This is a genomic window from Saccharothrix lopnurensis (genome assembly GCF_042658445.1).
Taxonomy (GTDB): Bacteria; Actinomycetota; Actinomycetes; order Mycobacteriales; family Pseudonocardiaceae; genus Actinosynnema; species Actinosynnema lopnurensis.
The window spans coordinates 55,690-110,309 of the sequence record NZ_JBHSQO010000018.1; the positions used below are offsets into that span (position 1 = coordinate 55,690).

A 54,620-nucleotide genomic window follows, 5' to 3' on the forward strand; every position below is an offset into this window, starting at 1 on the left:
GTCGGGGCGGTCACCGCCGGCTCCACCGTGGTCGTCAGCACCGGCGCCGCCGCCGCGTCGATCCCCGGCGGACCGGCCCCCGGCCGCGCCGCGAGCAGGCCGGGCAGGGACAGCACCGTCCCGGTCAGGGCGAGCGTGGCCACGCCCACCGCGATCAGGGCGCGCCGCCGCTTGCGCTCGTGGCGACCGCGGCGGATCAGCTCGTCGGGGTCGAAGTGCAGCGGCGGCTCGTCCCCGACCGCGGCCCGCAGGCCCTCCCTCAGCTCCGCCTCGCTCACGACGCGACCACCGCCCCCCGCTCCAGCCGCTCGACGGCGGTGCGCAGCGCCACGAGCCCCCGCGCCGTCTGGCTCTTGACCGTGCCCTCGGAGCACCCCATCAGCACCGCCACCTCGTTCACCGGCAGGTCCTCGAAGTACCGCAGCACGAGCACGGCGCGCTGCCGCGGCGGCACCCGCAGCAGCGCCGCGTGCACGAGGTCGCGCGCCCACAGCTGCTCGCCCGCCCGCTCCGGGTCGGCCGCCGCGTCCGCCACGTCGGGCACCTCGCCGTCGCGCTGCTCCGCCCGCCGCCACGGCCTGCGCTTCTCGTCCAGCCACGTGCGCAGCAGCACCTTGCGGGCGTACGCGGACGCGCTGTCCTGCCACTCGATCCGGTGCCACGCCTGGTAGAGCTTGAGCAGGCTCGCCTGCATCAGGTCCTCGGCCATGTGCCAGTCGCCGCAGAACAGGTACGCGGTGCGCCGCAGCGCGGCGGCCTGCCGCACCGCGAACTCGCGAAAGCCCTGCTCGTCGGCCTCTCGCATCTGATCCCCTCCCCCACCCTCCGCTCTTTAGAACGCGGTGAGGGGTCAGCGGGGTTGCATGGCTTTCGCGAGCATCCGGCGGGCGGCCGCGCGGGGATCGGGGCTGACCTCGATCAGGGCGTTGACCACGGCGCCGTCGACGAGGGCGATCAGCTCCTCGACGCGTTCCCGGCCGACCGGGTTCCCGGCCTTGGCGAAGATGTCGAGCAGCAGGGCGTGCAGCTCGCCGGACAGCTCGCGCATCAGCGGCCGCAGGTAGGGCCGCCGCCCGGTGGCGACCAGGCGCTCGTAGCGCAGCAGCACCGCCTCCGCGTCGCCCTCGCCGACGGGCCCGAGCAGCAGGTCCAGCACCAGGTCCACGAACGCGTCGCCGCCGCACTCGTCGGGCTCCAGCTCGGCCAGGCGGGCCTTGCCGTAGGCCAGCTCGGCCGTGCCGTGGAACTCCAGCGCGGCCGTGACCAGCTCGTCCAGCGAGTCGAAGTAGTAGGTGGTGGACGCCAGCGGCAGGCCCGCGCGCTCGGCCACGGCGCGGTGCCGGACCGCGTCGAACCCGCCCGACACCAGCAGCGCGGCGGCGGCTTCGACCAGCGCCTGGCGCCGGCGTTCGCCCTTCGGGGTTGCGGCTGTCATTGCTGAAAAGGTACTAGTGCCCGCCACCGGCCAGGTTGAGGCCGATGACACCGCTGACGATCAGACCGAGCGAGACCAGCTTCAGCGTCGAGACGCCGTCACCCAGCCAGACCATGCCGACGACGGCGGTGAGCGCGGCGCCGATGCCGGTCCACGCCGCGTACGCGGGCCCGGCGGGCAGCTGCTTCATCGCCCAGGCGAGGCCGGCGAAGCTGATCAGCGCGGTGACCGCGAACGACAGCACCCACCACGGTCGGGTGAAACCGTTCGACAGCTTCAGCGACACCGCCCACGCGGCCTCGAAGAAACCGGACACGATGAGCACGAACCACGCCACCCCGACCACCTCCAGATTCTGGTACCAGCGTACCAAAAGTGGGGGTGCCTCAGAAGCGGCTCGCCAGCTGCTGCGCCAGGCCGGGCAGCTGGGTGGCGAAGGGCACGACCGCCGAGCCCTCCGCCGGCCGGCTGAGCACGTGCAGCTCCCCGCCGCCGGACACGCTCGCGGTCTCCGACAGCGTGTTCTCGTCGAAGGACGGCGGCAGCTCGCCGGGCGGGGTGAGCACCACCGACACCGTGCCGGTCACGGCGCCGTCGCGCAGCAGGTAGCTCGCGCCCCGGGCACCCGGCGGACAGCTCGCCGCGGCGGGCGCGGGGGTGAGGCCGCGGGCGACCGGGAGCTCGTCGGCGAGGGCGACGGCGAGCTCCCGGTCCACCTCTTCGCACCCCTTCGGGGTGCTTCCGACCGTCGAGCGGTCGGCACTCCCCGAGAGCTCGCCCCCCTGCGTGGGCGGGTCCTCGGGGATGCTCTTGGGCGGCAGGCCGCCGTTGCGGTCCGGTGACGCTTCGTCCGGCGCCAACTCCGGGACGCCGAAGGTGCTGACGTTAGGGGACGACGCGCCCTCGGCGGAACCCACCGCGGCGGTGTCGCTCGACGACTCCGGCGACGCGGTGTTCACGACCACCCCGCCGAGCGCGAGCACGACGACGAGGCTGGAGCCGAGCGCCAGCGCGGACCGCCGTCGCGCGGTCGCCCGCGCCGACGCCGACCGCACGCCCGTGACGTCGAAGGACGCGGGCGGCGCGTCGCGCGCGGCGTCGCGGAACAGCTCCGCCAACTGCTGCTCGTCCACCTACCTCCACCCCCTGCTCACGACGCGGGCCGCAAGTCGTCGATCGTGTCGCCCAGCGCCGTGCGCAGGGCCTCCAGACCCCGGGAGGTCTGGCTCTTCACGGTCCCCTCGGAGCACCCGAGCGTCGCCGCGGCCGCGGCGACGTCCAGGCCCTCCAGGAACCTGAGCACGAGCACCGCGCGCTGCCGCGGCGGCACCCGCTTCAAGCCCGCGACCAGGGCTTCGCGCGTGGCCACCGAGTCCGCCACCTCGCCGTCGCCGGTGGGCGTCTCCGGGACCTGGTCCACGAAGCGCTCCCGCCGCCACGGCCGGCGCGACTCGTCGATCACCGCGCGCACCAGGCTCCGGCGGACGTAGGCGTCCAGGGCTCCCTTGTCCCGGACCTTGCGCCACCTGCGGTGCAACGCGACGAACGCGGTCTGCGCGAAGTCGTCCGCCCGGTGCCAGTCACCGCACAGCAGGAACGCCGTTCGGCGCACGGCCTCCCGGCGAGCGGCGAAGTACTCCGCGAACTCCTGCTCGTCGTGCTGATCCACGCGGACTCTCTCCGCTCGTCGTGCTTGCACCTACCGGACGGAACCGGTGCGGACAACGGTTGCACGCCGGTCCGACGAGACCTGCGTCACCCCCCATCGTGGTACCGCCGACTCGACCGGGTCAGGTCTTGCCCGGTGTGATGTGATCCGTTCGTGACCGAGTACGCACCCCTGGACTTCCGCTCCGACACCGTCACCCAGCCGGACGAGGCCATGAGACTCGCGATGGCGGGTGCCGAGGTCGCCGACGACGTGCTCGACCACGACCCCACGATGCGGTTGCTGGAGGACCGCGTCGCGGAGCTGCTGGGCGTGGACGCGGCGCTGTGGGTGCCCTCGGGGTCGATGGGCAACCTGATCGCGCTGATCACGCACCTGCGGCCGGGCGACCGGTTCCTGGCCCCGCGCGGCGCGCACGTGCTGGACAGCGAGCTGGGCACGGCCGCGTGGCTCGCGGGCGGCATGCCTTCCCCGATCGAGTGCGACGAGGGCCCCGGACGGGTGTCGGCGAACGCGGTGCGCGCGGCGGCGGGCGTGTCCGGGCCGTACTACACGCTGCGCACGGCGCTGCTGTGCCTGGAGAACACGCACAACTCGGCGGGCGGCTCGGTGACCCAGCCGGACCAGCACGCGCTGCTGGTGTCGGCGGCCAAGGAGACCGGGCTGAGGGTGCACCTGGACGGCGCCCGGCTGTGGAACGCGGCCGTGGCGCTCGGGCTGCCGCCCGCGGCGCTGGCGGTCGGCGTGGACACGGTGCAGGTGTGCCTGTCGAAGGGGCTGGGCGCGCCGGTCGGGTCGGTGGTGGCCGGGACGACGACGTTCGTGGCCGAGGCGCGGCGGGTGCGCAAGATGCTCGGCGGCGGCGTCCGGCAGGGCGGCGTGCTGGCCGCGGCGGGCCTGGTCGCGCTCGGGCGCGTCGACGACCTGGCCCGGGACCACGCCAACGCGAAGGTCCTGGCCGCCGGCCTGACCGAGCTCGGGTGGCAGGTGGACGAGCCGGAGACCAACATCGTGCTGGCCGGCGTGCCGGACCTGGAGGTGACGCTGAACGGTCTGCGTCACCTGGGCGTGTTCGCCGGACCGATGGGAGGCAAGGTGCGCTTCGTGACGCATCGTGACGTTGGGGACGAGGACGTGGCCGAGGCGCTGCGCCGGATCGGATCGGTGAGCTGACGTGCGCTGGGTGGTGTTCGACTACGGCGAGGTGATCTCGCGGCCGACCGGGGCGCTGCCGGAGCTGGCCGGCCTGCTCGGCGTGCCCCTGGCGGACTTCGAGCGCGGGTACTGGACGGCGCGCGACGACTACGACCGCGGGCAGCCCGACCTGGAGTACTGGCGGGCCGTCGGCGCGGCGGTGGGCGCGGAGGTGGACGAGGAGCTGGCGCGCCTGCTCACCGACGTGGACGTGCGCGGGTGGCTGCTGCCGGACCCCGGCGCGGTGGAGCTCATCGAGGAGCTGGCGACGGCCGGGGTGCCGCTGGCGCTGCTGTCCAACGCGCCGGTGCCGTTCGCGCGGGTGGCCGAGCGCGAGCCCTGGGCCGGGCACTTCCGGCACCTGGTGTTCTCCGGCGACCTGGGCGTGGCCAAGCCGGACCCGCGGATCTTCGCGGCGCTGGCGCAGCGGCTCGGGGCGGACCCGGCCGACTGCGTGTTCTTCGACGACCGGCAGGTCAACGTGGACGGCGCGAACGCGGCGGGGCTGCGGGGCGTGCTGTGGAGCGGCAGCTCACACGCCCGGACGGTGCTCTAGCTCGGCGCGCAGCGCGGCCAGCTCCGCCTTGACCGGGCGGAGCTCGGCCAGCGTCGCCCGCTCAGCCTCGGCAACCGACCCCTCGACCCCGCTCAGCCGCTCCACCAGCCAGGACGCGGTGGTGCCGGTGATGACGCCGAGCAGCGCGATGCCGCCGACCATCAGCAGGGCGGCGACCAGTCGCCCCTCCCAGGTGACGGGGTAGCGGTCGCCGTAACCGACGGTGGAGATCGTGGTGAGCGTCCACCACGCGGCGTCACCGAAAGTAGTGATGGTGGCGTCGGGGTGGTGGCGTTCGGCGTCCAGCACGGCCAGCGAGGCGCACGCGCCGACCAGCACCGTGACGCCCGCGACGTACACCCCGATGCGCTGCCGGACCCGGCCCGCGAACCGGCGGTTGAGCAGCTTGAGGACGGTGAGCAGGCGCAGCACGCGGACCGCCGGCAGCAGCACCGCGACCAGGTCGAACAGGTGGGCGGTGAAGAACCGGCGCTTGTCGACGGCCGGCTTGAGGCGGACCGCGTAGTCCACCGCGAACACGAGCCACACCGCCCGGAGGACGGCCTCCAGCACGCCGTGCAGGCCGGGGGTGGAGCGGTCGTCGAGGACCTGCCAGGCGTAGGCGGCCAGGAACAGCGCGGCCAGGCACGTCAGCGGCCACTCGACGCGGCGTTCCCACTGGTCGAGGCGGCGTTCATCGGTCCGGAACACCGCCCCGTGGTGAGCGCCGGACCCCGGTTTTCCCAGTGCCCGGCGCTCCCGGTGTTCCGGGTGCGGCTAGGGCTTGGGCCCCTTGATGCCCTTGGGGCGCTTGTGCGTCTTGACCGCGCCGTACGCGGCGACGCCGAGGAACAGCGCCCCGCCGACGAGGACCAACCAGAGGACGCCCTCGACGATCGAGCCGACCACGCCCAGCAGGACCCAGGCGGCCAGCAGCAGCAGGATTATGCGAACCATGGGTTCCACGATGTCACCCGATCCAGCGTTCCCGCCCGATTTTCCTGGCCCCCGAGCCAGCCCCCCGCGTAAAACTGTCATCATGAAGACGACAACCACCCCCCGATCCGCCGGAGAGCCTCCTCGATGTCGTGGGCGGCCCCGGCGAAGGACAACCGGATGAACTCGTGCCCGCGCACGGGGTCGAAGTCGATGCCGGGCACGATCGCGACCCCGGTGTCGTCGAGCAGGCGGCGGCAGAAGCCCACCGAGTCGCCGGTGAGGTGCGAGACGTCGGCGTAGGCGTAGAAGGCGCCGTCGGCGGGGGCCACCCGGTCGATGCCCAGGTCGGCCAGGCCCCTGAGCAGGACGTCGCGGTTGAGGCGGTACCCCTCGACCAGGCGTTCGGTCTGCGCGTACGACTCGGGCTCGAACGCGGCGACGGCCGCGTGCTGGGCCAGGGCGGGCGGGCAGAGCGTGAAGTTGCCGGTGAGCCGGTCCACCGCCCGGCGCAGGTCCGGCGGCAGCAGCATCCATCCCAACCGCCACCCGGTCATGGCGAACGACTTGGAGAAGGAGTTGACGACGATGGTGTCCCGTGAGGTCTCCCACGCGCAGGCGAGGGGGGTGCCGTAGCTGATGCCGTGGTAGATCTCATCGCTGACCAGCCGCACCCCGCGGTCACCGCACCACCCGACGAGCCCGGCCAGCTCGGCGGGCGCGAGCACCGTGCCGGTGGGGTTGGCAGGACTGGCCACCACCAGCCCGCTGAGCGGTCCCGCGGCCTCCAGCACCTCCACGGTGGGCTGGAAGCGGGTCTCGGGCCCGCACGGCAGCTCGACCACCTCGCACCCCAGCGCGCGCAGGATGTTGCGGTAGGCCGGGTAGCCGGGCCGGGCCAGCGCGACCCGGTCACCGGCCTCGAAGGAGGCGAGGAACGCGAGCAGGAACGCCCCGGACGACCCGGTGGTCACCACGACGTCGTCGGCCGAGACGTCCAGGCCGTACTGCCTGCCGTAGTGCCCGGCCAGGGCTTCGCGCAGCTCGACGATGCCGAGCTGCTCGGTGTACCCGAGGGGCTGCTCCCGCAACGCCCGCTGCGCGGCCTCCAGCACGGGCGCCGGCGCGGAACTCGACGGCTGCCCGGCCGCCAACGACACGACATCGCCCCGAACCCGCTGCCGCCGAGCAGCGGCCGACAACACCTCCATGACGTGGAAAGGAGGCACATCAGCACGAGCGGCAACACCCAGCATGGGGCCAGGCTAACCCGCCCCATCCCGCCCACCGCCCGCACTGCCCGCACCGCCCCACCGCCCGCACACCCCCTCCCGCTACCGCCAAGGCCCGCCTCCCACCGGGAGCCTCCCTCTCCCGGCTGGCCAGCCCCATAGGGCAGGCCAGCCCCACCGGCCAGCTTGCCCACCGGCCGGCTTGCCTCACCGGGCGGCCTACCCCACCGGGCGGCCTACCCCACCGGCCGGCTTGCCTCACCGGGCGGCCTACCCCACCGGGCGGCCTACCCCACCGGGCGGCCTACCCCACCGGGCGGCTTGCTCTCCCGGTGGGCCGCTCCACCGGCCGACCCCTCCACCGACCAGCTGCTCCAACAGGCGGCTCCCTCCAACCGGCCACCCTTCGCCAGGCCGTCCTTCCACCAGCCGTCCTTCCACCAGCCACCCTCCACTAGCGCGTGTTTCAGATGTGGCGTAGCCAGGTGTTGGTGGCGGCGATGTCGATGGTGGCCTGGTAGCGGAGGGCGAGTTTGTCGTAGCGGGTGGCCACCGCGCGGTGCTGTTTGAGCAGGTTGATGCCGCACTCGACGGCGTGGCGCTGCTTGTGGACCTCCCGGTCGATCGTGGGTGGCCGTCCACCGGCGGAGCCTTTGGCCTTGCGGTGGGCGGCCTGGTCGCGGGGCTGGTCGATGGTGGCCTTGATCCCGCGGTGTCGCAGGTAGGCGCGGTTGGCCTGGGAGCTGTATGCCTTGTCGGCCAGGACCCGGTCCGGTCTGCTCCTGGCCCGGCCGGGGCCGACGCGCGGCACGGAGATCCGCTCGATCACCGGGACGAACTGCGGGCTGTCACCCCGCTGACCGGCGGTGACCAGCAACGACAACGGCCGCCGCCCTTGTTCGCAGGCCAGGTGCGGCTTGCTGGTCCAGCCGCCCCGCGACCGCCCCAACGCGTGATCGTCCGGCTCGGTGCCACCGGTCGGCGTGTCGGGCGGTTCGACCTGAGGATCCCCCTTTTCCGCGCACCGGCGGCGTGCTGGTGCGCCCGCACGACCGTGGAATCCACGCTCACGTCCCACACGATCGACCCGGCGGCATCGGCCCATGCCTGCAACGCGGTCAGGACCCGCCGCCAGACCCCGGCCCGCTGCCAGCGCCGGAACAACCCGTAGACGGTCTGCCAGGGCCCGTACTTGGGCGGCATGTCACGCCACGGGGCACCGACCCGCACCCGCCACCGGATGCCGTCGATCAACTGCCGCTTGCTCCACTTCGGCGGACGACCCGGCCTGGCACCGACGGACAGCAACGGTCGTAGCACCGCCCGCTGCGCGTCGGTCAGGTCGGCCCGCCCCGCTGCAGCTACCCTGGCCACGAGGTCTCCGGTACTGCGGTTTTGCTTGGTCGCTACACCACTTACCGGAGACCTCGCCACGTTCCGGCCACCGACACGCCGCAAGCCGCCTCACCTTTGAAACACGCGCTAGGGCCTGTCCTCAAAGCGAATGTGGTCAAGCTGCTTTGATCTCGGGTCGCGATCCGCAGGCACGAGTTGACCGACGAGCAGTGGCAGGTGATCGAGCCGCTGCTGCCCGCCTCGGGCGTGAAAGGGCGCCCGCGGGTGGACGACCGTCGGGTGGTCAACGGGATGCTGTTCAAGGCGAAGACGGGTGTGGCGTGGCGTGACCTGCCCGAGCGTTACGGGCCGTGGAAGACGGTCTACAACCGCTTCTGGCGCTGGTCGCGCAACGGCACCCTGACCACGCTGGTGTCGAAGGCGCGGGTGATCGACGAGGCGATCGACGAACTCGACCGCGAGGTCTCGGTGGACTCCAGCATCGTGCGCGCCCACCAGCACGCCGCCAGCGCCCGCCGCACGAACAGTCCCACCGCCCACACAGGGGGCGAACGGATCGTGCGGCGGGCACAGCGAACCAGGTGATCATGCCATCGGCCGCTCGGGAGGCGGACCCACCACCAAAATCCACCTCGCCTGCGGCGGCCACGGCCGACCCCTGTCGATTGTCCTGACCAGCGGCAACGTCAACGACTGCACCCAGTTCACCCGCATCATGGCCGGCATCGAGTTCCGCCGACCGGGACCGGGCCGCCCGGCCACCAGACCCACCCGGGTCATCGCCGACAAGGGCTACTCGTCCAAGGCGATCCGCGCCCACCTGCGCACACGGGGTATCCCGGCCACGATCCCGAAACGCCGTGACCAGCAGGCCAACCGGCGGCGACGCGGCCGGGCCGGCGGACACCCACCGGCCTTTGACCACACCGCCTACAAACGCCGCAACGTGGTCGAACGCTGCTTCAACAAGCTCAAGCAATTCCGCGCCATCGCCACCCGCTTCGACAAGACCGCCACCTCCTACCAAGGCATCCTCGACCTCGCCACCCTGCTCATCTGGCTTTGAAGACACACCCTAGGAGCTGTTTGAGGTTCGGATCTAGGCAACCTCGGTGGTGTGCTGGTGGGGCTGGTAGAACACGGTTGTGGCGCGTTTCGACCTGACCGATGCCGAGTGGGCGTTGATCGAGCCGCATGTGCCGGTGGCGGCCACGGGGCCGTTGCCGCGTCGGGTGCGGGAGCGGTTCAACGGGATCCTGTGGCGGTTCCGCACCGGGTCGGGCTGGCGTGACGTCCCGGAACGGTACGGGCCCTGGTCGACCGTCTACTCCCGGTTCAACGCCTGGGCCAGGGCGGGGGTGTTCCAGACGTTGATGGACGCGCTGATCGCCGAGGCCGCCTCTCGCGGGCAGGTCGGCCTGGAACTGGTGAGCGTGGACTCCACCATCGTGCGGGCACACCACGAATCCGCCGGACTCGCGATCGCCGGGGAGACCCTCGACGCGTTGGAACAGGCGCTGACCGAGGAAAAGGGGGCTCCGTTGCCCACACAACAGAGCGTGCTGCGGGTGGTGCGTCGCGGTCCGCGCCGGCCAAGGCCGGTGCGGGCACGTCTGCCGGTGGGGACCGTGCCGCCTTTCGGCGGCGTCGGAAGGCGCGGGCTGCGGCGGCCGGGCTCGGCCGGTCCCGAGGCGGGCTGAGCAGCAAGGTCCACGCCGCGGTCGACGCCGCCGGGTTGCCGTTGGTGTTCGTGCTCACGCCCGGCCAGGCCGGGGACAGCCAGCGGTTGCGGACGGTGCTCGAAGGCCAACCGGTCCTATCTGCGTCGCCGCCGGATCACGGCCGTGATCCCGAAAAAAGTCGACCAGCAGGTCAACCGGAAGAAGAAGGGCTCCACGGGAGGGCCGCCTGTATCGTTCGATCCCGTGCGCTACAAGCGGCGCAACACCGTCGAACGCCGCTTCCAGAAAATCAAGACATGGTCTGGTCTGGCCACCCGCTACGACAAGACACCGCAAAGCTACGAGGCCGGACTGCACCTACGAGGAGCGATCATGTGGCTGAAGACCCTGACCTCAACCACATGATCCAAACCTCAAACAGCTCTTAGGGCCTCTCAAAGCAGGTGTGGTCAATCTGCTTGATCTTGGGTCGCGATCCGCAGGCACGAGTTGACCGACGAGCAGTAGCAGCGATCGAGCCGTTGTTGCCCGCTTCGGGAGTGAAGGGGCGCCTGCACGTGAACGGCCGTCGGGTGATCAACGGAATGCTGTTCATCGTGCGCGCCCGGCAGCACGCCGCCGCCGCACGCCGCACGAATACGCCCATGTCCCACACGGGGGTGGGTGGGTCATGCGGCGGGCACAGCGAACCAGGTGCTCATGCCATCGGCCGCTCTTCCTTCCTCATCCAAGGGTTTCATCGTCACCCGAGGTCTCAGCCCTCCACCTGAGGCACTCCGTCCCTCATCTCTCCTCCAAGGGCTCGGCGAAGCGGGTGAACAGGGCGTTGATCCGCGCACGCAGCACGTCGGCGTCAACGAACCCGTGAAACTCGACCACGTCCGCCGCACGCTGCCGCCTGCCTGTCCGGTCGATCGTGGCCGCGCCGAACTGACCGCGCAGCTCCGGTGCGCCGACCCTGCCGTCCGGCATGGCGGGCAGCAGGGCGACCAGGGCGGTGGCGAGATCGGTCTCCAGCTCGCGGACCGTGAGCAGGTCCGCGGTCAGCACGGCCAGCAGCGAGCCGGCACCGGTCGAGGCGGCCAGCGCCCGCACCGCCGCGCGTCCGATCCCCAGCCTCAGGTCGGCTGAGCGGGGCGGGTAGGCGAGCAACTTGAACGCCGCACCGAGCCACGGGTCCAGCTCACCACCGCGGGCCAGTCCCCGCGCGGTCAGGTGGCTCCAGGGGGCGGGCTCGTCCTGGACGTGCAGGACGATCGGCATCGCACCGAGTTCGAGGTGTTCCCAGGCGGTGCGGAAAGCGGTAGCGCTGAGCGTCGCGTTGGGCACGAAGCGTCACTCCCGGATGACGGCGGGCATTGCTCCGGCCCCCCAGGCCCGCACCGAACTGACGTGGCGAAGGCCGCCGAGGTTCCACCCGCGTGCCCGGACCTCCGAAGCAGTTCCGCAGGGCCTACCACAAGCCCCTGACCAGGCCAGCTAACGCCCCCAGCCCGATCAATGCCCCAGACCAGCCGGCCGACGACCGACCGGCCCTCACCCTCGGTTGACCGAATGCCGGTCGCCAGAGCCCTGGGCCGTGGGCCGGGTCCGGCCCAACCCGGCCCGATCGGGTCAGGTCTCCTGCACCAGTTCCCAGACACAGCCGGCCAACCGGGCGTTGTCGATCGGGGTGATGGTGCTCCAGCTGCGCCCGTCCGAACTGGGTCGCACCTGGTGCAGGTAGCGACCGGACGGGGTGTCGTGCCACGCCACCACCCGCCCGGCCCGCACGGGCGGTCCACTGTGGCGGGCGCGTTCGACGCCGAACTGGCCGCGGGTGCTCATGCCGTCGCACATGCCGGCCAGTTCCTGCGCCTCGTGGAGCGGCAACCCGTGCCGCTCCAGCGACAGCACCAGCTTCTCCGCGTCCTTCCCGGCCTCTTCGGACGCCTTGCGCAGCAGGTCGTTGGGCAGGCTGATGGACCGCCCGTACCCGGCGGGCATCTCACCGGCCACCGACACCGCCGCCTCGGCCAACGCGCCGGCGCGGGCGTCGATCAGCCATACCTCGTCACCGTCGACGACGGCGAGCACCGCCTCGTCGCCGGCGGACGCCGCGAGGCCCTTGATCTTCCGACCGTCGACCCAGATCCAGATGTCGATCGACACCTGCGGGTTGGCCAGCAGCGCGAACGCGTCGGCCAACTCGGGGACCAGCCGCCCGTTCACCGCCAGGCCGCGCTCGGAGAGCGACCTCCGGGCTTGCTCGACGAACACCGCGCGCTCGGTGTGCGTGACACCGGGGCTGGGCACGTCGAGCGCGACGTTCCGCCGGGTCAGCCGCTCCCCTTCCCACGCGACGTCGAACTCCAGCGTCGACAGGACGACCGTTCCCACGTCACTTCCGCTCGGGCTCGTCGCCGATGACCGACTGCACGACCATCCGCTCGTCACCGAACACGTCGTCGGAGTCCACGCCGTACTTGCGGACGTGCTCGGCGTCCTCCTCCTCCGGCCCGCCCTTCGCGGACGCGGCGGGCTGCATCATCGACGCCCCGGCACCGGCCTTGCCCGCCGCACCGGCCGCACCGCCACGCCCGTGCGCCCGCTCGTCGGGGTCGATCGCACCGATCGTCGCCGACACACCGGGCTTGCCGGTCAGCACGCCGGGCGCCACGCCCTTGCCCGCACCGCCCGCACCGGCACCGGCGCCCTTGCCACCGGCCCCCTCGGGCGCCTTGCCACCGGGCGGCACCGCACCGGCCGGGCCGCGCTCGACCCGGGACGCACGGGCCCCGGCCGCGATGGCGCCCAGCGCCGCACCGCCGGCGAGCCCCAACCCGAGCCCCAACCCGAGGTTCGACCCACCGGGCTTGCCGATCGCGGCGGCGTGCGTGTTCGTCCCGCCGACGCCGGGCACGGGCGGCCCGATCGTCGTCGTCCCACCACCGGGCAACTGCCCCGGGAACTGGCCCGGCACCTGACCGGGCAGTTGCCCCGGCAGCTGTCCGGGCAACCCGACCGAACCACCGGGGGGCACCAGCCCCGACGCCCCGCCGGGCAGCCCACCGGGAACCGACCCGGGAACCCCGGGCACCCCACCACCGGGCTGCGCCACGGACGCGACGGGCGTCCCCACCCCGGACGAGGCCGTCACGTCGAACTGCGGCGGCCGGTTCATCCCCTGGTACTGGTTGAGCGCGTCCCGGCTGGCGTCGGTGTACTGCTCCAACCCCCGGATGGTCTGCTCGCGCGCGGCCTGGGTGGCCTTGACCTCCGCCGCGTGGTCGGTCTCGTACCCGAAGAACCCGCCGACGTCGTCCACGAAGTTCGTCTCGGTGTCCCCGCGCAACGCGTGCGGCTCGGGCATCCCGTTGCGGGTCTGGCTGTAGGTGGCCCCCTGCACCGCCGTCGCCTTGGAGTTGTGCTGGGCGGCCTCGGTCCCCGAAGTGGCGACGTCGGCCGACACCGTCACCGCCTGCCCGGCGTTGTCCCCGGCCGCGCCCTGCCACTCGATGCCGAGCTTGCGCAGTTCGTCGCGCAGCGTCTGGTCGGTGTCCTCCAGGGTGGCCGCGAGCTTCCGCAGCGCGTGGGAGGCGTTGCTGAACTGCTGCGCCGCGTCACCCTGGGAAAAACGCTGCACCAGCGCGGCGAGCGCCGGGTTGTCGTACCCCTGGAACCGGAAGTCCCTGAGCTGCCTGAAGCCGGTCACAACTCCACCTCACTTCAAAGTCTGCAGGGTCGCCAATGCCATTTCCGCGCCCTTGGTCGCGTTCTGGCACATCTCGTCCTGGGTGAACGCGTCCGTGATCGGCAGGAAGGAGACGAAAACCTGCTGCCCCTCCGCCACGTCCACGGCCAGCGCGCAGTCCGCGTCCGTCGTACCGGCCAGGGTGACCTGGTAGGCGCCGAATCCCGCCACGGTTTTCCGCTCGACGTCGAGGTTGCCGCCGCCCTGCCAGTAGGAAACACCTTCGTCGGCGACCAGGGCGACCTCGTAGCTGAACACCGGACGGGAGTTCGCCTGGAAACTGCACCCGGGCGAGTCCTTGCCCTGGATCACGTCCTGGGGCTCGTTGATCGCCTCGTCGATCCCCAGTTCCCGACGCTGGTCGGTCGTCAGCGCGGTGCAGGCGTCGGTGATGCCGTCGAGCTTGATCTCGACCGGGCGGGTCGGGACATCGCCGGTCGGCTCCGCCGAGCGGGAGGTCGAGGACCCACCCGTGGACGTGGTCTGCGGGTTGGGGTTGCCGACCTCACCGGTGGTGCAGCCGGCCAGCACCACCAACGCGGCCAGGAGCACGACTTTATTTGCGCGTAGCACCCGCTGCTCCCATGGCCGCCTCGACCTCTTCTTCGGTGTACCCGTACTGCTTGGCCGCTTCGCGGAGCTGGTCGACGAGGGCGGCCAGGCTGTCGATGTACCGCTTGATGTTCTTGGCGTAGGAGTCTTCGTGCCCGACGAGGCGGTCGTTCCACGCCATGGCGACGTCTTGGTTCAGCTCGTCGGAGCCGCGGAGTTCGACCCGGAGGTCGTCGAAAGCGTCGGCGTAGCTCTTCTGCAGCGATTCCATCTGACCGCTGATGACCTTGCCGGCCCGCAGGACCGTTTCCTCGGTCACCTCGAACCGCTGGCCGGAGCCGGGGCCCGAGGCCATCGCGTCACCCAGCCGCTTCTCCGCCGCGACCACGTCGCCGACCGCCTTGCCGATGACGCCACCTATGCCGGCGACAGCTCCCAGCAGGCCGCTCTCCTCTGCCACGACGTCCAACCCCCGTACGGTCGGTGACGAATCGGTCCCGGTCCGAGGCTACCAACGGCCGCGTGTGCCGGATCTGAAGTTGGACGAAGCCGCGCCAGGAGCGGTTCCGCCCCGGCCGACAGTTCGCCACGGCGGCCGGCAACGGCCGCGGTGGGCCGGCAACGCCGAACCCCACCACCAACCCCCGACCTACGGAACCTCGATCTCCCCCTTGGCCGCGCGCAAGGCGATGTCGGTGCGGTGGTGCGACCCGGTGAGGTGGACACCCGCCACCCGCCGGTAGGTGTCGTCGCGGGCGGCGTCCAGGGTGGGGCCCGTGCCGACCACCGACAGGACCCTCCCGCCGACCGAGACGACGGCGCCGTCCTCGCGTCGGCGGGTGCCCGCGTGCAGCACGCCCTCCGCCTCGCCGCCACCCACCACGTCACCCGTGCGGGGCAGGCCGGGGTAGCCCTCGGCGGCGATGACGACCGTCACCGCGTAGCCCTCGGCCCACTCCAGCGCGGGCGCGGAGGCCAGGGCGCCGGTGGCGGCGGCGTGGAACAGGGCCGCCAACGGGGTGCGCAGCAGGGCCAGCACGGCCTGCGTCTCCGGGTCGCCGAAGCGGCAGTTGAACTCGATCACCTGCGGCCCGGTGGAGGTCAGGGCCAGGCCCGCGTACAGCAGGCCGGTGAACGGGGTGCCGCGCCGCGCCAGCTCGTCCACGACCGGCTGCACGCAGGTCGCCACGATGGTGTCCACCAAACCCTCGGGGGCCCAGGGCAGCGGCGAGTACGCGCCCATGCCGCCGGTGTTGGGGCCGGAGTCCCCGTCGCCGACGCGCTTGAAGTCCTGCGCGGGCAGCAGCGCCACCACGGACGCGCCGTCCACCAGGCAGAACAGCGACACCTCGGGACCGTCGAGGAAGGTCTCCAGCAGCACCGGGTGGCCGTGGTCGAGCAGCGTCATGGCGTGGGCCCGCGCCACCGCCCGGTCGGCGGTCACGACCACGCCCTTGCCCGCGGCCAGCCCGTCGTCCTTCACCACCCACGTGGGGCCGAAGCGGGCCAGGGCCGCGTCGAGCCGGGCCGGGTTGTCGACCACCTCGGACGCCGCCGTCGGCACGCCCGCCGCCGTCATGACGTCCTTGGCGAACGCCTTGGAGCCCTCGATCCGGGCCGCCCCGGCGGACGGGCCGAAGCAGGGGATCCCGGCCGCGCGCACGGCGTCCGCCGCACCCGCCACCAGGGGCTGCTCCGGCCCGACCACGACCAGGTCGGCGTTCCACTCCTCGGCCAGCGCGGCGACGGCCGCGGCGTCGGTGACGTCGACCCCGTAGGTCTCCGCCACGCCGGCGATGCCCGCGTTGCCGGGGGCGCACGCCAGCGCGATCACCGAGGGGTCCCGCGACAGCGCTAGGACTAGGGCATGTTCACGGGCGCCAGACCCGATGACCAGGACACGCACGGTGGGGCAGCCTAGATGACCCGCCCGGTCACCCGCCCAGGGCGTCCTGCGAGCCGGGGTGCAGGGGCACCGGATCGGTGTTCGCGGCCTCCTCGCGGGCGATGCCCTTCGCCGCCGGGTGCACCGCCTCCAGCTCGCCCTTCCGGTCGAAGATCAGCCTGGTGACCGCGCACGCGTCGCCCTCGGGGAAGTCCGACCGCACCAGCAGCACGTTCGGCACCACGACCGTCGGCACGTCGGCCGGCTGCCCGTAGGTGGCGGCCGGGATGACGCCCCGGTCGTAGACCTCGTTGACCTGCTTGAGCGCGTCGAGCTGCGGCGTGATGTCGACGAACCTCACCCGGTCCTCCAGCGACGTGGTGATGTCGGTGATCTGCGCGGTCGGCAGGCCACCGCTCCACACCAGGCCGTCGAGGCTGCCGTCCTTCATGCCGTCCGCGGTCTTGGCCAGGTCGAGCCGCTGCGCCTGGACGTCGGTCTCCGGGTTCAGCCCGGCGGCGGTGAGCAGGCGGTGGGCGATGACCTCGGTGCCGGACTTGGGCGAGCCGGTGGAGATCCGCTTGCCGCGCATGTCGGCGATCGACTCGATCCCGGAGTCGGCGCGCACCAGCACCTGCGTGTAGTTCGGGTACAGCCTGGTCAGCGCCTTGACGTCCTGCGGCTTCCCGTCGAACGCGCCCTTGCCCGCCACCGCGTCGGCCGCCGTGTCGGCCAGCGAGAACGCCACGTCGTAGTCGTTCGCGACCAGCTGCTGGATGTTCTGCACGGACGCGCCGGTCTCCGCGGCGGTGGCCTTGAGCTCGGTGTTGTCGCTGATCAGCTTGGCCAGGCCGCCGCCGACGACGTAGTACACGCCGCCGGAGTTGCCGGTGGCGATGGTGATCCGGCCGTCCGCCGCCTCGCAGGCGGCCCCGCCGCCCTGGGGCGCGGCGGCGTCGGGGGTCCTCTTGCCGCCGCACCCGGCGGCGACCAGGCCGATCGCCAGCCCTCCGGCGGCGACCTTCAGCGCCCAGCTACGCATGTTGCTGTTCCTTTCCCGAGGTTCCCGGGGTTCCCGAGGTCTTGCGCAGGACGAGGTGCACGGCCACCGCGGCGGCCAGGAACCCGAGGCCGACCGCGACGGTCACCGGTTGCAGGTAGAGCAGGGCCGCGGCGGCGGGCGCGCACAGCGCCCGCTCGGGCCACCTCGCCGGACCGAACAGCCACCCGCCCGTGAGCACCGCCAGCGCGGCCACGCCGAGCGCGGACACCGCGAACACCCACAGGGAGTCGAGCAGGGACGTCCGCAGCAGCAGGCCCGCGCCGTTGTCGGTGAGCACGAACGCGAGCGGCACGAGGAACGCGGGCAGCGTGTACTTCCACGTCCGCCACATGGTCTTCACGACGTCGCCGCCGGTGATCGCGGCCGCGGCGACGGCGGCCAGCGCGGTTGGCGGCGTCACCTCCGACAGCACCGCGTAGTAGAAGATGAACATGGCCGCCTCCTCGCGCGCCACGCCCAACTCGATCAGCGCGGGCCCGATCACCACCCAGGCGATGATGAACGAGGCGGTGACCGGCACCGCGAGCCCGAGCACGCCCACCGCGACCGCCGCCAGCACCGCCGTGACGACCAGCACCGCGGTGGGGTCCGACGAGATCGCCCGCGCCACGTCCACCAGCGTCGAGGCCAGCACCAGGCCCAGCCCGGTCTTGGTGATGGTCGAGGTGATCACGCCCGCCGCCGCGCACACCGCGATCACCGGCAGCGCCGAGCGGACCCCGGTGGACAGCGAGTCCAGCAGCGCCCGCGCCCACCCGCGCACGTCGCCCCGCCGCGCGACCAGCGCGAACAGCGCCGCGACGCCGGTGGCGTAGACGACCGCCGAGTACACCGGGATGTCCAGCGCGAGGAACACCACGATCACCGCGAGCGACAGGAAGTGGTAGCCGCCGCGCTTGAGCAGCGCCCACGGGCTGGGTACGTCGACGTCCACGGGCTTCGCGCCGAACCGCCGCGCGTCCATCTCCACGGCCAGCGCGATGCCCAGGTAGTACAGCAGGGTCGGCAGGATCGCCCAGACCAGCACCTGGAGGTAGGAGGTCTCCAGGAACTCGGCGATGATGAACGCCGCCGCGCCCAGGGTCGGCGGCGACAGGATCGCCCCGATGCCCGAGGCGGCGAGCAGCCCGCCCGCGTTCTCCCTCGGGTAGCCGGCCTTCTTCAGCATCGGCCACGTCACCGCGCCCAGCGACACGGTGGTGGCGGTGCCGGAGCCGGACACGGTGCCGAGCAGGAACCCGGCGGTGGCGGCCGTGCGGCCGGGCGCGGTGCGGGACCGGCGGAACGCGGCGAAGCTGATGTCCACGAAGAACGCGCCCGCGCCGGAGGCGTTGAGCACCGCGCCGTAGATGGTGAACAGCACGATGTAGGTGGCGGCGACGTCCAGCGGCGTCCCGTAGAACCCGGAGGCGTCGTTGTAGAAGCCGTTGATGATCTGGCCGAAGTCCACGCCGGCGTGCGAGATGTCCCAGGACGGCGGCAGGTAGCCGCCGTAGTAGGCGAACGCGACGAACGCCGCGCACACCACCGGGAGCACCCAGCCGGTGGTCCGCCGGCACGCCTCCAGGACCAGCACCAGCAGCACGGTCCCGGCGAGCACGTCCACCGGGGTCAGCTGCCCCTGCCGGTCCAGGAACGCGTCGAACCCGCCGAACAGCGGGTAGGCGGCCACCGCGAACGCGGCGCCGGCCAGGAGCCGGTCCACCACGCCCGGGTCGTCCGGCTCCCCGCGCCGCCCGCGCGGCCGGTAGCAGAGGAACACCAGCGGCAGCGTCACCGCCAGGAAGACGACCAGGTAGAACTGGCCGCCCTTGGCGAACGGCCAGAACACCTGCTTGAGCACCAGCAGCGAGACGGCGAGCCCCGCCGCCCACACGGCCAGCTCCCACCGGCGGGAGAGCGAGCGCGAGGGGCGTTCCTCGTCGTACTCGGCCAGCAACCCGTCGATGTCGGGCGTTTCCCCGGTCTGCGTCTTGGTCGACACGCGCACCCCTTCGTGCCGCGCTTGATCTCAGGCGCTCCCGAAGTTACTTGTGTCGCGGGTCACAGCCATAGGCCGACCGGCTAAAGGGACTGTAAAGACGCCTCACACGACCCGGTTGTCGACGTAGCACCACCGCCAGTCCTCACCCGGCTCGAACGAGCGCATGACCGGGTGCGCGTCGGCGTGGAAGTGCGCGGAGGCGTGGCGGTGCGGGCTGGAGTCGCAGCACGCCACGTGCCCGCACGACAGGCAGATCCGCAGGTGGGCCCAGTTGTGCTCGCCTACGGCGAGGCAGTCGGCGCACCCGTCGGGGTTGTCGGGTTCGACCGATGCGGGCAGCTCTTCGACGTGGGGGCAGGTCATGCCGACCATCATCACGCAAGATTGCGCCATGCACGGACCGGAACTGCTGATGTTGCTCGTGGGCTCGCTGATCGTCACCGCGGCCGCCCGGAGGCTCGGGTGGTCGGCCCCGCTGGTGCTGGTGGGCGTCGGCCTGGCGGTGTCGTTCATCCCGGGCCTGCCGGCGTTCACCCTGGAACCGGAGCTGATCCTGGTCCTGGTGCTGCCGCCGCTGCTGTACTCGGCGGCGCTGGACAGCTCGTACCACAACATCCGGGCCAACCTGCGGCCGATCGGGCTGCTCTCGGTGGGCCTGGTGCTGGCCACCACGGTCGCGGTCGGCTGGGTGGCGCACCTCGTGCTGCCGGAGCTGCCGCTGTGGTCGGCCATGGTGCTGGGCGCGGTGATCGCGCCGCCGGACGCGGTGGCGGCGGTGGCGGTCGGGCGGCGGCTGAACCTGCCGCGACGCACCATGACCCTCCTCACCGGCGAGAGCCTGATCAACGACGCGACCGCGCTGACCGCGTACAAGGTCGCGGTGGCCGCCGCGGCGGGCGCCACCGCCAGCTGGGCGGGCGGCGCGGGCACGTTCGCGGTCAGCGCGGGCGGCGGCGTGCTGGTCGGCCTGGCGATCGGCGTGGGCGTGCGGTGGCTGCGGGCCCGGCTGGACGACGGCGTGATGGAGAGCTCGCTGGGGATGCTCGTGCCGTTCGGCGCGTACCTGTTCGCCGAGGAGCTGCACGCGTCCGGCGTGCTGGCGGTGGTGGTGGCCGGGCTCTACATCGGGCACCACGCGCCGAGCACCTCGTACTACACGCGCCTCCAGGACACGGCCGTGTGGCGGTCGGTGGACGTGCTGCTGGAGTCGTTCGTGTTCGCCCTGATCGGGTTGCAGCTCAAGACGGTCGTGGACGCGGTGGACCTCACGCCGGCGCTGGTGTGGGCCTCGGGCGCGGTGCTGCTGGCGACGATCCTGGTGCGGTTCGCGTGGATGTACCCGGCGGCCTACCTGCCCCGGTGGCTGTTCCGGCGCATCCGCGAGCGGGAGGAGGCGCCGGGCTGGCGGGGCGTCACGGTCATCTCGTGGGCGGGGATGCGGGGCGTGGTGTCGCTGGCCGCCGCCGCCGCGCTGCCGCTGGACCTGCCCGGCCGGGACGTGATCGTGTTCTGCGCGTTCGTGGTCACCGTGGGCACGCTGCTGCTCCAGGGCATGACGCTGCCGCTGGTGATCCGGAAGCTGGGGCACCGCGGCGACGAGGCGCGGGCCGACGCGCTGGCCGAGGCGCAGGTGCAGCACGCCGCCGCGGCGGCCGCGGTGCAGCGGCTCGACCAGGTGGTGGACTCCGGCGACAACGCGCCCGAGCACGTCGTGCACCGGCTGCGGCTGATGGCCGAGCACCGCGGCAACGCGGCGTGGGAGCGGTTGGGGCGGCAGGAGGACGAGTCGCCGGCCGCCTCGTTCCGGCGGCTGCGGCGCACCATGCTCGACGCCGAGCGCTCGGTGTTCGTGGAGGCGCGGGACCAGGGCCGCATCGACGACGAGGTGCTGGCGCGGGTGCTGCGCGAGCTGGACCTGGAGGAAGCCGCCCTGGCCCGGGAGTGAACGGGCGGTGTTCACCGTGACGTGTTCACCGTGACGTGGCCCGCGCTTCACCCTACGGTGATCGGGGCGTCGCGGTGCGCGACGAGGCTGCCGCGCGTCTGGAACCTTGACAGGAGGTCGGCGATGGTGCGGACGAGGATCGTCGGGGCGGCGCTCGCCGCCGTGGCGGTGGCCGGGTTGGCGGTGGCGCTCCCGTGGGGCGCGGCGAGCGGTGACGACCGCGTGCCGCACGCCCGCAAGGGGCCGCTGGTGATCGGCCACCGGGGCGCGTCGGGGTACCGGCCGGAGCACACGCTGGCCGCGTACGAGCTGGCCGCCCGGATGGGCGCGGACTACGTCGAGCCCGACCTGGTGGTCACCAGGGACGGCAAGCTGGTCGCGCGGCACGAGAACGAGATCGGCGGCACCACGGACGTGGCGTCGCGGCCGGAGTTCGCCGCGCGCCGGACCACGAAGGTCATCGACGGCGCGCCGCTGACCGGCTGGTTCACCGAGGACTTCACGCTGGCCGAGCTGAAGACGCTGCGGGCGGTCGAGCGCATCCCGGACGTCCGGGCGCGCAACACCCTCTACAACGGCCGGTTCGAGGTGCCGACCTTCGAGGAGGTCATCGACCTGTCGCGGCGGCTGTCCCGCGAGCTGGGGCGCGAGATCGGGATCTACCCGGAGACCAAGCACCCCACCTACTTCCAGGAGATCGGCCTGCCGCTGGAGCCGCGGCTGGTGGACGTGCTCAACCGCAAGGGCCTCAACCGGCACGGCGCCCGGGTGTACGTGCAGTCGTTCGAGGTGGCGAACCTGAAGTGGCTCAAGTCGCGGCTGCGGGTGCCGCTGGTGCAGCTGGTCAGCGCCTCCGGCGCGCCGTACGACTTCGTCAAGGCGGGTGACAAGCGCACCTACCGCGACCTGGTCACGCCCGACGGCCTGCGCGACGTCCGCGCCTACGCGTCGGGCATCGGCGTGGAGAAGCCGCTGATCATCCCGCGCGACGCGGCGGGCAACCTCGGGCAGCCCACCACGCTGGTCCGCGACGCCCACGTGCGCGGCCTGACCGTGCACTCGTGGACGTTCCGCAACGAGAACACCTTCCTGCCCGCCGACCTGCGCACCTCCACCGACCCGGCCGCCTACGGGCGGGCGCTGGAGGAGTACGCCAGGTTCTACGCCACCGGCCTGGACGGGGTGTTCGCCGACAACCCGGACACGGCCGTGGAGGCCCGCAACGGCTGACGGCCCCGGCGGCTCGCGGCGGAGGGCCCGGTGCGGGGCCCTCCGTCAGCTCCCGCGAGAGCCCTACGCGGCCGGCCGGCCGAGCACGGCCGCGCCCGGCCAGGGGGTGGTGCCGCCGCGCTCGTACCAGTCCGACACCTCCTCCAGGAACCGCCGCGACCCCTCCGGCGACAGCGCCGCCCCGGCCAGGAGGTCGCGCAGGCGGGCGTAGGTCTCCACCCCGCTGTCGCGCTCGACGAAGCCGGTCACCGCGTGCATCTCGACGCACACCACGGACCGGAGGGGCCGCTCCAGGGTGAAGATCGAGAACGGGTGGTCGACGGCCGGCGCCACGGCCGTCCCCGCCGGGACCACCCGCACCGAGGTGGTCGGCGCGTTGGCCACCAGGCGCAGGTACATCACCTGGTCGGCCAGGACACCCGGGTCGTGGCCGCGCGGGGTGAGCGTCCACTCGTCCACGAAGAACTCCGCCGGCGTGCCCTCGACCCGGGACCGGCGGTCGATGCGGGCGGTCAGGGCCGCCTCCGGCGCCCCCGCCTGTCGCCGGCCGGCCAGCACCGCCCGCGCGTAGTCCTCGGACTGGAGGGGCGCGGGCACCACCAGCGGGCTGTAGTGGGAGATCGCCACGGCCAGCCGCTCGTGCAGGACCAGCGGCAGGACGTCGTCGGCGGGGCGGTCGGCGTGCACGCACACGAAGCCGTCCGGGCGGGGGTCGCGCGACATCCGGACCAGCCGCTCCCGGGTGGCGGCGTCGGCGCCGTAGAGGCCCAGCAGCGCGCCCAGCTCGACGTCGGCCGTGCCCCGGCTCCCGTTCTCCAGCTTCGCCAGCCTGGAGATGCTCCACCCCAGCCGGGCCGCGATCGCGGCCGGTTTGCGCGCGCCGCGCAGCTGCCGCAGCTCCTCACCCAGCCACCGGCTGTACGCGGTGCTCGCCCGCTGCGACTTCGACTCGTCCTCGCCGACGTCCATGGTCGCCCTCCACTGTTGCGTGCACGCAACGTATCGACTCGATTACAGTGCGTGGAGAGTGGTCATCCTGTGACGGCCCGAGGATCAAAGCAAGTTCAAGCCTGATCAGGGGATGGGGACCACCGGGGCGTGGGTGGGACGCTGAGGAGAACGGCAGCCGAGGTGAGGAGCCGGACCGTGGACGACACTACCGGAGTCGGGCAGAGGGTCGCCGCGTTGCGGAAGCTGCTGGGACTCAAGCAGCACCAGCTCGCCACGGCGGCGCACATGAGCATGAGCCTGGTGAAGAAGGTGGAGGCGGGGCACGCACCGGCGTCACCCGCGTTCACCGCCGCCTGCGCCAAGGCGCTCGGGGTGGAGGTAACGGCGTTGACGGGGCAACCCTACGAGGAACTGACGGTAGACACCGGCCAGGACCGCGCCGGAATCCCGGAACTGCGCCGCGCCCTCGACTCCCACGAGGACCCGCGGCTCGACGGACCGGTCTGGGACACCGCCCGGTTGCGCGCGGCGCTCGACGAGGGCGAGGCACTGCGCCGCAGGAGCCGCTACACCCTCATGACCGAACGCCTGCCGCTGCTGCTCCAGCACCTGTACGCCAACCTGAACGAGGCATCCGGCACCACCGCCACCGAGGAGGCCCACACCCTCCTGCACGACGCCTACAGCCTCGTGGCGGCGGCCACCTACCTGTTCGGCTACCTCGACCTGACCTCGCTGGCCCGGGACCGGATGGGCCACGCGGCCCGGCGGTCCGGCGATCCGCTGCGGGTCGCGGTCGCGCGGTTCAGCCGGTCGACCCTGCAACTCTTCCGGGGTGACTACGACCTCGGGATGCGCAACGTCGACCGCGCCCTGGCGCTGGCCGGGGAGCAGGGCACCCCCGAGGCGTTGTCCGTCGTCGCCCAGCTCCACCTGCGCCAGGCCATCTTCGAGGCGCGCCGGGGCAATGGCCGGGACGCGGACTCGCACGTCGACGAGGCCCGCGACATCGTCTCCCGGGGCGTGCCGGTGGCCCCCTACTTCCAGTTCGCCTCCAACCGCGCCAACGTGGAGATCCACTCCGTCGCGGTGCCGGTGGAGATGCTGGACGGCACCACCGCCGTCGCCCGCGCCGAGAGGACGCACCTGCCCCTGGACGACCTCGGGGAGGACGCGACCAGGATCGGCCACCACCACATCGACGTGGCCCGCGCCTGGGTCCTGCACGGCAACCGCGAGAAGGCCCTCCAGTCCCTGCACACCGCCCGCGCCATCTCACCCCAGCAGACCCGCTACCACCCGGCCGTCCGCGAAACCCTGCACGCCATCGCCGCCGCCGACCGGCGCGCCACCGACTCCCTGGCCGGATTCGCCCGCTGGGCAGGCGTCAAGGTCTGACACCGGGTCGGGGCGCCCGATCCGGGCACCCCGACCCCGCCTCAGGAACCCTCGACCGCCACCGCCCCCCGCGCCGCCGGCACCTCGACCTCCGCCCCCGGCAGGCGCAGCAGACCGCGCCGCGCCAGGATCGGCCGCACGCCCTCGCCGAACCAGAACGCCTCCTCCAGGTGCGGGTAGCCGGACAGCACGAACTCGTCCACCCCCACCGCGTGGTACTCCTCGACCAGGTCGGCCACCTCCGCGTGGCTGCCGACCAGCGCCGTGCCCGCGCCGCCGCGCACCAGGCCGATCCCCGCCCACAGCCCGGGGTGCACCTCCAGCCCGCGCACGCCCCTCGACAGGTCCCCGCCGTGCAGGGCGACCATCCGCTGCTGCCCCACCGACTGCGAGGCCCCCAGCTGCGCCTGCGCCCGCGCCACCTGGACCGGGTCGAGCGCCTCCAGCAGCTTCTCGGCCTCCCGCCACGCCTCGGCGGAGGTGTCGCGGCTGATGGTGTGGAGCCGGACGCCGAAGCGGATCGGGCGGTCGCCCGCCAGCTCCCGCACCCGGTGGATCTTCTCGGCCACCTGCGCCGGGGGTTCGCCCCACGTCAGGTAGACGTCCGCGCGCCGGGCCGCGACCGGCAGGGCCGCGTCGGACGAGCCGCCGAAGTAGATGGGCGGCACCGGGTCCGGCACGCCCATCAGGGTGGCGCCCTCGACCCGGTAGTGCGCGCCCTCGAAGTCGAGCGGCGTCCCGCTCCACACGGCCCGCACCACGTGCAGGAACTCGTCGGTGCGCGCGTACCGCTGGTCGTGGTCGAGCCAGTCGCCGAACCGGCGCTGCTCCACCTCGTCGCCGCCGGTCACCACGTTGAGCAGCAGCCTGCCCCGGGAGAGCCGCTGGTAGGTGGCCGCCATCTGGGCGGCCAGGGTCGGCGAGATCACCCCGGGCCGGAACGCGACCAGGAACTTCAGCGTCGTGGTCCGGGCGACCAGCGCCGCCGTGGTCAGCCAGGCGTCCTCGCACCACGTGCCGGTCGGCGTGAGCACGCCCTCGAAGCCGTTGTGCTCGGCGGCCTGCGCGATCTGCGCCAGGTAGTCGATGTCGGGTTCGCGGGCGGCGGACGCGCCCAGCGAGCGGTTGGCGTGGAAGCGCTCCACGACCGTCCGCCCGTCGCCGGAGGTGGGCAGGAACCAGTGCAGCACGACGCTCATGACAGCTCTCCCCGGAAGCGGGTGTCCACGAAGTCCTTGAAGACCACCTTGCCCGGCAGCGCGCCGTCCGCGGTGAACGCGTCGGCGAGTTCCTGTTCCGAGGCGATCACGGTGTCGTCGAGCGGCACCGGCAGGTCACCGCCGCGCTCGACGGCCCGGCGCGCCACCTCGACCTCCAGCCCGGTCTCGGCGGCCCACGTCGCGGCCCACTCCTCGCGGTGCGTGTCGGCCCACCGCTGGGCCTGCGCGTACCGCTTCACGTACTCCTTGATCGCGGCCTCCTTGCCCGGGTCGGCCAGCGCCGCGCGCCCGGCCACCTGGAACGTGTAGCCGTTGGACTTGCCGCGCCCGTCGGCGAGCACGCGCGCGTCCGCCTCCAGCTCCGCCTGCGAGGTGTAGGGGTCCCACACGGCCCAGGCGTCGACGCGCCCCTGGGTGAACGCCGAGTAGGCGTCGGAGGGCTGGAGGAAGTTCAGCGTCACGTCCTTGGTGGTCAGGCCCTCGGAGGCGAGGGTCAGCAGCACCTGGCCGTGGGCGGAACTGCCCTTGGCCACCGCGATGCTCCTGCCCCTGAGCTCGCCAGCGGACTTCAGCGGCGAGTCGGCGGGCACCAGGAGCGCGTCGCCCTCCACGCTGCCCTGAGCCGAGTAGACGGCCGCGATCCGGGCGTTCGCGGCGGCGGCGAAGATCGGCGGCGTGTTGCCGACCCCGCCGAGGTCGATCGCGCCCGCGGACGCGGCCTCCAGCAGCGGCGGGCCGGAGCTGAACGTCGACCACTCGATCTCGTACGGGAAGTCGTCGAGCAGGCCGGCGGCGGTGAGCAGCGACTTCGCGCCGCCCTTCTGGTCACCGACCCTGAGCACGACCTCCCCGTCCGAGGACGCGTCGGAGCCGCCGCCGCACCCGGTCAGCACCAAGGTCGCCGCGGTCAGGGCGCTAAGCAGCTTCCGCATCGTTCACCCCCAGGTCGGAGAGGATCTCCACGCGCCGGTCCGCGAGGGACGCGCGGCGCCGCGGTCGCGGCAGGTCCACGTGGTGCTCGGCCACGATCCGGCCCCGGTCGAGCACCACGACGCGGTCGGCCAGCAGCAGGGCCTCGTCCACGTCGTGCGTCACGAACAGCACGGCGGGCCGGTGCTCCCGCCACAGCTGCTCCACCAGCCGGTGCATCGCGGAGCGGGTCAGCGCGTCCAGCGCGCCGAACGGCTCGTCGAGCAGCAGCAGCTCCGGTTCGCGCACCAGCGCCCGCGCCAGCGACACGCGCTGCGCCTCACCGCCGGACAGGGTCAACGGCCACGCGTCGGCGTGGTCGGCCAGCCGCACCTCGGCCAGCGCCCGCTCCGCCACCGCCCGGCCGTCCACGTCCCGCAGCCCCAGCGAGATGTTGCGCCACACCTTCCGCCACGGCAGCAGCCGCGGCTGCTGGAACGCGACGGACACCTTGGCCGGCACCGAGAACGTCCCCTCGGCGTCCGGGTCGAGCCCCGCCAGGACCCGCAGCAGCGTGGACTTCCCGCAGCCGCTGCGCCCCAGCAGCGCCACGAACTCGCCGGGCGCCACCTCCAGGTCCAGGCCGTCGAGCACGCGCCGCGGCCCGAACTCCTTGACCAGTCCCCGGATGCTCACCGCACTGGTCCTCACCGCACTGGTCCTCATCGGGCCCGCCACCGCAGCACCCTCCTCTCCAGCGCGCGCACCAGCGCGTCCGTGGTCAGCCCGAGCAGCGCGTAGACCAGCAGGCCCACCACCACGACGTCCGTGCGCAGGAACTCGCGGGCGTTGTTGATCAGGTAGCCGATGCCCGCGTCGGCGTTGACCTGCTCGCCGACGATCAGCGACAGCCACGCCGCGCCCAGCGCGATCCGCAGGCCCACCAGCGTCTGCGGCACGGCGGACGGCAGCACGACGTGGACGACCCGCTCGAACCGGCTGTAGCCGAGCACGCGGGCGGCGTCGAGCAGCGCCGGGTCGGTCTGCCGGATGCCCGCGTGCAGGTTCAGGTACAGCGGGAACGCCACGCCCGCCGCGACCAGCGCCAGCTTCGGCTCCTCGCCGATGCCGAACCACAGGATGAACAGCGGGACCAGGCCCAGGTGCGGCAGCGTGCGCAGCATCTGCACCGGCGGGTCGAACAGCCGCTCGCCCCACCGGGACAGGCCGGACACCAGGCCCAGCGCGGAGCCGACGACCCCGCCGATGAGGAAGCCGATCGCGACCCGGCCGAGCGAGACCAGGAACGCGTCCACCAGCTGCCCGTCGAGCACCAGCTCGTAGGCGGAGGCGAACACGGTCAGCGGCGAGGCGAGCTTGTCCTCGGGCAGCACGCCGGTGCTGCCGGCGACCTGCCACAGCACGAGCAGGCCGAGGGGGCTGAGCCAGCGGCGCAGATCGGGTGGTCTTCTTTTTCTGACAACGGGTGTTCGCGCCGCGGATGCGGGTTCTGGACGCGTGACAACACCCGCGGTGGAAACCGACACGGATTTCTCCCAGCGGAACCGGAAACACGGACGACAACGCGCTGATCAGCGAGTCCGAGTTTTCGGTGACGGGCCGGGGAAGTCAACGCGTCCCGAATCGTGAAAATACCTCCGGAGCCGATTGCGTCGGCTCCGGAGGTATCGGGAAAAAGATTTCAGCCGGCCAGCATGTCGTGCCGGACGATCGTCTGGTCACGACCCGGGCCGACGCCGATGGCCGACATCCGGGCGCCGGAGATCCGCTCCAGGTGCTCGACGTAGGCGCGGGCGTTGGCGGGCAGCTCCTCGAACGTGCGGCAGTGGCTGATGTCCTCGAACCAGCCCGGCAGCTCCTCGTACACCGGCACGGCGTGGTGCACGTCGGTCTGCGTCATCGGCATCTCGTCGACCCGCGTGCCGTCGATGGTGTAGCCCACGCACACCGGCACCTTCTCCAGACCGGACAGCACGTCCAGCTTGGTGAGGAAGTAGTCGGTGATGCCGTTGACGCGGGCCGCGTAGCGGGCGATCACCGCGTCGAACCAGCCGGTGCGCCGCGAGCGGCCGGTGGTCACGCCGAACTCGCCGCCGGTCTTGCGCAGGAGCTCGCCCATGTCGTCGTTCAGCTCGGTCGGGAACGGACCGGAGCCCACGCGCGTGGTGTACGCCTTGAGGATGCCGATCACCGTGGTGATCTTCGTCGGCCCGATGCCCGAGCCCGCCGACGCGCCGCCCGAGGTCGGGTTGGACGAGGTGACGAACGGGTAGGTGCCGTGGTCCACGTCGAGCAGGGTGCCCTGGGAGCCCTCCAGCAGCACGGTCTCGCCGCGGTCCAGCGCCTGGTTGAGCAGCAGCCGGGTGTCGGCGATCCGGTCGGAGAACTTCGAGCCGTGCTCCAGCACGCTGTCCACGACCTGGTCGGCGTCGAGCGCCTTGCGGTTGTAGACCTTGACCAGCACCTGGTTCTTGAAGTCGAGCGCGGCCTCGACCTTCTGCCGCAGGATCTTCTCGTCGAGCAGGTCCTGGGCGCGGACGCCGACGCGGGCGATCTTGTCCTGGTAGCACGGACCGATGCCGCGGCCGGTGGTGCCGATCTTCGCCTTGCCCAGGTACCGCTCGGTGACCTTATCGATGGCCACGTGGTAGGGCATGATCAGGTGCGCGTCGGCGGAGATGATCAGCCGGCTGGTGTCCACGCCCTGCTCGTCCAGCCCGGCCACCTCCTCCAGCAGCACGCCGGGGTCGACCACGACGCCGTTGCCGATGACGCTGGTCACACCGGGGGTGAGGATGCCGGAGGGGATGAGGTGCAGGGCGAACTTCTGCCCGTCGGGCAGCACCACCGTGTGGCCGGCGTTGTTGCCGCCCTGGTAGCGGACCACCCACTGGACGCGGTCGCCGAGCAGGTCGGTCGCCTTGCCCTTGCCCTCATCGCCCCACTGGGCGCCGATCAGCACTACGGCCGGCATGTGAAACTCCAAGAGGTCGAACGGACGGTGTTGGCAAGAGCGAATGCCGGTGGTCGAGCGTAGTCCAGGAGATGAAGGTGCGCGGAATCGTGTTGGCCTGCGGAAACACGCAGTCGCCGGCGGTCACCGACGGTGATCGGTTCGAGGTTCGCCGGGTGGCGTCCAGGCCGGGTCGGGACGAGGTCGACCCGGTGCTGGCCGAACTGGGTGACGGACGTCTCGTGGTGCACGGCACGGACGCCGACCTCAACGCCGTGGCGCTGCGGCTGCTGCGCGCCGAGCGGCTCGCCGAGGTGCCCGTGGGCTACGTGCCGGTGGACCGGCGGTCGGCGGTGGCCGAGCTGTGGGGCCTGCCCACCGACCCGGGCCGCGCGCTCGACCTCGCCCTGTCGGGTGACGCCGACCGGGTGTCGCTGGTGCGCGACGACGTGGGGGGCGTGCTCGTGGGCCGGGGCTCGCTGGGCCCGGTGCGCGGGGTCGGCTACGGCGACGACACGGTGGTGCTGCGCGGCCAGGCGAGCCGGATCGAGGTGACCCCGGACCCCGGGGGCGGGCCCGGCCTGCTCGTGCACGTGATCAGCAAGCGGCTGCTCGGCCGCCGCGTGACCACGACGCCGGCGCGCGCGTTCCAGCTGGGCTGCCTGCCGGTGGAGGTGACCTCGGACGGGGTGCCGCACCCGCGCCCGATGGGCAAGTGGACCTGGTACCGCCACACGGAGGACCTGCGCCTGGTGCGCGGGGTGCAGTGACGGAGGAATTTCCCCCCGCGACACAGGAGTGTCACCCGGAAGCGTTGTGGCGGCAGGAGAACCGCACCAGGGTGGGTTCCGACAGCTTCCAACTAGGAAGGTCGGAATTATGTCAACGGTTATCAAGACCGCGCGATTCTCGACTGCCTCCCTGCTCCTGGCTGGTGCGCTGACCCTGAGCCTGGCCACCCCCGCCCTGGCGACCCCGCCGGGCATCCCGAGCACCGGCACCGCCCAGGCGGAGCTGAACGCGCTCGCGGTGGCCTCCGAGGGGTCCTCCTCCGGTTACTCGCGGGACAAGTTCCCGCACTGGATCACCGTCTCGGGCGCCTGCAACACCCGGGAGCAGGTGCTCAAGCGCGACGGCACGAACGTGGTCACCGACTCGTCCTGCGCCGCCACGTCCGGCCGCTGGTACAGCCCGTACGACGGCGCGACCTGGAGCGCCGCGGCCGACGTGGACATCGACCACGTCGTGCCGCTGGCCGAGGCGTGGCGCTCGGGCGCGTCGGGCTGGACCACGGCCCGGCGCGAGCAGTTCGCCAACGACCTGGCCGGGCCGCAGCTGATCGCCGTCACCGACAACGTCAACCAGGCCAAGGGCGACCAGGACCCGGCGCAGTGGAAGCCTCCGTCGACCTCCTACTGGTGCACCTACGCCAAGATGTGGACGCACACCAAGTACCGCTGGGGTTTGACGGTGAACTCCGCGGAGAAGTCAGCGTTGCAGACCATGCTCGGAAGGTGCTGATGACCGATGGCTGACCGCTCCTCCCCCTTCGTGGCCGGACCAGGCGGCGTGATGACCGACGAGGTCGGCGTGGTGACCGGCGACCTGGAGCTGCGCACCACGCTGGACAAGGGCGTGCTGCGCGCCCTGGTGCGCTACGAGGGCGCGGAGGAGTGGTACGCCGTCACCGGCGCGTCGTGCCGGCTGGCCGACCCGCGCGACCTCGACGCCGTGCACCGGGTGCTGCTCGGCGTGCTCAACCGGCCGGAGGGGTGACCTCGCCGCCGCCCCCGCGGGTCAGGGGCGGCAGCGACTCCGCCGCCTCGGCCCGCGACAGGCCCGTGGCCTGGAGCAGGTCCACGGCCACCGACCGCACCTGCGCCAGCACCACCCGGGTGGAGAAGCCCTCGCCGCCCAGCTGCCCCGTGGTCGCCCGCGCCGCCTCGCACACCGCGCTCCGCGCCCGCTCCGGCTCCTCGCCGCGGCCCAGCTCGGTGCGCAGCAGGTCCGCCGCCGCCGCGTACTGCCGCAGCACGTCGGGCAGCACCTCCGGCACCCGCTCGCCGTCGCGCAGGGCCGCCAGCGCCCGCCGGGTGAGCACGCGCGTGTTGCGCAGCGCGTAGTCCAGCGGCACCGCGGCCGTCTCGTAGCGGCGCAGGTCGTGCCTGCTGCGCCAGCGGATCGGGGCGATGGTGGCGATCTCGCCGCCGGTCCGCAGCGCGGAGCGGAACTCGTCCATCGCCTCCTGGCTGTCCCGCAGCCGCGCCAGCACGCCGGCCGCCCGCGCGGCGTCCCGCTCGGCCACCGCCGCGGCCACGCCCCGCAGCCCGGCGGCCAGCTCGCCGAACACCACCCGTGCCTGCCGGTGCGCCACGGTCAGCGGGTTCGCGGGCAGCAGCGCGGTCACCGCGAGCCCGACCAGGCCGCCGATCAGCGCGTCCACCATGCGGTCCAGCCCACCGCCCGCGCTGGGCGGCAGCAGGGTCGCCACCAGCACCGCCGACGACCCGGCCTGCAACGCGATCACCGCGCCGCCGTCCAGCAGCACCGCCGAGGACATCGCCAGCGCCACCACCAGCGCGATCTGCCACGGCCCCGAGCCGATGAGGGAGATCAGCACGTCGCCGACGCCGACCCCGACCGAGACGCCGACGACCAGCTCCACCACCCGCCGCAGCCGCTGCCCGAGCGACACGCCCAGGCAGACGACCGCGGCGATCGGCGCGAAGAACGGGTGCGCGTGGCCCACCACGTCGGTGGCGACCAGCCACGACAACCCGGCGGCGAGCCCGGCCTGCGTGATCGGCAGGGCCGTGCTCCGCCACCGCTGGAGCCTGCGCGCCACCTCGGCGCGCACCCCGACCACGCGCGTCAGCTCAGGCCGAGCGCGGCGGGCGCCGAGGGGTCGCTGTCGGCGAGGAACTGCCGGCAGCGCTGGTGCTCCTCGGTCTCGCCGATCTCGTCGGCGGCGCGGGCCAGCGCGGCCAGCGCGCGCAGGAAGCCCTGGTTGGGTCGGTGCGACCACGGGACCGGGCCGTGCCCGCGCCAGCCCGACCGGCGCAGCTGGTCCAACCCGCGGTGGTAGCCGGTGCGCGCGTAGGCGTAGCCCGCGACCGGGTCGCCGGTCTGCAACGCCCGTTCGGCGAGCAGCGCCCACGCCTCGCTGAAGTCGGGGTAGGCGCGCACGATCTTGCCGGGGTCGGTGCCCGCCTCGGCCGCGGCCTGCGCCTCGGGCCGTTCGGGCAGCAACGTGGGTTCGGGACCACCGAACAGGTTTTCCATGCGGTCAGGATAGGAAGACCGACGCGGCGGCCGCGAGCAGTGCCAGCACCATGGCGGAGACGACGACGCCGGCCACGACCTTCTTGCCCATTCGACACTCCCTGGTTCTCGGCCCGGTTCTCAGCCCGGTTCTCAGCGGACTCTCAGCCCCGCACCCTGCACCCTTCGGCCACCCGGAGCAACGACCGTCACCCGGCGAGGCGAAAACGGTGCGGAATTCCCTGGTCACGGACCGTCCCCCTAAGGGGTGGCCGGAAAAGACCGGGGGACAGCACCCTTCCGGTGGCCCGGACCGGGCAGCATCATGGGCGGGTGAAAACGGGGGTTGTGGACCGGGTCGCGCACTACCGCGACCTGTACTGGGAACGCGGTGAGCCCGGTCGGGAGACGCCGACCGACCTGGCCGCGGTGCTGTACCGGCTGTGGCTGGCGGGCCTGCTGCTCAAGCTGCTCGGCTCGTCGTGGGACGTGGCCTGGCACTTCAAGTGGCTGCGGGACGAGCTGGCCCCGCCGCACATGATCAACACGCTGGGCACGGCGCTCGTGGTCGGGCTGACGCTCTTCCACACCTACACCGGCTACGGGGCGGACCACAAAGCCCTGCGCCTGATGCAGTGGGGCACCGGTGTGTTCCTCATCGCACTGCCGATCGACCTGATCAACCACCGCGTCAACGGCCTGGACATCACCTCGTGGAGCGGCTCGCACGCCCTGCTCTACCTGGGCACGGCGATCATGCTCGCGGGCGCGATCAGGGGCTGGCGGCAGCACTACCCGGCGGACCGGTGGCGCGTCCCGGGCCTGGCCGCGCTGTGGTTCTTCTTCCTGGAGAACGCCTGGTTCCCGAACCAGCACCAGGAGTACGGGGTGCTGGAGATCGCCTCGTGGGACCGCGGCGACCCGTACGCCGAGCCGATCCTGCTCCAGTTCGCGGCGGACCAGATCGGCCGCCCGGTCGACCGGCAGTCCGTGGTGCAGTTCTCGCTGCCCATCGCGGACTGGGTGTACCCGGTGTGGGGGCTGGTGGCGGCCGCCCTGGTGCTCGTCCTGGCCCGCCGCACGCTGGACCGGCGCTGGGCCGCGACCGCCGTGGCGGGCGGCTACGTCGCCTACCGCTGCCTGATCTGGCCGCTGCTCGCGGGCGCGGACTTCCCGCTGTCCGCCGTGCCGCTGTTCCTGCTGCTCATCGGCCTGGCCGTGGACGCCGCCCACCTGGGCCGGCTGCCCGCGCCGCTGGCCGCCGTGGTCGGCGCGGCGGCCGTCACCGGCCTCGGCTACGGCGGGATCTGGGCCCAGCAGTCGGTCGACGCGGCGCCGCCGATCTCCTACCCGTCGGCCGTCGCGGCGTTCCTGGTGCTGGCCGTGCTGTGGTTGGCCGTCGACCGCCTGGTGGTGAGGAGAACCCCCCGGGAAACGCTGGTGGCCGCCTGATCCCGCCCGTGCGGCTCTCCCCCCGAGGATCGACGGCGACACCGAAGATCCTCAGGGGGGAGCACCCGATGCGCAGAGCCGCGTCCCCGACCGCCACGCTGGTGGCCGCCGCGCTGGTGGCCCCCCCCCCCCCCCCCCCCCCCCCCCCCCCCCCCCCCCCCCCCCCCCCCGCGGTCGGGCGGGCGCTGGCCGCGGGCATCCCGGGCGTCGTCGTCCGCGTGGACGACGGCCGCCGGGTGACCGAGCTGGTCCGGCAGGCCGGCTGGACCCGCGCCGACCACCACCTGCGCGCCGGCGACGAGTTCCGGATGGCCTCCAACACCAAGACGGTCACCGCGACCCTCGCCCTCCAGCTCGACGCCGAGGGGGTGCTCGACCTCGACGCCCCGGTCGAGCGGTGGCTGCCCGGCACCGTGCCGAACGGCGGCGCCATCACCACGCGGATGCTGCTCAACCAGACCAGCGGCCTGTTCGACTACCTGGACGACGCCCGCGCGCTGCCCCTGCTGACCGGCCGGACCACCGACCCGTGGACGCCCGCCGACCTGCTGGCCGTGGCGTTCGACCACCCGCCGCTGTTCGCGCCGGGCGCGCGCTGGGACTACAGCAACACCAACTACACCCTGGCCGGCCTGGTCCTGGAGAGCGCGACCGGCCGGTCCTACGAGAGCCTCGTGGTGGACCGGATCACCCGGCCGCTCGGCCTGCGCGACACCTACCTGCCCCGCGACGCCCGCTTCGCCGGCCGGCACGCCCACGGCTACGAGCCGGACCCCGAGCACCTGGCGCCCCTGTTCCCGCCGGGCACGCCCGTCGGCGACGGGTTCGCCGGGCCGCGCCGCCACGACCACGTGGACGTCACGGGCATCGACCTGCACCAGGCGTGGGCGGCGGGCGGGCTGGTGTCCACCGCGCGCGACTGGCAGCGCTTCCTGGGGGCGCTGATGTCCGGCCGCCTGCTCCCGGCGGGCCACCTGGCCGAGCTGCGCGCCTCCGTGCCCCGGGGGGACGGCCACGGCTACGGCCTGGGCGTGGTGGAGGTCCGCTCCCCGTGCGGCACGGTCTGGGGCCACTCCGGCGGCTTCCCCGGCTACCGCAGCCACCACTACGCCGACCCGACCGGCGCCCGCGCGGTCACCGTGCTGCTGACCACCACCTACGACCTGGCGCGCCCCGAGGCCGCCGAGGCCCAGCGGGCCCTGGTGGACGCGGCCGTCTGCCGCATGTACGGCCGGTAGCGCGAAGGCCCCCTCCGGGAACACCCGGAGGGGGCCTTCGACGTGCCTCGGTGGTCAGCCGGCGATCATGCGGCCGGAGGACTTCAGGTGCTCGCACGCCTGGGCGATGCGGGCGGCCATGCCCTGCTCGGCGGCCTTGAGGTAGGACCGCGGGTCGTAAGCCTTCTTGTTGCCGACCTCGCCGTCCACCTTCAGCACGCCGTCGTAGTTCTGGAAGAAGTGACCCACGATCGGACGGGTGAACGCGTACTGCGTGTCCGTGTCGATGTTCATCTTGATGACGCCGTAGGTCAGCGCCTCGTGGATCTCCTCCAGCAGCGAGCCGGAGCCGCCGTGGAACACCAGGTCGAACGGCTTCGAGCCGGCAGGCAGGCCCAGCTTCTCGGCCACCACGTCCTGGCCCTGCTTGAGGATCTCGGGGCGCAGCTTCACGTTGCCCGGCTTGTACACGCCGTGCACGTTGCCGAAGGTCGCCGCCACCAGGTAGCGGCCCTTCTCGCCGGCGCCCAGCGCGTCCACCGTCCTGAGGTAGTCCTCGGGCGAGGTGTAGAGCTTCTCGTTGATCTCGTGGGCGACGCCGTCCTCCTCGCCGCCCACCACGCCGACCTCGATCTCCAGGATGATCCTGGCCTTGGCGGTGAGGTCGAGCAGCTCGGAGGCGATCTTCAGGTTCTCGTCCAGCGGCACGGCCGAGCCGTCCCACATGTGCGACTGGAACAGGGGGTTGAGGCCCCGGTCCACCCGCTCCTGGCTGATCGCGACCAGCGGGCGGACGTAGCCGTCCAGCTTGTCCTTGGGGCAGTGGTCGGTGTGCAGCGCGATGTTCACCGGGTACTTCTCGGCGACGACGTGCGCGAACTCCGCCAGCGCAACCGCGCCGGTCACCATGTCCTTGACCTTGGTGCCCGAGGCGAACTCGGCACCACCGGTCGAGACCTGGATGATCCCGTCGCTCTCGGCCTCCGCGAATCCGCGCAGGGCCGCGTTGAGGGTCTCGGACGAGGTGACGTTGATCGCGGGGTAGGCGAACTCGTTCGCCTTCGCGCGGTCGAGCATCTCGGCGTAGACCTCGGGGGTTGCGATGGGCATCGGTGGGTCCTCCTCGGGTGCCCGGAACGCGGTGTCGGCAGCATCCTACGGCTACCCCCGCCGGCCGCAGTTGATCACCGGCATAGTGGGGTCATGGCGACCGCACGGTGGAACGGCGAGGTCATCGCCGAGAGCAAGGAAACCCGGATCGTGGAGGGGAACCACTACTTCCCCCTGGAGTCCGTCCGCGAGCAGTACCTCAGGCCGTCGGACATGACGACGGTCTGCCCGTGGAAGGGCACGGCGAACTACTACACCCTGCACGTGGACGGCCGGGACAACCCCGACGCCGCGTGGTACTACGCCGAGCCGAAGGCGGCGGCGGCCGAGATCAAGGGCCACGTCGCCTTCTGGCGCGGCGTCGAGGTGTCCGACTAGGAAGTCCGAGGTGTCCGGCCAGGAGGTGCCCGACCAGGAGGTGTCCGACTAGAACAGGGCGGCCGCGAGCTCCCGGTGCGCGGCCCGGAGGTCAGCGGCGCCGACCACCTGCACCGCCACGTGGTCGGCGCCCGCATCGTGGTGCTCGCGCACCCGCCGCACGACACGGTCGAGTGAACCCCAGGCCACCAGGGCGTCGACCAGCCGATCGCTGCCGCCACCCGCGAGGTCGTCCTCGGTGAACCCGTGCCGCAGCCAGTTCCGGGTGTAGTTGGGCAGCCCGAGGTAGAGCGCCAGCCCCTCCCGGGCCAGCTCACGGGCCCGCGTCGGGTCCTCCTCCAGCACCACGTGCTGCTCGGGGGCCAGGAGCACCCCGCGCCCCACGACCTCGCGCGCGCCGGCCGTGTACTCGGGCGTCACCAGGTAGGGGTGGGCGACGCTCGTCCGCGCCGCCGCCAGGGCGAGCACCCGCGGCCCGAGGGCGGCCAGCGCCAGCCGGTCCCGGGGCACGTCCAGCTCGTCCAGGTAGTGCAACAGCTTCCGGTACGGGCTGTGGTACGCCTCGCCCACCACCTCCCGGTGACCGGCCCCGATGCCGACCAGGAACCGGTCGGTCCAGGCCAGCGCCCGGTAGCCCTCGTTCACCTCGGCGGCGGGCGTGGTCCACACGTTCAGGATCCCGGTCGCCACCGCGATCCGCCCCGTGGCGCCCAGCAGCTCGCCCGCGGTCCCGATCGCGGACCCGTCGGGCGACCCGCCCAGCCACAGGGCCCCGTACCCGAGTTCTTCCAGCTCGGCGGCGTCCTCGCCCCGGCCGACCCACTGGTCCGCCCGGCCCCACACGCCCCAGAGCCCCAACTCAACAGCCATCTCGCCTCCCGTCGGAGCAACCACCGGACCGCTCGATTTAGTCCTGCCTGCTCCGATCGGCGCCGACCGCGTCCCGGAGTTACGTTCGCCGCATGACGAAACTGGGAACCAGCGACCTGGACGTGGCGCCCCTGTGCCTGGGCGGCAACGTCTTCGGCTGGACCGCCGACGAGGAGACCTCGTTCGCGGTGCTGGACGGCTTCACCGAGGCCGGCGGCGACTTCATCGACACGGCCGACGCCTACTCGGCGTGGGCGGAGGGCCACACCGGTGGCGAGTCCGAGGCGGTCATCGCCCGGTGGCTGGCCCGGCGCGGCAACCGGGACGACGTGGTCGTGGCCACCAAGGTGGGGATGCTCGACGGCCTGGACAACCTGCGGGCGGACACGATCGAGCGCGCCGCCGAGGACTCGCTGCGCCGCCTGGGCGTGGACCACATCGACCTGTACTACGCCCACAGGGACGACCCGGGCACCGACCAGGCGGAGACCCTGGCCGCGTTCGACGCGCTGGTCCGCAAGGGCAAGGTCCGGTACGTCGCCGCGTCCAACTACACCGCCGAGCGCCTCACCTCGGCCCTGGCGACGGCCGAGCGCGAGAACCTCGCCCCGTTCGTCGCGCTCCAGCAGCCCTACAACCTCGTGGACCGCTCCTACGAGGGCGAACTCCGCGAGGCGGTTCAGGCCCACGGGCTGGCCACCGCCCCCTACTGGGGCCTGGCCAAGGGCTTCCTGACCGGCAAGTACCGCGAGGGCGTGGAGGTCGACAGCGTCCGCGCGAAGGCCGCCTCCCAGTACCTCGACGAGCGCGGGCTGCGGCTGCTCGGGGCCCTCGACGAGATCTCCGAGGCGCACGGCACCACCCAGGCGGCGGTGGCCCTGGCCTGGCTCGCCGCGCAGCCGACCGTGGCCGCGCCCATCGCCAGCGCGAGGACGGAGGAGCAGCTCAAGGCCCTGCTCCCGGCCCTGACGCTGCGCCTGGGCGCCGAGGAGGTCGAGACCCTGAGTTCAATTTAACCGACCAGTAGCTTACTGGCGGTAAGTTGCGTTACGGTGACCTCCCCAGCCCTGAGGAGGTCACCGTGGACGTTGCGGGCAAGGTTGTCCTGATCACCGGCGCGGCCAGGGGCATCGGCGCCGAAACGGCCCGCAGGCTCGCCCGGGAGGGCGCCCGGCTGGCCCTCGTCGGCCTGGAGGGCGAGCAGCTGCGGCAGGTGGCCGCCGAGTGCGGCGGCCGGGCGTGGGAAGCGGACGTCACCGACCGGGAGGCCCTCGAACGCGCCGTCGGCGAGGTCGTGGACCACTACGGCGGCATCGACGTCCTGGTGGCCAACGCGGGCGTCGCCGCCACCGGCTTCATCCGCTCCATGGACCCGGCGGCGTTCGAACGGGTCATCGAGGTCAACCTGCTGGGCGTGTGGCGCACGGTCCGCGCCTGCCTGCCGCACCTGATCGCGAGCCGCGGCTACTGCCTGGTCGTGTCGTCGCTGGCCGCGATCGTGCACATCCCCGGCAACGCCGCCTACTCGGCGGCCAAGGCGGGCTGCGAGGCGTTCGCCGACAGCCTGCGCGCGGAGGTCCGCCACCTGGGCGTGGACGTCGGCACCGCCTACTTCTCGTGGATCTCCACGGACATGGTGAACAGCGCCGACGAGCACCCGGTGTTCGGTCCGCTGCGCGCCGGCATGCCCGGCCTGGCGAGCAAGAAGTACCCGGTCTCCGCCGTGGGCAAGGCCGTGGTCAGGGGCATCACCCGCCGCGCGAGGGCCGTCCACGTGCCCTCCTGGGTGGGTGCCCTCAAGCTGGTCCGCGCGCTCGCACCCCGGATCGTGGAGCGGCAGGCGCGCGGACTCGTGCCCGCCGCCGACCGGGAGATGGCCGCGAACGACCTGTCCGGCCTGGTGGGACCTGGTGGGACCGCGGCAGGGAAGCCCTAGAGCCAGGCGCCCGTGACGATCTGCCACTCGTGCACGCGCGTCCCGGCCACCACGCCGGCGCGCGTGTACGGGTCGGCGGCCAGCACCTCGCGCAGCGCGGCCTCGTCCGCCACCTCGTAGACCAGCAGCGCCCCCGACTGGTCCGCCCAGGGCCCCGACGCGAGCAGCACGCCCCGCTCCACGAGTTCCGCCAGGTACTCGCGGTGCGCCGGCCGGACCACCAGCCGTCCCTCCTGGTCCTCGCCGAACACCCACTCGACCGCGAACCGAGCCATGCGACCCACCTCCGTTGTCCAACGCCGCGCCGAAGCTACCCCTCCACCGGGTAACGTCATCCCCGTGGTCGGTCCGGATCAGAACAGCGGCGGCGTCGCACGCGTGCAGGACACCCTGACGAACCTGCGCATCCAGGACAGCAAGGCCCCGGCCCCCAGCGGCCCGCTGACCCTGGAAGACCTCTACCGGCAGCACCGCATGCGCCTGGTGCGCCTGGCCCTCCTGCTGGTCGACGAGCCGGCCACGGCCGAGGACGTGGTCCAGGAGGCGTTCACCGGCCTGCACCGCCACTGGGCCAACCTGCGCGACGCCCAGGCCGCCGTCGGCTACCTGCGCACCGCCGTGGTCAACGGCTCCCGCAGCGTCCTGCGCCGCCGCAAGACCGCCCGCGACTACACCCCGCCGCACGTGGCCAACGCCCGGTCGGCGGAGAGCCTCGCCATGCTCACCGCCGAGCACCAGGCCGTGGTCGCGGCGCTGTCCCAGCTGCCGCCGCGCCAGCGCGAGGTGCTGGTCCTGCGCTACTACGGCGACCTCTCCGAGGCCGAGATCGCCGAGGCCACCGGCATCTCCAAGGGCACCGTGAAGAGCACCGCCAGCCGGGCCCTGGACGCCCTGCAGAAGATCATGGCCAACCGCTGACGGCGCGCTGAACGCTGAACTCAGGGGTCCTGGACGTACGACTCGCGCGGTCTGAACGTACGACTCGCCGGATCTGGGCGTACGACTCGCGGGGTTCGAGTGTGGAACTCACCTGTCCCGAGTGTTCGACACGGTGGGCCCGGGTGTTCGACTCGCGGGGTCCAACCGTCTTGTCGACGTGTCCAAACCAACCCAATCCGGCACTTGGTATAGACCAATGGCGGTCACATGCCGCAGTATCGGTCCTCGTGGCGCGCACCAGACACGTAATCGCGGTGGACGTAGGCGGGACCGAAACCAAAGCCGCCCTGATCAGCGGCGTCGGCGACGCCGGGCCCGGCCGACCGCCCACCACCCTCGCGCAGCGCCGCCGACCGACCCGTCCCACCGGGGACGCCGTGGTCGAGGACGTCGCCGCCCTGGTCGCCGACCTGCGCGCGGCCGGCCCGCACCCGGTGGACGCGGTCGGCCTCGTCGTCCCGGGCATCGTCGACGAGCCGACCGGCACCGGCGTCTACTCCGCGAACCTGGGCTGGCGCGACTACCCGTTCACCAAGAACCTTGAGGCCGCCACCGGCGCCCGGGTCGCCTTCGGCCACGACGTCCGCGCGGGCGGCCTGGCCGAGCTTCGCCTGGGCAACGCCCGGGACCTGCGCAACGCGGTGATCATGCCGATCGGCACCGGCATCGCCGCCGCCCTGGTCGTCGACCACCGCGTCATCGACGCCCCGGGCGAGATCGGCCACGTCGACGTGGGCCACCCCGACCCGTGCGGTTGCGGCCAAACAGGGTGCGTCGAGGCGCGAGCCGGCAGCGCGGCCATCGCCCGCCGCTACGGCGAACGCGCGAACACGCGGGTCAGCGGCGCGGCGGAGGTCGCGGCGCGCCTCCGGGCGGGCGACCCGGACGCGGCGATCACCTGGCACGAGGCGGTGGACGCCCTGGCGAAGGGCATCCTGCTGGTGGCGGCCCTGCTGGGCCCGGAAGCGGTGGTGCTGGGCGGCGGCCTGGCACTGGCGGGACCGCTGCTGACCGATCCGCTCACCCGAAGGCTGGATGAGCTGGTCACGTTCCAGCGGCGCCCGGAACTGCGGCTGGCCGCGTTGGGCGACGAGGCCGGGTGCCTCGGCGCCGCGCTGCTGGCCATCAACATGCTGGAGGAGACATGAGCACGTGGGGTGGACCCGTGGACGTGACCCTGACCGGTGGTCGGGTCGTCACGCCCGAGGGGGTGCTCGACCGGGGCTGGGTCGCGGTGCGCGACGGCCTGATCGCGGCCGTCGGCGAGGGGGCGCCGCCGGACGGCCCGACGACCGAACTGGGCGGCGGCTGGGTGGTCCCGGGCTTCGTGGACATCCACTGCCACGGTGGCGGGGGTGAGGCGTTCACCAGCGCCGACCCGGACCGGGTGGTCAAAGCGGCCAACGCGCACCGCAAGCACGGCACGACCACGCTCCTGGCGAGCCTGGTCTCCCGCCCGATCCCGGAGCTGGCCGACCAGGTCCGGGCGCTCTCCGACCTGGTCCGCGACGGCCTCCTGGCGGGCATCCACCTGGAGGGGCCCTTCCTCTCCGCCGCCCGCTGCGGCGCCCACGACCCCGCCATCCTGTGCCCGCCGGACCGCCGGTCGATCGACCGGCTGCTCGGGGCGGGCGACGGCGCGGTCAAGATGATCACCGTCGCGCCGGAGCTCGACCACGGCGTGGACGCGGTCCGCCACCTCGTCGACAACGATGTCCTGGCCGCCATCGGCCACACGGACGCCACCGAGGCGCAGATCCGCCCGGCGGTCGAGGCGGGCGCGAGCGTCGCCACGCACCTGTTCAACGGCATGAGGCCGCTGCACCACCGCGAACCGGGCCCGATCGGCGCGCTGCTCGACGACGAGCGCGTCACCGTCGAGCTGATCTGCGACCTGGTGCACCTGCACCCGACCGCCGTCCGGCTGGCCGCGCGGCACGCCGGCCGGGGCCGAACCGTGCTGGTCACCGACGCCATCGCGGCCGCCGGCGTGGGCGACGGCGTCTACGACGTGGGCGGCCTGGAGGTCCGCGTGGTGGACGGCGTGCCCACGCTCGCGGGCGGCGCGGCCCTGGCGGGCAGCACTCTCACCATGGACGTGGCCTTCCGCAACGCCGTCACCTCGTGCGGCCTGACCGTCGACGAGGCGGTGCACGCCACCTCGACCCGACCGGCGCGGCTGCTCGGCCTGGAGGACCGCACCGGCCGGCTGGCCGCGGGCCTCAGCGCCGACATCGTCGTCCTGGACGACGACCTCAAGCCGCGCGAGGTGATGAGCCGGGGCGCGTGGGTGAAAGACTGACCCCGTGCCCGACGACCCCGAGAAGCTGGTGGCCGAAGCCCTGCGCGCCCAGGTCACCAGCTCCGGCGCGCACAAGCTCCTCGCCGTGGCGGCCGAGCCGCGGGGGCGGGAGCGGGGACCGGAGCGGGAGCAGGGGCCGGGACCGGGAGAGCCGGCGGGTGACCGGTCGGCGGCGGACCTGTCGGCGGCGGATCGGTTGACGGCGGACCTGTCGGCGGCTCGGTCCTCGGCCGGTCGGTCCTCGGCCGACGGGTCACCGGTCGGCGCCCCGTCCGGCGGTCGGCGCGGTGCCCGGGCCCGGCCCTGGGCCCGGAACCGTCCGCCGGGCCCCACCGGTCCCGCCGGCACGGCCTGGCTGCTGGTCCTCGCCGTCCTGCTGGGCCTGGCCGCCGGCACGGTCGTGGCCGTGATGACGCTGTGGTGAGCACCGCTCAGGTGTGGGTGAGCGGCCCTCCCCGGCGGGACCTGTACCGTGAGGGCCGTGACGGTCGCGCCCACCTCCACGATTGCCCTCGGCCCGGACTGGCTTGACCCGCAGGTCCTGCTCTCAGGACTCGGGCCCTACATGCTGGTCGGCCTCTGCTTCATCATCTTCGCCGAGTGCGGCCTCCTGGTCGGCTTCTTCCTGCCCGGCGACTCCCTCCTGTTCACCGCGGGCATGTTCGTGGCCACCGGTCTGCTGGACTACCCGCTGTGGTTGGTGTGCGTGCTGCTCACGGCGTGCGCGATGCTCGGCAACGTGGTCGGCTACTACATCGGCTACCGCGCGGGCCCCGCCCTGTTCAGCAAGCCCGAGTCGAAGATCTTCAAGAAGGAGTACGTCGACAAGACGGAGGAGTTCTTCGAGAAGTACGGCGCGCGCGCGATCGTCCTGGCCCGGTTCGTGCCCATCGTGCGCACGTTCATCACCGCCATGGCGGGCGTGGGCCGCATGGACCAGCGCAAGTACTTCACGTACTCCTTCATCGGCGGCATCGCCTGGGCCGCGGGCCTCACGGTCCTCGGCTACTTCCTCGGCCAGATCCCGTTCGTGCGGGAGAACATCGAGATGATGCTGATCCTGATCGTCCTGCTCTCGGTCGTGCCGATCATCGTCGAGGTGATCAAGGCCCGCCGCGAGAAGAAGTCCCTGCTGGCGCAGGAGGCGCAGGACATCACCCAGGTCATCGAGCGGGTGGACGACCTGGTCGACGACCTGGTGGACGACAACGCCGTCACCCAGCGGATGAAGCGCCTGGACTGAGGGTCCGCGGACGCGCTCGAAGTCAGCGCGCCTCGAACATGGACCCGGGGTTGAACAGGTTCCCCGGGTCCAGCGCCCTCTTGATCTCCCGGTGCACCCGCAGGCCCACCGGCCCGATCTCGCGCGCCAGCCACTCCCGCTTGACCTTCCCGATGCCGTGCTCGCCGGTCACCGTCCCGCCGAGCGCCAGCCCCAGGCCCAGGATCTCGTCGAACGCCCGCCGGGCCCGCGCGAACTCGTCCGCCGAGGACGGGTCGTAGACGATCGTCGGGTGCATGTTGCCGTCGCCGGCGTGCCCGACCACGGCGATCCGCAGCCCCACCTCGCCGCTGATCCGCCCGCACCCGGCGATCAGGTCGGCGATCCTGGTCCGCGGCACGCACACGTCGTCGGTCAGCCACGCCCCGTAGACCTCCAGCGCGGGCAGCACGGCCCGGCGCGCGGCCAGCAGGTCGCGCCCCTCCGACAGGTCCTCGGTCGCGTAGACCAGGTCGGCCCCGGCCGCCGCGCACGCCTGCTCGACGGCCGCCAGCTCCCGCCGGGCCGCCTCCCCGCCCGAGTCCGACTGGCACAGCAGCAGCGCGCCGTCCGCGCCCAGGTCGGTGCGCAGGAACCGCTCCACGGCCTCGATGGAGGTGCGGTCCATGATCTCCATCAGCGACGGCACCACGCCCTCGGCGACCACCCGGCTGACCGCCGCGCCGGCCGCCGCCGGGCCGTCGAACGCGGCCACCAGCGTGGCCGGGGCCTGCGGCAGCGGCCGCAGCGCCAGGGTCGCCCGGGTGATGACCCCCAGCGTGCCCTCGCTGCCGACGAACAGCCTGGTCAGGTCGTACCCGGCGACGCCCTTGACGGTCCGGCGCCCGGTGCGCAGCAGCTCGCCGTCGGCGAGCACCACATCGAGGCCCAGCACGGAGTCGGTGGTCACGCCGTACTTCACGCAGCACAGCCCGCCCGCGTTGGTGGCCAGGTTGCCGCCGATGGTGCACCAGTCGTAGCTGGACGGGTCCGGTGGGTAGAACAGCCCGTGCTTCTCCACCGCGCCGCGCAGGTCCAGGTTGACCACCCCGGGCTCGACCACGGCCAGCCGGTTGTCCGGGTCCACCTCCAGGATGGCGTTCATCTTCGTCATGGCCAGCACCACGCAGCCCTCGACCGCGTTCGCCGCCCCCGACAGCCCGCTGCCGGCCCCGCGCGGCACGATCGGCGTGCCGGACCGCCCGCACGCCCGGACCACGTCCCGGACCTGCTCCGCGGAGGTCGGCAGCACGACGGCCAGCGGCGTCCCGAACGGGGCGAGGGGCATCATGTCCCGCTGGTAGGCCGCGGTGACGTCGACATCGGTCAGCACGCCGTCAACACCGACGGCGGCGCGGAGCTCGGCCAGCAACGACCCCATCCACCCACGCTAACCCGCTTCACCCGCCGACTCCAGTGCGTGCCCGGCCGACCACTCCCCGGTCCCGGGGTCCCCACCCCGATCCCGCGCCGGCCCACCGCCCCGCCTCGCCCACCGCCCCGCCCCAGCCCGCGCCAGGCCCGGTCCCGCGCCGCCCCCGCGCCGGCCCCCGATCCCGCGACGGCCCCGCCCCCGCACCCACCCCCGTCCCACCCGGCCCGGACTTTTCGGCGAGCCGTTCTCCCGGAGTCCTCCGGACCTCGCCGCGCTCCCACGTAGGCTGCACACGTGGTGTTGTCCGCATCGTCCGAAACGATCGCACTCGGCTCGCTTGATTCCGCAGGTCCCACGGCCGTGTGGCTCATCACGCTGAGCTTCATCTTCTTCGAGTGCGCGTTCATCTTCGGCCTGTTCCTGCCCGGCGACTCGCTGCTGTTCGCCGCCGGCGTGGTGCTCGCCTCGCACGACAGCGAGCTGTCCGCCTGGCTGCTGTCCGTGGTCGCGCTGGTGGTGGCCGTCGTCGGCAACCAGATCGGTTACTACATCGGCCGGCACACCGGCACGAGGTTGCTGGCCCGGCGCGGCGGCAAGGTGCTCAACAAGGAGAACCTGGCCAAGGCCCGCGACTTCCTCGACCGCCGCGGCTTCTGGGCGATCGTGCTGGCCCGCTGGATACCGTGGGTCCGCACGCTGGCCCCGATGATCGCGGGCGCGGCGCGCATGGACCCGAAGCGGTTCATGCTGGCCACCACGATCGGCGCGATCGCCTGGGTGCCGACCCTGGTGCTGGCCGGCTACTACGGCGCGGGCCTGCTGGCCTCCGTGCCGTGGCTGGAGACGGTCGCGGTCGTGGCGAGCGTCGCGTTCTTCGTCTTCGGCACGGCCTTCGGCCTGCACCGCTACCGGCAGGAGATGAAGAAGCCGGTGGAGGACGAGGAGATCGTGGCCCGCTAGACCACCTCGGTGATCAGCAGGTCCGCGGACGACTTCGACGCGTTGACCATGAGCGCGTTGACGTGGTCGGTGCCGTGCAGCACGCGTTCCCGCGCGTCCTCGACCGACCGCCCGTAGCGGACGTGCCGGTCGATCAGCCGCGCCACGCGCAGGTCCTCGTCGATCATCAGGAACCACGCCTCGTCGAGCACGACCCGCACGCGCTTCCACTTGTCGTACTGCATCAGCAGGTAGTTGCCCTCGGTGACGACCAGCGGCACGGCCGGGTCGATCCGCACCGCGCACGCCACCGGCTCCTCGATCTCGCGGCGGAACTCCGGCGCGTAGACCACGTCCGGCCCGCACGCCTTGAGCCTGGCGAGCAGGTCGGCGTAACCGGGGATGTCGAACGTGTCCGGCGCGCCCTTGCGGTCGGCGATGCCCAGGCGCTCCAGCTCGCGCTGGGCGAGGTGGAACCCGTCCATCTCGACCAGCACGGCGTCCGCGCCGAGCGCGTCCACCAGCCGCCGCGCCAGCGTCGACTTGCCCGAGCCCGGCGCCCCGCCGATGCCGAGCAGCCTGCGCTCGCCGGTGTCCACCAGCGCTCGGGCCCGGTCGACCAGCTCGTCGAACCTCACCGACTGTCCCGCCACCGTCCCAGCTCCTCCACCCAGTCCCACGCGGTGTTGCGCACGCGCACCGCGGCGACCTCGTTGGCCCAGCGGACGGCGTCGGCCGGTTCGTCGCCCCGGGCGACCGCCACCGCCAGCGCGCCGTGCCACACGTCGCCCGCGCCGTTGGTGTCGCGCACCTCGACAACAGGTACAGGGTGCGAGCCGGTGGCACCACCGCGCGACCAGGTGACGGGGCGCGGGCCGTGCGTCCGGATCACCAGCGGCACACCCCGGTCGTGCACCTCGCGCTCCGCCATCCCGAAGCCCTCCGAGCACGCCGCGACGTCCACCAGCGGCAGCAGGTCGTCGAGCACAGGCTTCCAGCTCCCCGCGTCGAGCACCACGGGCACGCCGCGCCGCCGCGCCAGGCGGGCCGCCGCCAGCGCCAGCGGACCCAGGTGACCGTCCACCAGCACCACGTCCGCCCCGGCCACCTCCGCCTCCACCAGCCCGTCGGCGACCTCCACCGCGAACCCCTCCGCGTTGCGCGAGACCACGGTCCGCTCGCCGTCGCGCTCCCGGACCGCGACCATGCTCAGCGCCGGGCCGCCCGCCCCGACCGAGCGCACCTCCACCGGCCGCAGCCGCTCCCGGGCGAACGCGCCCAGCTCGCCGCCCAGGGCGGTCAGCAGCACCGCCCGGTGCCCCAGCGCGGCCACCGCGCGTGCCGCGTTCGCCGCCGGACCGCCCGGTGCCAGGTGGACACCCAGTGACTGCACCTTCTCACCGGGCAGGGGGAATTCGGCCACCGACTGGCTGACGTCCACGGTGGTCAGGCCGACACAGAGCACGGAAACCACGTTCCGACCTCCTACCAGGTACTGTTCGGCACGCAATCGCTTGCGCAGCTCAGACGGGGACGGCTCCATGGTCACCATGCGGGAGGTCGCCGGTCTCGCCGGCGTCTCCATCACCACGGTCTCACACGTGATCAACGAGACCAGGCCGGTCGCGCCGGACACCAGGGACCGGGTGCTGAAGGCGATCGAGGAGACCGGGTACACCGGTGACGCCATCGCCCGGTCGTTGGTCACCGGCGGCACGAAGTCCCTGGGGCTCGCGGTGTCGCTCGTGTCGCACCCGTACTTCGCGGAGCTGATCGCGGCGATCGAGAGCGAGGCGACCCGCGCCGGGCACACCCTGGTGCTGATCAACACCCGGGGTGACGCGGAGAGCGAGCAGGCCGCCGTCCGGATGCTGCGGTCCCGGCGGGTGGACGGGGTGCTGCTCACCCCCACGTCCGGCTCGGCGGCGCTGCCCGAGCTGCGCCGGCTCGGCGTGCCGACGGTGCTGGTGGACCGGCTCACCGTGGCGCAGGACACCGACCAGGTCGGCCCGGAGAACGTGCAGGCCACGTCCACCCTGGTGCGGCACCTGGCGGACCTGGGGCACCGGCGGATCGGCCTGGTGTCCGGCACCCCGGGGCTGGCCACCACCGACGAGCGCGTGCTCGGCTACCGCCTGGGCCTCGGCCGGGCCGGGCTGGCGTGGGACGAGGCGCTGGTGCGGACGTCCCTGGGGCCGCTGCTCGGGCAGGTGAGCGGGGTGGTGGTGAGCGACCACCACGTGCTGGTGGACGTGCTGCGCACCGCCCGCGCGAACGACGTGCGGGTCGGCTCGGACCTGGCCCTGGTGACCTACGACGAGGTCGAGTGGTCCGAACTGGTCGACCCGCCGCTGACCACGATGGCGCAGCCGGTGGAGGAGATCGGCCGGACCGCGGTGCGGCTGCTGCTGGCGCGCATCGAGGACCCGGACCGGGCGCCCCGGACGATCCGGCTGCCGCCGACGCTGCGGCACCGCGAGTCGTGCGGGTGCCACGGCTGAGGGCTGGAGGCCGGGGGCTGGGGCCGAGGACCAGGGCTGGGGGCCCGACGAGACCCACCGCTCGCCCGACCCCGGGCCCGCCGGACCCGGCCTCCGAGACCCGGCCACCAGACCCCGAACCCCGCCACCAGACCCGACCTCCCGGACCCGGCTCACCGCCGCCCCGGCGCCATCCCGTTGCGCTCCAACAACGCGGCGGCCTCCACCGCCATCCACCCGCCCAACTGCACGGACAGGTCCCGCTCCGGCCGCGCCCACCCCCGCTCCGGCCCCCGCCCCCACCGGTGCCCCGGCGCCGCGCCCCCCGCGGGCGGGCACGCGGGCTCGCCCCACTCCGGACCGAACAGCGGCCCGCCGACCACCGCGGCCCGGTTCGCCCACACCGCCTCGGCCGAGGAGAACACCAGGTCGGCCGCCCGCGCCGCCTGCGGCCGGTCCAGCCGCAGCGCCGCCTGCGCGAGGTACCGGGTGAGGATGCCGCCGAACAGCCCGCCGTCACCGCCGCCGTGCCCGCGCAGCACGCCGTCGACCGCCAGGTGCTCGGCCACGGCGTCGACGATCCGCGCGGCCTGGTCGCCGTACGCGCCGCCGAGCTCCACGCACGCGCCGAGCACCACGCCCTGGCAGTAGGTGTAGAAGTTCTTCTCCACCTCCCGCACCGACCCGTCGGGGTGGACGTGCAGCCCGTCCCACAGCAGCCCGGTCTCCCCGTCGCGCAGGCACCCGTCCACCCAGTCCACGGTGGACCGGGCCCGCCCGAGGTCGGCCGGCGTGCCCAGGCGGGCGAAGAAGATCGCCGCCGGGCCGTTGGCGGGCACGTTCTTGAAGTCGTCGTGCCGCTTCCACCAGATGCCGCCGCCGCCGTGGTCGGTCCAGGCGTCGCGGAGGTGCCGCGCGATCGTCGCGACGGCACCGGGCCTGGCCACCCCGACCTCGTGCCGGGCGCGCAGCAGCGCCAGGCCCAGCCAGGCGATGTCGTCGTAGTAGTCGTTGGTCCACCCGACCAGGTTGCGCACGCGGATGCCGCGCACGAGCCGACGCACCAGCGCCACGCGGGCCTCGCGCGGCGACCGGAGCTGGGCGTCGAGCACGCAGTCCAGCAGGTGCGCCTGCCACCAGTAGTTGAACCGGACGTGCAGGCGGTCGCCGGGACCGGCGGGCCACGAGACCGCGCCGAGCGCGGTGCCCGGCAGCCCCCAGACGCGGCGCAGGTGCCGGGACTCGACGGCACGCTCCGCGACATCGGCGCGCGCGGCGAGGAGCTTCGGTGTGGTCACGTGCCCAGGGTGCCTACTGAACCGGTCGAGAAGCTCGCCGGAACAGGTCCCAGTGGTAGAGGGCCATGGCCACGCTCGTGGTGAGGTTGTAGCTCGACACCCGCGGCCGCATCGGCAGGGACACCACCAGGTCGGCCCGCGCCCGCACCGCGTCGGACAGCCCGTGGCGCTCGGACCCGAAGGCCAGCACGGCGTCGTCCGGGATGCGCCGGTCCCGCAGGTCCACCCCGCCGGCGTCGAACGCCACGACGCGCCCGACGACCTCGTCCACGCCGCCCAGCCGCCGCACCGGCAGCGCGAAGTGCAGGCCGGCGCTGCCGCGCAGCACGTTCGGGTGCCACGGGTCGACGTCGCCCAGCGACGCCACGCCCCCGGCGCCCAGCCCCGCGGCGACCCGGATCACCGCGCCCAGGTTGCCCAGGTTGCGCGGGTTGTCCAGCAGCACCAGCGGCGCGGGCGGCACGGGGTCCACCGGCTCCGCCGGGCGTTCGGCGATCCCCGCGACCCCCGTGGGGTGCGTCCGCCCGACCCGCCGCACGAACTCGTCCGCGCCGACGACCTCGGCCCGCCGTTCGAACTCGCCCACCAGGTCGGGCGCGTGGGACCGCGCGAGCCCCAGCGCCCCGTCCCGGTCCAGCACCACCACGGACCGCACCCGCGCGCCGAACCGCAGCGCGTGCTTGACCGCGTGGAAACCCTCCAGGACGACCTGCCCGACCACCACACCCCCGACCACGACACCCCCGAACGGACCGGGCCATGGTAGTGACGGGTCGGGTCAGCGGCAGACCTCGGCGCCGCGCGACGTGCGCTGCTCGGCGCGCCGCCGGAGGTAGAAGCCGACCCAGGAGCCCAGCACGACCAGCGCCACCAGCACCTGCACCAGGCGCGCCGCGGAATCCGGGTAGAGCACGCCGTCGATGTAGGTGTCGATGAAGCCCACGGCGAGGGGCTCCTGCCCGGCGGCGGCGCGGAAGGTGTTCTCCAGCCAGGTCAGCGGGCAGGGGATGGGGAACAGCACGACGAGGAGCCCCCACGTGGCCATGGCCGCGTGGAAGTAGAGGACCCCGGGCCGGCGCCAGGCCAGGAAGCCGCCCACCACCAGGAAACCCAGGACCCCGAAGTGCACCACCATGACCAACTCGGCTAACGCGTGCGCGACCATAGGGACCTCCCTGCACCCAGGGTAAGCCCGTTGACGATCACGTGTCGGGGAATTCCCGGTTATCGATCGTCGCCGGTCAGCCCCTGGGCAGCGCCTGCCACGGCACGTTGCCCGCCACGTCCAGCAGCAGGTCGGCCAGCACCGACAGCGGCGCGCCCACCAGCGGCCCCGGCACGGCGGCGGCCAGGGTGTGCTCGTCGAAGGCGATCGCCACGCCGTTGGCCCGCGGGTCGTGCAGCAGCGCCTGCGCCAGGCCGGAGCCGAGCAGGGCGGAGGCGAACGCCGGGTTCTTGCGGCGCACCTCGTAGCGGGCGTCGAACACCGGGTCGCCGGTGGCCGTGAACTGCTCGAACAGGCTCCACGCGGTGTCGCTGCGCGGGCTGATCAGCACCCAGGGGCCCGGCATCGGCCGCGGCACCACCACGACCGAGTAGGCGCGGTACCCGGCGGTCACCGCGTTGTCGGTGCGCAGCACCACCTCGACCGCCAGCACGGGCGCCCCGCGCCAGTGCCCGACGAGCTGGAACTTCACCCGGCTGCGGTCGGACTCCAGCATCCGCCCGATCTGCGGCACGCGCTCCTGGAAGCCCTGGTCCTCGGCGACGAACCGCCACCCCAGGGACGCCTCCAGCGCGCGCATCCGCTGTTCCCAGTCGGTCACGAACCCCTGGTCCGTGAACGGGTTCCGCTTCCGGCGCGACAACCCCACGGCGACCCCGACACCGAGGATCGCCACGACCACCAGGAGCAGGACCAGGGAGACCACGTCAGTCCAGACCCAGGTCCGCGAGGTCGAGCAGGTAGCGGTAGGGCAGGCCGGCGGCCTCGACGGCCTCGCGCGCGCCCGTGCCGCGGTCCACCACGGTCGCCACGCCGACCACGGTGGCGTCGTGCGCGCGCAGCACCTCCACGGCGGTCAGCACGCTGCCGCCGGTGGTGGAGGTGTCCTCGACCGCGAGCACGCGCCGCCCGGCGACGTCGAAGCCCTCGACCTGGCGCTGCATCCCGTGCTGCTTGCCGGCCTTGCGCACCACGAACGCGTCGAGCACCTCGCCCGAGGCCGCGGCGGAGTGCATCATCGCGCAGGCCACGGGGTCGGCGCCGAGCGTGAGCCCGCCCGCCGCGGCGAAGTCCCAGTCCGCGGTGAGCTGCCGCAGCAGCCTGCCGATCAGCGGCGCGGCCGCGTGGTGCAGCGTCGCCCGGCGCAGGTCGACGTAGTAGTCGGCCTCGGCGCCCGAGGACAGCGTGACCTTGCCGTGCACGACGGCCAACTCGCCCACCAACCGCGCCAGCTCGGCCTTGGCGTCGGGGTCCAGCACCACATCGGTTCGCACGGGTGCCAAGACTGTCATACCCAAGGCTGTCGTACACCGTCGCGCCCCGACACACCACGACCCCGCCGTAGGCTGCGCACCGTGATCCTCCCCGGCGTCGACACCCTGGTCATCGAGCAGCCCTGGGGCGTGGGCCGCCACCTGTTCGGCTCCCGGTACGAGGTCCGGGTCCACGCGGAGGGCGGCGAGCCGCTGGCCACGGTGACCGACCGCGGGCCGCTGGGTCCGCTGCGCGGGCTGCTGCGCCTGACCGGCTTCTCCGGCCGGACCGGGTTCGCCCTGGCGCTGGCCCACCGCGGGCAGCCGCTGCTGCTGATCGACAAGGGCCGCTGGCGACCGCCGACCCGGGTCGCGGGCCCGGACGGCGCCCCGCTCGGCGCGGTGCGCCTGGAGGGCCGCGGCGCGTACGGCCTGCTGGACCCGGCGGGGCAGCGGGTGGCGCTGTTCCACGAGGTCGCGAGCTTCGGCGCGGGCGCGATCGCCGAGCGCGACGGGAAGCGGGTGCGCCGGGACGTGCTCCGCCTGCGCCCCGGCACACCGGAACCCCTGCGCTCACTGGCCATCGCCACCGCCGTGGCCTACGACGTGGTCCGGGGCGCGGGCACGAACCACACGGGCAGCGGCGGCTTCGACTTCCCGACCCCGGTCTGAGCCGGGGCCGGGCCGCGCGGCGCCCCGCCGGCAGCACCGATACCGACGGCACCGGCGCCGCGGGACACCGCGTCCCGACCTACCAGGCGTCCTCGGTGAACCGGCTCGGCCCGTCCTCGTCGTCGCCGACCACGCGCGGCCGCCCCGCCTCCACCACGTCCTCCGGGTCTTCGCCCTCCCGGATCGCCGCGTAGGCGCGTCGGAGGTCCGGCACCCCGGTCCGCAGCGCCCGCTGCACGCCCTCGTCGTCCGCGGCCCGCCCCGAGGCGACGTCCCGCCAGGACAGCTCGCCCGCGTCGACCCGCCGCGCCAGGTCCTTCAGCTCGCGCGGCGCGTCGGGCGAGTTCGCGAAGCGCGAGATCGCCGCCAGGTCGGCGGCGCCGAGCCCGGGGGACCGCATCCGCACCCGGCTCGCCGCCCGCGCGGTCTCCTCCACGGTGGCCAGCCGCGCGTCCACGTCGGCGACCAGCGCGTCCAACCGCGCCCTGTCGTAGGGGAAGGTCACTGCCCACCCCCGCCGGAGCCGGCGCCCACCGGGGCGGGCGGGGTCGGCGGCGGGGTCTGGTAGCGGCCGTGGGCCGAGTGGCCGGCCTTGCCGAGCCCGTAGCCGCCCATCGCGATGCCGATGCCGCCGGACTTCGCGGCCGCCGCGCCGTTGTCGTACTTCTCCCTGCCGTCCTGGTAGGCGTCCAGCACGTCGAGGAGGTCGCCGACGTCGCGCACGTCCTTCAGCTTGGTCAGCGCGGTG

The 54,620-nt window shown here is 73.2% G+C and carries 61 protein-coding genes and 2 pseudogenes (2 of these 63 only partly in view); 23 read left to right on the forward strand and 40 right to left on the reverse strand.

Translation table 11 applies throughout. From position 1 onward, the window contains the following. The 6 genes in view from ACFP3R_RS19135 to ACFP3R_RS19160 are tightly spaced (at most 49 nt apart) and all read right to left on the reverse strand, a layout consistent with a single transcriptional unit that may run on beyond the window. Positions 1 to 278, reverse strand: the beginning of a protein-coding gene (locus ACFP3R_RS19135; protein ID WP_380637594.1) for a hypothetical protein. Its footprint begins 565 nt before the window's first position; the window shows 278 of its 843 coding nt (coding positions 1–278); the start codon lies at positions 276 to 278; the stop codon falls past the left edge of the window. Beyond that, positions 275 to 805, reverse strand: a complete 531-nt coding sequence (locus ACFP3R_RS19140) for an RNA polymerase sigma factor (RefSeq protein ID WP_380637595.1) — start codon at positions 803 to 805, stop codon at positions 275 to 277. The genes ACFP3R_RS19135 and ACFP3R_RS19140 overlap by 4 nt, the downstream gene beginning before the upstream one ends. 45 nt (positions 806 to 850) lie before the next feature. Continuing rightward, positions 851 to 1,435, reverse strand: a complete 585-nt coding sequence (locus tag ACFP3R_RS19145) for a TetR/AcrR family transcriptional regulator (RefSeq protein ID WP_380637596.1) — start codon at positions 1,433 to 1,435, stop codon at positions 851 to 853. A 13-nt stretch (positions 1,436 to 1,448) separates the two neighbouring features. Continuing rightward, the gene (locus tag ACFP3R_RS19150; protein ID WP_380637597.1) at positions 1,449 to 1,772 is read right to left on the reverse strand and encodes a DMT family transporter; all 324 of its coding nucleotides are present in this window, start codon (positions 1,770 to 1,772) and stop codon (positions 1,449 to 1,451) included. A gap of 49 nt (positions 1,773 to 1,821) precedes the next feature. Then, complete coding sequence (locus tag ACFP3R_RS19155; RefSeq protein ID WP_380637598.1) at positions 1,822 to 2,568, reverse strand: hypothetical protein; 747 nt, start codon at positions 2,566 to 2,568, stop codon at positions 1,822 to 1,824. Between the two features lie 17 nt (positions 2,569 to 2,585). Further along, the gene (locus tag ACFP3R_RS19160; RefSeq protein WP_380637599.1) at positions 2,586 to 3,104 is read right to left on the reverse strand and encodes a SigE family RNA polymerase sigma factor; all 519 of its coding nucleotides are present in this window, start codon (positions 3,102 to 3,104) and stop codon (positions 2,586 to 2,588) included. Between the two features lie 153 nt (positions 3,105 to 3,257). Between ACFP3R_RS19160 and ACFP3R_RS19165 the strand changes: the two genes are divergently transcribed. Continuing rightward, on the forward strand, positions 3,258 to 4,277 hold the full coding sequence (locus ACFP3R_RS19165; protein ID WP_380637600.1) for a threonine aldolase family protein: 1,020 nt from the start codon (positions 3,258 to 3,260) through the stop codon (positions 4,275 to 4,277). 1 nt (position 4,278) lies between these two features. After that, positions 4,279 to 4,854 (forward strand): HAD family hydrolase, encoded by a 576-nt coding sequence (locus tag ACFP3R_RS19170; protein WP_380637601.1) that lies wholly within the window; start codon positions 4,279 to 4,281, stop codon positions 4,852 to 4,854. Here the strand turns inward: ACFP3R_RS19170 and ACFP3R_RS19175 are convergent. The 4 genes from ACFP3R_RS19175 to ACFP3R_RS19190 form a co-directional block, all read right to left on the reverse strand. Continuing rightward, the gene (locus ACFP3R_RS19175) at positions 4,831 to 5,565 is read right to left on the reverse strand and encodes a potassium channel family protein (protein ID WP_380637602.1); all 735 of its coding nucleotides are present in this window, start codon (positions 5,563 to 5,565) and stop codon (positions 4,831 to 4,833) included. The two genes, ACFP3R_RS19170 and ACFP3R_RS19175, sit on opposite strands and share 24 nt — an antisense overlap. Before the next feature lie 66 nt (positions 5,566 to 5,631). Beyond that, on the reverse strand, positions 5,632 to 5,811 hold the full coding sequence (locus tag ACFP3R_RS19180; RefSeq protein WP_380637603.1) for a hypothetical protein: 180 nt from the start codon (positions 5,809 to 5,811) through the stop codon (positions 5,632 to 5,634). An 80-nt stretch (positions 5,812 to 5,891) separates the two neighbouring features. Continuing rightward, positions 5,892 to 7,046 (reverse strand): pyridoxal phosphate-dependent aminotransferase, encoded by a 1,155-nt coding sequence (locus tag ACFP3R_RS19185; RefSeq protein ID WP_380637604.1) that lies wholly within the window; start codon positions 7,044 to 7,046, stop codon positions 5,892 to 5,894. Positions 7,047 to 7,488: 442 nt separating this feature from the next. Further along, a protein-coding gene (locus ACFP3R_RS19190) for an IS5 family transposase (protein ID WP_380637605.1) occupies positions 7,489 to 8,396 on the reverse strand; the annotation gives its coding sequence in 2 pieces (ribosomal slippage) (positions 7,489 to 8,031 and positions 8,034 to 8,396; 906 coding nt in all). Positions 8,397 to 8,558: 162 nt separating this feature from the next. On the opposite strand from ACFP3R_RS19190, the pseudogene ACFP3R_RS19195 reads away from it, so the two are divergent. Together ACFP3R_RS19195 and ACFP3R_RS19200 are read left to right on the forward strand one after the other, a co-directional pair. Further along, a pseudogene (locus ACFP3R_RS19195) lies at positions 8,559 to 9,444 on the forward strand (IS5 family transposase). Positions 9,445 to 9,523: 79 nt separating this feature from the next. Next, positions 9,524 to 10,465, forward strand: a pseudogene (locus tag ACFP3R_RS19200) (IS5 family transposase). 378 nt (positions 10,466 to 10,843) lie between these two features. Here ACFP3R_RS19200 and ACFP3R_RS19205 read toward each other — a convergent pair. From ACFP3R_RS19205 to ACFP3R_RS19245, 9 genes are all read right to left on the reverse strand, one after another. Further along, the gene (locus ACFP3R_RS19205; protein WP_380637606.1) at positions 10,844 to 11,389 is read right to left on the reverse strand and encodes an ESX secretion-associated protein EspG; all 546 of its coding nucleotides are present in this window, start codon (positions 11,387 to 11,389) and stop codon (positions 10,844 to 10,846) included. A 285-nt stretch (positions 11,390 to 11,674) separates the two neighbouring features. Beyond that, the gene (locus tag ACFP3R_RS19210) at positions 11,675 to 12,439 is read right to left on the reverse strand and encodes an ESX secretion-associated protein EspG (protein ID WP_380637607.1); all 765 of its coding nucleotides are present in this window, start codon (positions 12,437 to 12,439) and stop codon (positions 11,675 to 11,677) included. A gap of 1 nt (position 12,440) precedes the next feature. After that, entirely contained in the window at positions 12,441 to 13,754 is a 1,314-nt protein-coding gene (locus ACFP3R_RS19215) for a PPE domain-containing protein (RefSeq protein ID WP_380637608.1), read from the reverse strand. A gap of 9 nt (positions 13,755 to 13,763) precedes the next feature. Then, positions 13,764 to 14,345, reverse strand: coding sequence for a DUF3558 domain-containing protein (locus tag ACFP3R_RS19220; protein WP_380637609.1), 582 nt, complete (start codon positions 14,343 to 14,345; stop codon positions 13,764 to 13,766). Positions 14,346 to 14,349: 4 nt separating this feature from the next. Next, a complete protein-coding gene (locus ACFP3R_RS19225) occupies positions 14,350 to 14,805 on the reverse strand; it encodes a hypothetical protein (protein ID WP_380637610.1) in 456 nt (151 codons plus the stop codon). Positions 14,806 to 14,994: 189 nt separating this feature from the next. Next, positions 14,995 to 16,251 (reverse strand): phosphoribosylamine--glycine ligase, encoded by a 1,257-nt coding sequence (gene purD, locus ACFP3R_RS19230; protein ID WP_380637611.1) that lies wholly within the window; start codon positions 16,249 to 16,251, stop codon positions 14,995 to 14,997. 28 nt (positions 16,252 to 16,279) lie between these two features. Further along, positions 16,280 to 17,272 carry a TAXI family TRAP transporter solute-binding subunit gene (locus tag ACFP3R_RS19235; protein WP_380637612.1) on the reverse strand — a complete coding sequence of 331 codons (993 nt, stop codon included), beginning with the start codon at positions 17,270 to 17,272 and terminating at the stop codon, positions 16,280 to 16,282. Then, positions 17,265 to 19,283, reverse strand: coding sequence for a TRAP transporter permease (locus tag ACFP3R_RS19240; RefSeq protein WP_380637613.1), 2,019 nt, complete (start codon positions 19,281 to 19,283; stop codon positions 17,265 to 17,267). The genes ACFP3R_RS19235 and ACFP3R_RS19240 overlap by 8 nt, the downstream gene beginning before the upstream one ends. Before the next feature lie 96 nt (positions 19,284 to 19,379). Beyond that, positions 19,380 to 19,640: a UBP-type zinc finger domain-containing protein gene (locus ACFP3R_RS19245; protein ID WP_380637614.1), complete on the reverse strand. Its 261-nt coding sequence runs from the start codon at positions 19,638 to 19,640 to the stop codon at positions 19,380 to 19,382. 28 nt (positions 19,641 to 19,668) lie between these two features. Here ACFP3R_RS19245 and ACFP3R_RS19250 point away from each other — a divergent pair, with 28 nt between their 5' ends. Together ACFP3R_RS19250 and ACFP3R_RS19255 are read left to right on the forward strand one after the other, a co-directional pair. Continuing rightward, on the forward strand, positions 19,669 to 21,222 hold the full coding sequence (locus tag ACFP3R_RS19250) for a Na+/H+ antiporter (RefSeq protein WP_380637615.1): 1,554 nt from the start codon (positions 19,669 to 19,671) through the stop codon (positions 21,220 to 21,222). A gap of 123 nt (positions 21,223 to 21,345) precedes the next feature. Next, positions 21,346 to 22,452 carry a glycerophosphodiester phosphodiesterase gene (locus ACFP3R_RS19255; RefSeq protein WP_380637616.1) on the forward strand — a complete coding sequence of 369 codons (1,107 nt, stop codon included), beginning with the start codon at positions 21,346 to 21,348 and terminating at the stop codon, positions 22,450 to 22,452. A 63-nt stretch (positions 22,453 to 22,515) separates the two neighbouring features. On the opposite strand, the gene ACFP3R_RS19260 is transcribed toward ACFP3R_RS19255, so the two are convergent. Further along, positions 22,516 to 23,421: a helix-turn-helix domain-containing protein gene (locus ACFP3R_RS19260; protein ID WP_380637617.1), complete on the reverse strand. Its 906-nt coding sequence runs from the start codon at positions 23,419 to 23,421 to the stop codon at positions 22,516 to 22,518. A gap of 177 nt (positions 23,422 to 23,598) precedes the next feature. Between ACFP3R_RS19260 and ACFP3R_RS19265 the strand changes: the two genes are divergently transcribed. After that, a complete protein-coding gene (locus ACFP3R_RS19265; RefSeq protein ID WP_380637618.1) occupies positions 23,599 to 24,801 on the forward strand; it encodes a helix-turn-helix domain-containing protein in 1,203 nt (400 codons plus the stop codon). Positions 24,802 to 24,842: 41 nt separating this feature from the next. Here the strand turns inward: ACFP3R_RS19265 and ACFP3R_RS19270 are convergent, their stop codons facing one another. From ACFP3R_RS19270 to ACFP3R_RS19290, 5 genes are all read right to left on the reverse strand, one after another. Further along, positions 24,843 to 26,000 carry an LLM class flavin-dependent oxidoreductase gene (locus ACFP3R_RS19270; protein WP_380637619.1) on the reverse strand — a complete coding sequence of 386 codons (1,158 nt, stop codon included), beginning with the start codon at positions 25,998 to 26,000 and terminating at the stop codon, positions 24,843 to 24,845. Next, positions 25,997 to 26,953 carry an ABC transporter substrate-binding protein gene (locus tag ACFP3R_RS19275; RefSeq protein ID WP_380637620.1) on the reverse strand — a complete coding sequence of 319 codons (957 nt, stop codon included), beginning with the start codon at positions 26,951 to 26,953 and terminating at the stop codon, positions 25,997 to 25,999. Before ACFP3R_RS19275 ends, ACFP3R_RS19270 begins: the two co-directional genes overlap by 4 nt. Further along, positions 26,937 to 27,656, reverse strand: coding sequence for an ABC transporter ATP-binding protein (locus tag ACFP3R_RS19280; protein ID WP_380637621.1), 720 nt, complete (start codon positions 27,654 to 27,656; stop codon positions 26,937 to 26,939). Before ACFP3R_RS19280 ends, ACFP3R_RS19275 begins: the two co-directional genes overlap by 17 nt. Continuing rightward, the gene (locus ACFP3R_RS19285) at positions 27,653 to 28,477 is read right to left on the reverse strand and encodes an ABC transporter permease (RefSeq protein ID WP_380637622.1); all 825 of its coding nucleotides are present in this window, start codon (positions 28,475 to 28,477) and stop codon (positions 27,653 to 27,655) included. The genes ACFP3R_RS19280 and ACFP3R_RS19285 overlap by 4 nt, the downstream gene beginning before the upstream one ends. Positions 28,478 to 28,632: 155 nt before the next feature. Beyond that, positions 28,633 to 29,925: an adenylosuccinate synthase gene (locus tag ACFP3R_RS19290; RefSeq protein ID WP_380637623.1), complete on the reverse strand. Its 1,293-nt coding sequence runs from the start codon at positions 29,923 to 29,925 to the stop codon at positions 28,633 to 28,635. 71 nt (positions 29,926 to 29,996) lie between these two features. Between ACFP3R_RS19290 and ACFP3R_RS19295 the strand changes: the two genes are divergently transcribed. From ACFP3R_RS19295 to ACFP3R_RS19305, 3 genes are all read left to right on the forward strand, one after another. Beyond that, a complete protein-coding gene (locus tag ACFP3R_RS19295) occupies positions 29,997 to 30,674 on the forward strand; it encodes a hypothetical protein (RefSeq protein ID WP_380637624.1) in 678 nt (225 codons plus the stop codon). A 109-nt stretch (positions 30,675 to 30,783) separates the two neighbouring features. Further along, positions 30,784 to 31,425 carry an HNH endonuclease family protein gene (locus tag ACFP3R_RS19300; protein ID WP_380637625.1) on the forward strand — a complete coding sequence of 214 codons (642 nt, stop codon included), beginning with the start codon at positions 30,784 to 30,786 and terminating at the stop codon, positions 31,423 to 31,425. A gap of 6 nt (positions 31,426 to 31,431) precedes the next feature. Further along, on the forward strand, positions 31,432 to 31,680 hold the full coding sequence (locus ACFP3R_RS19305; protein ID WP_380637626.1) for a hypothetical protein: 249 nt from the start codon (positions 31,432 to 31,434) through the stop codon (positions 31,678 to 31,680). Here ACFP3R_RS19305 and ACFP3R_RS19310 read toward each other — a convergent pair. Further along, entirely contained in the window at positions 31,661 to 32,770 is a 1,110-nt protein-coding gene (locus ACFP3R_RS19310) for an FUSC family protein (RefSeq protein WP_380637627.1), read from the reverse strand. The two genes, ACFP3R_RS19305 and ACFP3R_RS19310, sit on opposite strands and share 20 nt — an antisense overlap. Before the next feature lie 5 nt (positions 32,771 to 32,775). Further along, entirely contained in the window at positions 32,776 to 33,186 is a 411-nt protein-coding gene (locus tag ACFP3R_RS19315; RefSeq protein ID WP_380637628.1) for a DUF3151 domain-containing protein, read from the reverse strand. Positions 33,187 to 33,498: 312 nt separating this feature from the next. Here ACFP3R_RS19315 and ACFP3R_RS19320 point away from each other — a divergent pair, with 312 nt between their 5' ends. Beyond that, positions 33,499 to 34,617 (forward strand): hypothetical protein, encoded by a 1,119-nt coding sequence (locus tag ACFP3R_RS19320; RefSeq protein ID WP_380637629.1) that lies wholly within the window; start codon positions 33,499 to 33,501, stop codon positions 34,615 to 34,617. 68 nt (positions 34,618 to 34,685) lie between these two features. Continuing rightward, positions 34,686 to 35,855, forward strand: a complete 1,170-nt coding sequence (locus tag ACFP3R_RS19325; protein WP_380637630.1) for a serine hydrolase domain-containing protein — start codon at positions 34,686 to 34,688, stop codon at positions 35,853 to 35,855. A 54-nt stretch (positions 35,856 to 35,909) separates the two neighbouring features. Here the strand turns inward: ACFP3R_RS19325 and fbaA are convergent, their stop codons facing one another. After that, positions 35,910 to 36,944, reverse strand: coding sequence for a class II fructose-bisphosphate aldolase (fbaA, locus tag ACFP3R_RS19330; protein WP_380637631.1), 1,035 nt, complete (start codon positions 36,942 to 36,944; stop codon positions 35,910 to 35,912). A gap of 93 nt (positions 36,945 to 37,037) precedes the next feature. Here fbaA and ACFP3R_RS19335 point away from each other — a divergent pair, with 93 nt between their 5' ends. Next, on the forward strand, positions 37,038 to 37,322 hold the full coding sequence (locus ACFP3R_RS19335) for a DUF427 domain-containing protein (RefSeq protein ID WP_380637632.1): 285 nt from the start codon (positions 37,038 to 37,040) through the stop codon (positions 37,320 to 37,322). A gap of 48 nt (positions 37,323 to 37,370) precedes the next feature. Here the strand turns inward: ACFP3R_RS19335 and ACFP3R_RS19340 are convergent, their stop codons facing one another. Continuing rightward, positions 37,371 to 38,192 carry an LLM class F420-dependent oxidoreductase gene (locus ACFP3R_RS19340; RefSeq protein ID WP_380637633.1) on the reverse strand — a complete coding sequence of 274 codons (822 nt, stop codon included), beginning with the start codon at positions 38,190 to 38,192 and terminating at the stop codon, positions 37,371 to 37,373. Positions 38,193 to 38,284: 92 nt separating this feature from the next. Between ACFP3R_RS19340 and ACFP3R_RS19345 the strand changes: the two genes are divergently transcribed. Then, positions 38,285 to 39,208, forward strand: coding sequence for an aldo/keto reductase (locus tag ACFP3R_RS19345; protein ID WP_380637634.1), 924 nt, complete (start codon positions 38,285 to 38,287; stop codon positions 39,206 to 39,208). A 65-nt stretch (positions 39,209 to 39,273) separates the two neighbouring features. Continuing rightward, positions 39,274 to 40,128 (forward strand): SDR family oxidoreductase, encoded by an 855-nt coding sequence (locus tag ACFP3R_RS19350; RefSeq protein WP_380637635.1) that lies wholly within the window; start codon positions 39,274 to 39,276, stop codon positions 40,126 to 40,128. Here the strand turns inward: ACFP3R_RS19350 and ACFP3R_RS19355 are convergent. Then, complete coding sequence (locus ACFP3R_RS19355; RefSeq protein WP_380637636.1) at positions 40,125 to 40,403, reverse strand: YciI family protein; 279 nt, start codon at positions 40,401 to 40,403, stop codon at positions 40,125 to 40,127. The two genes, ACFP3R_RS19350 and ACFP3R_RS19355, sit on opposite strands and share 4 nt — an antisense overlap. A 64-nt stretch (positions 40,404 to 40,467) precedes the next feature. Between ACFP3R_RS19355 and ACFP3R_RS19360 the strand changes: the two genes are divergently transcribed. The 5 genes from ACFP3R_RS19360 (at position 40,468) to ACFP3R_RS19380 (ending at position 44,612) form a co-directional block, all read left to right on the forward strand. Continuing rightward, the gene (locus ACFP3R_RS19360; protein ID WP_380637637.1) at positions 40,468 to 41,046 is read left to right on the forward strand and encodes a SigE family RNA polymerase sigma factor; all 579 of its coding nucleotides are present in this window, start codon (positions 40,468 to 40,470) and stop codon (positions 41,044 to 41,046) included. Positions 41,047 to 41,294: 248 nt separating this feature from the next. Then, a complete protein-coding gene (locus ACFP3R_RS19365; RefSeq protein WP_380637638.1) occupies positions 41,295 to 42,215 on the forward strand; it encodes an ROK family protein in 921 nt (306 codons plus the stop codon). After that, entirely contained in the window at positions 42,212 to 43,369 is a 1,158-nt protein-coding gene (nagA, locus tag ACFP3R_RS19370) for an N-acetylglucosamine-6-phosphate deacetylase (protein WP_380637639.1), read from the forward strand. Before ACFP3R_RS19365 ends, nagA begins: the two co-directional genes overlap by 4 nt. Before the next feature lie 4 nt (positions 43,370 to 43,373). After that, entirely contained in the window at positions 43,374 to 43,793 is a 420-nt protein-coding gene (locus ACFP3R_RS19375; RefSeq protein WP_380637640.1) for a hypothetical protein, read from the forward strand. 48 nt (positions 43,794 to 43,841) lie between these two features. Then, complete coding sequence (locus tag ACFP3R_RS19380) at positions 43,842 to 44,612, forward strand: DedA family protein (protein ID WP_380637641.1); 771 nt, start codon at positions 43,842 to 43,844, stop codon at positions 44,610 to 44,612. A 22-nt stretch (positions 44,613 to 44,634) separates the two neighbouring features. Here the strand turns inward: ACFP3R_RS19380 and ACFP3R_RS19385 are convergent, their stop codons facing one another. Continuing rightward, positions 44,635 to 46,011, reverse strand: coding sequence for an FAD-binding oxidoreductase (locus tag ACFP3R_RS19385; RefSeq protein WP_380637642.1), 1,377 nt, complete (start codon positions 46,009 to 46,011; stop codon positions 44,635 to 44,637). 288 nt (positions 46,012 to 46,299) lie between these two features. On the opposite strand from ACFP3R_RS19385, the gene ACFP3R_RS19390 reads away from it, so the two are divergent. Next, positions 46,300 to 46,965 carry a DedA family protein gene (locus tag ACFP3R_RS19390; RefSeq protein WP_380637643.1) on the forward strand — a complete coding sequence of 222 codons (666 nt, stop codon included), beginning with the start codon at positions 46,300 to 46,302 and terminating at the stop codon, positions 46,963 to 46,965. Here ACFP3R_RS19390 and ACFP3R_RS19395 read toward each other — a convergent pair. Both ACFP3R_RS19395 and ACFP3R_RS19400 read right to left on the reverse strand, forming a co-directional pair. Then, complete coding sequence (locus ACFP3R_RS19395) at positions 46,962 to 47,582, reverse strand: nucleoside/nucleotide kinase family protein (RefSeq protein WP_380637644.1); 621 nt, start codon at positions 47,580 to 47,582, stop codon at positions 46,962 to 46,964. The two genes, ACFP3R_RS19390 and ACFP3R_RS19395, sit on opposite strands and share 4 nt — an antisense overlap. Next, positions 47,579 to 48,409, reverse strand: a complete 831-nt coding sequence (locus ACFP3R_RS19400; RefSeq protein WP_380637645.1) for a PfkB family carbohydrate kinase — start codon at positions 48,407 to 48,409, stop codon at positions 47,579 to 47,581. The genes ACFP3R_RS19395 and ACFP3R_RS19400 overlap by 4 nt, the downstream gene beginning before the upstream one ends. A gap of 76 nt (positions 48,410 to 48,485) precedes the next feature. Between ACFP3R_RS19400 and ACFP3R_RS19405 the strand changes: the two genes are divergently transcribed. After that, positions 48,486 to 49,445, forward strand: a complete 960-nt coding sequence (locus ACFP3R_RS19405) for a LacI family DNA-binding transcriptional regulator (RefSeq protein ID WP_380637646.1) — start codon at positions 48,486 to 48,488, stop codon at positions 49,443 to 49,445. A gap of 152 nt (positions 49,446 to 49,597) precedes the next feature. Here the strand turns inward: ACFP3R_RS19405 and ACFP3R_RS19410 are convergent, their stop codons facing one another. From ACFP3R_RS19410 to pyrE, 5 genes are all read right to left on the reverse strand, one after another. Beyond that, positions 49,598 to 50,722 (reverse strand): glycoside hydrolase family 76 protein, encoded by a 1,125-nt coding sequence (locus tag ACFP3R_RS19410; RefSeq protein ID WP_380637647.1) that lies wholly within the window; start codon positions 50,720 to 50,722, stop codon positions 49,598 to 49,600. 13 nt (positions 50,723 to 50,735) lie between these two features. Further along, the gene (locus ACFP3R_RS19415; RefSeq protein ID WP_380637648.1) at positions 50,736 to 51,458 is read right to left on the reverse strand and encodes a TrmH family RNA methyltransferase; all 723 of its coding nucleotides are present in this window, start codon (positions 51,456 to 51,458) and stop codon (positions 50,736 to 50,738) included. Between the two features lie 42 nt (positions 51,459 to 51,500). Further along, the gene (locus tag ACFP3R_RS19420) at positions 51,501 to 51,887 is read right to left on the reverse strand and encodes a DUF2784 domain-containing protein (protein WP_380637649.1); all 387 of its coding nucleotides are present in this window, start codon (positions 51,885 to 51,887) and stop codon (positions 51,501 to 51,503) included. Positions 51,888 to 51,963: 76 nt separating this feature from the next. Continuing rightward, positions 51,964 to 52,653: a hypothetical protein gene (locus ACFP3R_RS19425; protein ID WP_380637650.1), complete on the reverse strand. Its 690-nt coding sequence runs from the start codon at positions 52,651 to 52,653 to the stop codon at positions 51,964 to 51,966. Position 52,654: 1 nt separating this feature from the next. Then, positions 52,655 to 53,209 carry an orotate phosphoribosyltransferase gene (gene pyrE, locus ACFP3R_RS19430; RefSeq protein ID WP_380637688.1) on the reverse strand — a complete coding sequence of 185 codons (555 nt, stop codon included), beginning with the start codon at positions 53,207 to 53,209 and terminating at the stop codon, positions 52,655 to 52,657. Between the two features lie 93 nt (positions 53,210 to 53,302). On the opposite strand from pyrE, the gene ACFP3R_RS19435 reads away from it, so the two are divergent. Continuing rightward, positions 53,303 to 53,872, forward strand: a complete 570-nt coding sequence (locus ACFP3R_RS19435; protein ID WP_380637651.1) for a hypothetical protein — start codon at positions 53,303 to 53,305, stop codon at positions 53,870 to 53,872. 79 nt (positions 53,873 to 53,951) lie between these two features. On the opposite strand, the gene ACFP3R_RS19440 is transcribed toward ACFP3R_RS19435, so the two are convergent. Beyond that, entirely contained in the window at positions 53,952 to 54,377 is a 426-nt protein-coding gene (locus ACFP3R_RS19440) for a hypothetical protein (RefSeq protein ID WP_380637652.1), read from the reverse strand. Further along, a protein-coding gene (locus ACFP3R_RS19445) for a WXG100 family type VII secretion target (protein WP_380637653.1) crosses the window boundary here: on the reverse strand, positions 54,374 to 54,620 show its end. The gene runs 644 nt beyond the window's last position; only the last 247 of its 891 coding nucleotides appear in the window; the start codon falls outside the window, past its right edge; it ends in the stop codon at positions 54,374 to 54,376. Before ACFP3R_RS19445 ends, ACFP3R_RS19440 begins: the two co-directional genes overlap by 4 nt.

Bases quoted from the DNA above. Each gene is read 5' to 3' on its own strand.
- ACFP3R_RS19140 (WP_380637595.1), bottom strand. From the start codon at position 805: ATGCGAGAGGCCGACGAGCAGGGCTTTCGCGAGTTCGCGGTGCGGCAG.
- ACFP3R_RS19145 (WP_380637596.1), bottom strand. From the start codon at position 1,435: ATGACAGCCGCAACCCCGAAGGGCGAACGCCGGCGCCAGGCGCTGGTC.
- ACFP3R_RS19180 (WP_380637603.1), bottom strand. From the start codon at position 5,811: ATGGTTCGCATAATCCTGCTGCTGCTGGCCGCCTGGGTCCTGCTGGGC.
- ACFP3R_RS19185 (WP_380637604.1), bottom strand. From the start codon at position 7,046: ATGCTGGGTGTTGCCGCTCGTGCTGATGTGCCTCCTTTCCACGTCATG.
- ACFP3R_RS19235 (WP_380637612.1), bottom strand. From the start codon at position 17,272: ATGCGTAGCTGGGCGCTGAAGGTCGCCGCCGGAGGGCTGGCGATCGGC.
- ACFP3R_RS19245 (WP_380637614.1), bottom strand. From the start codon at position 19,640: ATGACCTGCCCCCACGTCGAAGAGCTGCCCGCATCGGTCGAACCCGAC.
- ACFP3R_RS19250 (WP_380637615.1), top strand. From the start codon at position 19,669: ATGCACGGACCGGAACTGCTGATGTTGCTCGTGGGCTCGCTGATCGTC.
- ACFP3R_RS19255 (WP_380637616.1), top strand. From the start codon at position 21,346: ATGGTGCGGACGAGGATCGTCGGGGCGGCGCTCGCCGCCGTGGCGGTG.
- ACFP3R_RS19260 (WP_380637617.1), bottom strand. From the start codon at position 23,421: ATGGACGTCGGCGAGGACGAGTCGAAGTCGCAGCGGGCGAGCACCGCG.
- ACFP3R_RS19270 (WP_380637619.1), bottom strand. From the start codon at position 26,000: ATGAGCGTCGTGCTGCACTGGTTCCTGCCCACCTCCGGCGACGGGCGG.
- ACFP3R_RS19275 (WP_380637620.1), bottom strand. From the start codon at position 26,953: ATGCGGAAGCTGCTTAGCGCCCTGACCGCGGCGACCTTGGTGCTGACC.
- ACFP3R_RS19280 (WP_380637621.1), bottom strand. From the start codon at position 27,656: ATGAGGACCAGTGCGGTGAGGACCAGTGCGGTGAGCATCCGGGGACTG.
- ACFP3R_RS19290 (WP_380637623.1), bottom strand. From the start codon at position 29,925: ATGCCGGCCGTAGTGCTGATCGGCGCCCAGTGGGGCGATGAGGGCAAG.
- ACFP3R_RS19295 (WP_380637624.1), top strand. From the start codon at position 29,997: ATGAAGGTGCGCGGAATCGTGTTGGCCTGCGGAAACACGCAGTCGCCG.
- ACFP3R_RS19300 (WP_380637625.1), top strand. From the start codon at position 30,784: ATGTCAACGGTTATCAAGACCGCGCGATTCTCGACTGCCTCCCTGCTC.
- ACFP3R_RS19305 (WP_380637626.1), top strand. From the start codon at position 31,432: ATGGCTGACCGCTCCTCCCCCTTCGTGGCCGGACCAGGCGGCGTGATG.
- ACFP3R_RS19315 (WP_380637628.1), bottom strand. From the start codon at position 33,186: ATGGAAAACCTGTTCGGTGGTCCCGAACCCACGTTGCTGCCCGAACGG.
- ACFP3R_RS19325 (WP_380637630.1), top strand. From the start codon at position 34,686: ATGCGCAGAGCCGCGTCCCCGACCGCCACGCTGGTGGCCGCCGCGCTG.
- fbaA (WP_380637631.1), bottom strand. From the start codon at position 36,944: ATGCCCATCGCAACCCCCGAGGTCTACGCCGAGATGCTCGACCGCGCG.
- ACFP3R_RS19335 (WP_380637632.1), top strand. From the start codon at position 37,038: ATGGCGACCGCACGGTGGAACGGCGAGGTCATCGCCGAGAGCAAGGAA.
- ACFP3R_RS19340 (WP_380637633.1), bottom strand. From the start codon at position 38,192: ATGGCTGTTGAGTTGGGGCTCTGGGGCGTGTGGGGCCGGGCGGACCAG.
- ACFP3R_RS19345 (WP_380637634.1), top strand. From the start codon at position 38,285: ATGACGAAACTGGGAACCAGCGACCTGGACGTGGCGCCCCTGTGCCTG.
- ACFP3R_RS19355 (WP_380637636.1), bottom strand. From the start codon at position 40,403: ATGGCTCGGTTCGCGGTCGAGTGGGTGTTCGGCGAGGACCAGGAGGGA.
- nagA (WP_380637639.1), top strand. From the start codon at position 42,212: ATGAGCACGTGGGGTGGACCCGTGGACGTGACCCTGACCGGTGGTCGG.
- ACFP3R_RS19385 (WP_380637642.1), bottom strand. From the start codon at position 46,011: ATGGGGTCGTTGCTGGCCGAGCTCCGCGCCGCCGTCGGTGTTGACGGC.
- ACFP3R_RS19405 (WP_380637646.1), top strand. From the start codon at position 48,486: ATGGTCACCATGCGGGAGGTCGCCGGTCTCGCCGGCGTCTCCATCACC.
- ACFP3R_RS19420 (WP_380637649.1), bottom strand. From the start codon at position 51,887: ATGGTCGCGCACGCGTTAGCCGAGTTGGTCATGGTGGTGCACTTCGGG.